This is a genomic window from Burkholderia sp. DN3021 (assembly GCF_049805555.1).
GTDB classification, from domain to species: domain Bacteria; phylum Pseudomonadota; class Gammaproteobacteria; order Burkholderiales; family Burkholderiaceae; genus Burkholderia; species Burkholderia pyrrocinia_C.
Map to the genome: position 1 here is coordinate 1 of NZ_JBNCAB010000016.1, position 56,173 is coordinate 56,173.

Here is a 56,173-nt window from a genome sequence, read left to right on the forward strand (position 1 = left end):
GTGCGGAGCGGCCTGCTTCAGCGCAGCGGTGGCCGGTCGCGCAGCCGTCGGCCGCGGCCGGACGGGTTCGAATCCGACCGGAAGCGGGGCGGGATCGGGGCGCGGCACTTGCGAGTTCGCCGCCGCACGCGCGAGGCTGGCGGTGCTGCCGGTCGTCGGGGGCGGCATCGCGCTGGCCGGCATCGGCGCGGGCGGCGCCGGCATGCTGCGACCGGTCGCGGTCGGCTTCAGCCAGCCCGACGGCGCGACGGGTTCCGTGTGCGGACGCGGAGGCGTCTTGCTGCGCGGCTTCGGCCGCGCCTGCGGGTCGGGTTTCCACAGCGTCGGGCGCGAATACCGGCCGTTCTGGCGCGGCGCCATCGAGTTGACGGTATGCGCGGTGGTCGGCTGCACGATGTCGTCGTCGCGATGCAGTGCGCTGCGCGGCAGGTCGGCGATACCGCGGGCATCGTCGTCGTCGCGCTCGCGCGACAGCTTGACGCCGAACGACGTGTCGACCCATGCGGCGAACTGGCGCCAGCCGATGCCGGTCAGCCAGGGCAGCCCGGCGAAAAACAGCACGACCATCGCGACCGGCGTGCCGATCGGACCGAGCACATGGGCGAAGCCGGCGGAGAACGCGTGGCCGAGCGCGTTCGTGTCGGGGCCCGACAGCGCGCTCGTGAGCGTGCAGCTTGCGACGAACACCGCGGCGAAGCCGAGCCACAGGCGGATCGAGCCGCGGCCGGCGAGGCCGCCGCCGCCGGGCAGCATCGCCTGCACGAGACGCCAGAAGAGAAGGAGGAACCAGACGGCGGAGATGCCGAACCAGCCGAAGACAACCGTGTGCATGCTTTGAAACAGGAGTGTGGAGGGGCGCGCGGGGCGCGACCCGCCGAGTTTAACCGGCCGGCGAACAAGATTCTAAGGCGGCGTGAATTCGTTTCACGCCGTGCTGCGCGTGCGTCCGGCACGCGCGCGCAACGCGAAGGCGGTCGGCCGGCCTTCGCGCGCGCGGTGCATCAGGGGCTCCGGTGCGTGAAGGTCAGCGTTGCGCCGGCATTGGTCACGATCTGCAGTTGCTTGGGTTCGCGCATCTGCACGCCGGTCTTCTCGATATGGGCGAGCGCGTCGAGGTACGCGTGTTCGAGCTGGCCGCCGAGCGTATTCGGGCAGGCCATCCGCGTGCCGGCGAGCGGCCCGAAGCTCAGCAGGCCGTTCTTGATCGCGTAGGTGCCCATGTAGCGGTTGCAGCCCGAGAACCCGCTGGCGCGCCGGATGCCCGAGTCGGTCGACAGCGCGAGCTTGATCGGCTCGCCGTTGTCGCCGTGCGGGATCGTGCGCTGCGTGCCGTCGGCGTTCAGCCAGCTGGTGAGCTCCCAGCTCGTGTCGTCGAGCAACTGGACGGCGGCCGGGTTGTACGGGTCGGGGGCGGGGGCGGCGGAATCGGGGTGGGTCGGCATCGCGCAGGCGGCGAGAAGCGTGGCAAGCGTCAACGCGCAGAGCGGCGCGCGCAGCGGGCGAAGCAGGCCGGTGCGGGCGCGTGCGGCTGCGAACAGGTGGGACATGAGCCTCGTTCCTCATCGGATTCTGATCAAGGCGTAAGAGTAACGCACCCGCCCCGCGGCAGGCGAGCCGACACTTCGCGCGCGAAAACGTTCGCAGCCTGCCCGCGCGCGGCGCACGGCCGGGCAGCGGCGCGGCGAAACCGCCAAACCGGCGTCGTGGCGCGTGTTAACATCGGAGCCGTTTTCGTCCTCCACCAGAAGCGGGAAATCACATGCAGATCGGTCAGCGGCTCGGTACGCCGCTTTCACCCTCGGCCACGCGCGTCATGCTGCTCGGCGCCGGCGAACTCGGCAAGGAAGTCATCATCGCGTTGCAGCGGCTCGGTGTAGAAGTCATCGCGGTCGACCGCTATCCGGACGCACCGGGTCACCAGGTCGCGCATCGCGCGCACGTGATCGACATGACGGACGCCGCCGCGCTGCGGGCGATCGTCGAGGCCGAGCGCCCGCACCTGATCGTGCCGGAGATCGAGGCGATCGCGACCGACGCGCTCGCGTCGATCGAGGCGGCCGGCCTCGCCGAGGTGATCCCGACCGCACGCGCGACGCAACTCACGATGAACCGCGAAGGGATCCGCCGGCTCGCGGCCGAGGAGCTCGGGCTGCCGACGTCGCCGTATGCGTTCGCGGAATCGTTCGAGGCCTTCAGCGCGGCGGTCGCGAAGATCGGCATGCCGTGCGTCGTGAAGCCGGTGATGTCGTCGTCGGGCAAGGGGCAGTCGGTCGTGAAGACCGAAGCCGACGTGAAGCCCGCGTGGGACTACGCGATGGCGGGCGGGCGCGTGAACCACGGCCGCGTGATCGTCGAGGGCTTCATCGATTTCGAATACGAGATCACGCAACTGACCGTGCGCGCGATCGACCCGGCGACGCTCGGCACGCGCACCTACTTCTGCGAACCGGTCGGCCACGTGCAGGTCGCGGGCGACTACGTCGAGTCGTGGCAGCCGCAGCCGATGAGCGCGGTGGCGCTCGAGAAGTCGCGCGAGATCGCGCACAAGGTCACCGAGGCGCTCGGCGGGCGCGGGCTGTTCGGCGTCGAGCTGTTCGTGCGCGGCGACGACGTGTGGTTCTCCGAGGTGAGCCCGCGGCCGCACGATACGGGCCTCGTCACGCTCGCGTCGCAGCGCCAGTCGGAATTCGAGCTGCACGCGCGCGCGATTCTCGGGCTGCCGGTCGATCCGGCGCTCGGTACGCCGGCCGCGTCGGCCGTGATCTACGGCGGGCTCGACGAGCGCGGGATCGCGTTCGAAGGCGTGCGCGACGCGCTTGCGGTGCCGGGTGCCGACCTGCGCCTGTTCGGCAAGCCGGAAAGTTTTGCGAAGCGGCGCATGGGCGTCGCGCTGGCGACCGGCGCGACCGTCGACGAAGCCCGCGAACGCGCGAAGCGCGCCGCCGCGGCCGTCCGGCCCGTGTCGGCCGGCTGACGGAACGAGGAGAGGGCGATGGCGTCGATCTGGCTGCGTATCGGAAAGCTGGGCGCCGCGCTGGCGCTTGCCGCGGGTCTCGCGGGTTGCGGCCTCGCGGCCGCGCCGTGCCGGGTGGCATCGGCCGGGCTCAAGATCGTGCCACTCGTCGGCCATGTCGCGGCCGCGCCGACCGACGCGTGCGCCGACGTCATCGATCCCTGACGACGATAACCGGTGCGATGACCCACAATAACCGCGCCCCGCGAGGGCGCGTTTCCACCCGTCTCGCGAGAGGACCTGCATGATTCGCCAAACCGTCGCCGCACTCGCGCTCGCCGGCACCGCCGTTTCCGTCGCGCATGCCGCGCAGCTGACCGTCGAAGAGATCGACGCCGATTCGCGCCAGCAGACCTTCTACGAGTGCGCGAACCAGAAGCAGCCCGTGCGCGTGTCGTACTGGCTCGCGGGCAACGGCCAGAGCTTCGCGCTCGTGCCGGTCAACGGGCGGCAACTGCTGTTCGTCGATACCGTGTCGGCTTCGGGCGCGCGCTATCAGGCCGGCCGCTATACGTGGTGGACGAAAGGCAAGGAAGCGACGCTGCGCGACGAGATCGCCGACCAGAAGTCGCCGCCGCTGCTTGGCGACTGCGTGCAGGTCGAGAAGAAAAAGAAGAAGGGCTGAGCGCCGGGCGCGATCGTGGATCGTGTCCGCCAGGCGCCAGCGCCAGCCGGCTGCCGGACCTGAAGGTTCGGCGCTCAGGCCCGCCGCGGACGCCTGGGCAACGCCATTCTTGATCGGGCCCCTGATATCGCTCGACGACCGATCGGGATAGCCCGACCGGGCCGTTCGCCGGCCGTGCGGCGCTGTCCGGGCTCGCCGCGCGAACTGCCGCTGCGGCCGTTCGCGGCGTTGTCACGGACAGATGGCCGCGCAGTGCTACAATACGGCCCTTTCCGCCGGCATTCGCGCCGAACGGAGTCCGCACGGCCTGGTGTCCAGCGTTCGCATTGAACCGGTCCCAAGCGCCAGAGCGGCGCCGCGCGGCGCGCCGCGGCTCCGTCTATTTCCGAATTGTGATGAGCGCAGGCCCGGCTGGCCTGACGCACGATGTCCCCGCCGCGCCTTTTGAGCGAAACGCCACCATGTCCGATTCTGTCGCCAAGCCCGTCGACGCAACCTTCGACCAATTCGGCCTTGCCGCCGATATCCTGAAAGCCATTGTGGAGCAGGGCTATACGACGCCGACGCCGATCCAGGCGCAGGCCATTCCGGTCGTGCTCGCCGGCCGCGACGTCATGGGCGCCGCGCAAACAGGCACCGGCAAGACCGCGAGCTTCTCGCTGCCGATCATCCAGCGCCTGCTGCCGCAGGCCAACACGAGCGCATCGCCCGCGCGCCACCCGGTGCGCGCGCTGATTCTGACGCCGACCCGCGAACTGGCCGACCAGGTCGCCGCGAACGTGCATGCGTACGGGAAGCACACGCCGCTGCGCAGCGCGGTCGTGTTCGGCGGCGTCGACATGAACCCGCAGATGGCCGAGTTGCGCCGCGGCGTCGAGATCCTGATCGCGACGCCGGGCCGCCTGCTCGACCATGTGCAGCAGAAGACCGCGAACCTCGGGCAGGTGCAGATGCTCGTGCTCGACGAGGCCGACCGGATGCTCGACATGGGCTTCCTGCCGGACCTGCAGCGGATCCTGAACCTGCTGCCGAAGGAGCGCCAGACGCTGTTGTTCTCGGCCACCTTCTCGCCGGAAATCAAGAAGCTCGCGTCGACCTACCTGCGCAACCCGCAGACGATCGAGGTCGCGCGCAGCAACTCGACGAACGCGAACGTCACGCAGATCGTCTACGACGTCGCCGAAGGCGACAAGCAGGCGGCCGTCGTGCAGTTGCTGCGCAGTCGCGGGCTCAAGCAGGTGCTCGTGTTCTGCAACAGCAAGATCGGCGCGAGCCGGCTCGCGCGCAACCTCGAGCGCGACGGTGTCGTCGCGTCGGCGATCCACGGCGACAAGACGCAGATCGAGCGGATGCAGGCGCTCGACGCGTTCAAGCGCGGCGAAATCGAGGCGCTGGTCGCGACCGACGTGGCCGCACGCGGCCTCGACATCGCCGAACTGCCGGCCGTGATCAACTTCGACCTGCCGTTCAGCGCGGAAGACTACGTGCACCGGATCGGCCGGACCGGCCGCGCGGGCGCGACCGGCGACGCGCTGTCGCTGTGCAGCCCGAACGAGCGCAAGCAGCTCGCCGATATCGAGAAGCTGATCAAGCGTCCGCTCGAAGTGCAGACGCTCGCGCTCGACAAGCCGGCGCGCCATCGTCAGGATGACCGTGGCGGCGAGCGTAGCGGCGACCGCAGCAGCGAGCGCGGTGGCGAACGCGGTGGCCGGCGCGAACGCGACGAGCATCGCGGTGCATCGGCGCGCCGCTCGGCCGGTTCCGAGCGTAGTGGTCATCACCGTCGCCACGAAGCGCCGGTCGACGATTTCTTCCTGAAGCCGTATGAGCCGTCGGCGGCGGCGAAGCAGTCCGACGACGCACAGCCGGCGCAGCAGCCCGAGAAGAAAGGGCCGAAGCGCCAGGTCGCCGCGCTGCTCGGCGGGTTCGGGATGCCGCGCAAGCCGTCGGCGTAAGCTCGACGGACGTGGCGGTGCGGCGCGCGAGCGCTGCCGGAAAAGCGGGTGCATGCGATGAGCATGCGCCCGTTTTTTTATTGGAGCCGTGGTTGGACGGGGGGCGGGACGTGGGTTGGCGGCGAGCGATGCAACCGGCACTCGACCGGCGCGAAACGGCTTGCCGGGCGCTTCAGCCGGCCAGCGGCCCGAAGCGCCGCGCCCATGCGGCCGTTGCGGCCGCATAGAACGCATCCAGCGTCGTGCCAGCGAGCGCGCCATCGGGCGCGAGGCCCAGATGCGCGGCCGCGGCCTGCAGCGTCGGCAGCGGATCGTCGCGCTCGAGCGCGGTCGCGCCCGTCTGCTTGCTGAGCTTCTCGCCGTTCGCATCGACGACGACGGGCACGTGCAGATACCGCGGCGTCGGTACGCCGAGGCAGTGTTGCAGATGGATCTGGCGCGCGGTCGAATCGAGCAGGTCGGCGCCGCGCACGACGTGCGTGATGCGCGCATCGGCATCGTCGACGACGACCGCGAGCTGATAGGCCCATTGCCCGTCCGCGCGCTTCAACACGAAATCGCCGACTTCGGTCGCAAGGTTTTGCGATTGCGCGTGCTGCCAGCGGTCGTCGAACGTGACGATCGCCGTGTCGCCGTCCGGTACGCGCAGCCGCCATGCGCGTGCAGGCTTGCCGTGCAGACCGGTGCGGCAGGTGCCCGGATACGCGAGCGTCGTGTGGCGCTCGTGCGCGGCGCGCAGCGAGTCGGCGATTTCCTTGCGCGTGCAGCCGCACGGATAGACGAGCCCCGCTGCGACGAGCTGCTCGAGCGCGGACGTATACGCGGCATCGCGCGTGCTTTGCCATACGGGCGGCTCGTCGGGCGTCATGCCGAAATGCGCGAGCGTCGCGAGGATGTCGTCGGCCGCGCCGGGTACCGTGCGCGGGCCGTCGAGATCCTCGATGCGCACGAGCCATGCGCCGCCGTGCGCGCGTGCGTCGAGCCAGCTCGCGAGCGCGCCGACCAGCGAGCCGAAGTGCAGCGGCCCGGTGGGCGACGGCGCGAAGCGGCCGCGATAGCCGTTCATTTGAGCGCGGGGCGCGCGCTTACGCGGCGCTGGCTGCCTGCGCGCAGGCCGGGCACGACTTGCCGGGCACGTAGCTCGGCGACTGTTGCGCTTCCGGCGCGACGACCGCGCGGCACGCGAAGCACGTGACGTTCTCGGTGGGCTGGAGTTGCGGGTTCAGCGCGGTGCGGTAGTCGAACACGAAGCAGTCGCCGTGATAATGGGCGCCGCCGACTTCCTCGAAATACTTCAGGATCCCGCCTTCGAGCTGGTACACGTTCTCGATGCCGATTTCCTTCATGTGGATCGCGGCCTTCTCGCAGCGGATGCCGCCCGTGCAGAACGACACGACCGTCTTGCCGTCGAGATCGGCGCGGTTCGCATCGATCACTTCCGGGAATTCGCTGAACTTGTCGATCCGGTAGTCGAGCGCATCGTCGAACGTGCCGACATCGACCTCGAACGCATTGCGCGTGTCGAGCATCACGACCGGGCGGCCCGTGTCGTCATGGCCGCGGTCGAGCCATGCCTTCAGCGTGCGCGCGTCGACCGACGGCGCGCGGCCGAGCTCGGGCTTGATCGCCGGCTTCTTCATCGTGATGATCTCGCGCTTCAGGCGCACGAGCATGCGGCGGAACGGCTGCGAGTCGGACAGGCTTTCCTTGAACTGCAGCGTCGCGAACTTGCCCTCGAACAGCGGATCGTGGCGAAGATAGTCGACGAACACGTCGGCCGCTTCGCGCGTGCCGGCGATGAACAGGTTGATGCCTTCCGGCGCGAGCAGGATCGTGCCGCGCAGGTCGAGTTCGTTGCAGCGGGCGGTGACGAGCGGGCGCCATTGCTCGTTCGCGTCGAGCGACACGAAGTGGTAGGCGGCGAGGTTGACGATGGTCATGATGGTCCGACGGGGAAACGGCCGCACGGCGGCTCGCAAAAAAGGGTGCGAAGCCGTGGCGATGATTCGAAAAACCGTATTATCCCGCAAACCGCGCGCGCTTCGGCATCTGGCCGTTGGGCAGGCAGCGCGACGCGGCGTCGCGCGCATCGGCCGTACGGCCAGTGCGGGGATTTTTTGGGCAGCCTGCGCGGCGACGCGGCTACAATAACGCCCATGTCAGATCCCCGCTTCGTTCATCTTCGCGTTCACTCCGAATTCTCGATTGCCGACGGCATCGTGCGTCTCGACGACATCGTCAAGGCGGCGGCCGCGGACGGTCAGGGCGCGCTCGCGCTTACCGATCTCGGCAACGCATTCGGCCTCGTCCGTTTCTACCAGGAAGCCCGCGGCAAGGGCATCAAGCCGATCGCCGGCTGCGACGTCTGGATCGCCAATCCGGACGATCGCGACAAGCCGTCGCGGCTGCTGCTGCTCGTGAAGGACAAGGTCGGCTACCTGAATCTCTGCGAGCTGCTGTCGAAGGCATGGCTCACGAACCAGTATCGCGGCCGCGCGGAACTCGACGCGAGCTGGCTCGACGGCGAACTCGCGCAGGGGCTGCTCGCGCTGTCGGGCGCGCAGCAGGGCGATATCGGGCTCGCGCTCGCGGCCGGCAACGAAGAAGCAGCGCGCCGTCACGCCGAGCGCTGGGCGAAGGTGTTTCCGGGCGGCTTCTACATCGAGCTGCAGCGGTACGGCCAGCCGGGCGCCGAGGCGTATATCCAGCAGGCCGCGACGCTCGCCGCGTCGCTGAAGCTGCCGGTCGTCGCGACGCACCCGACGCAGTTCATGACCGACGACGATTTCACCGCGCACGAGGCGCGCGTGTGCATCTCGGAAGGCGACATCCTCGCGAACCCGCGGCGCCAGAAGCGCTTCACGACCGACCAGTATTTCCGCACGCAGGACGACATGGTCGCGCTGTTTGCCGACCTGCCGTCGGCGGTCGCGAACACGGTCGAGATCGCGAAACGCTGCAACCTGAAGCTCGAGCTCGGCAAGCCGAAGCTGCCGCTGTTCCCGACGCCGGACGGCATGTCGCTCGACGACTACCTGGTCCAGCTGTCGAAGGAAGGGCTCGAGACCCGGCTCGTGCAGCTCTATCCGGCCGAAGCCGAACGCGACGCGCAGCGCGACACGTACTACAAGCGCCTCGAATTCGAGTGCGGGACCATCACGAAGATGGGCTTCCCCGGCTACTTCCTGATCGTCGCGGACTTCATCAACTGGGCGAAGAACAACGGCGTGCCGGTCGGCCCGGGCCGAGGCTCGGGCGCCGGTTCGCTGGTCGCGTACGCGCTCGGCATTACCGACCTCGACCCGCTGCGCTACAACCTGCTGTTCGAGCGCTTCCTGAACCCGGAGCGCGTGTCGATGCCCGACTTCGACATCGACTTCTGCCAGCACGGCCGCGACCGCGTGATCCAGTACGTGAAGGAGAAGTACGGCGCGGACGCCGTGTCGCAGATCGCCACCTTCGGCACGATGGCTGCGAAGGCGGCCGTGCGCGATATCGGCCGCGTGCTCGACCTCGGCTACATGTTCACCGACGGCGTTGCGAAGCTGATCCCGTTCAAGCCGGGCAAGCACGTGACGATCGCCGACGCAATGAAGGAAGAGCCGCAGCTGCAGGAGCGCTACGACCACGAGGACGAAGTCCACCAGCTGCTCGATCTCGCGCAGCGCGTCGAGGGCCTCACGCGTAACGTCGGGATGCACGCGGGCGGCGTGCTGATCGCGCCCGGCAAGCTGACCGATTTCTGCCCGCTGTACACGCAGGGCGACGACGGCGGCGTCGTCAGCCAGTACGACAAGGACGACGTCGAAGCCGTCGGCCTCGTGAAGTTCGACTTTCTGGGCCTCACGACGCTGACGATCCTCGACTGGGCCGAGCGCTACATTCGCCGCCTCGATCCGTCGAAGGCCGACTGGTCGCTCGCGCAGGTGCCGCTCGACGATCCGGCTTCGTTCCAGATCCTGAAGAAGGCCAACACGGTCGCGGTGTTCCAGCTGGAAAGCCGCGGGATGCAGGGCATGTTGAAGGATGCGCAGCCCGACCGCTTCGAGGACATCATCGCGCTGGTGTCGTTGTACCGTCCGGGCCCGATGGACCTGATCCCGAGCTTCTGCGCACGGAAGCACGGCCGCGAGAAGGTCGACTATCCGGATCCGCGCGTCGAACCTGTCCTGAAAGAGACCTACGGCATCATGGTCTATCAGGAGCAGGTGATGCAGATGGCGCAGATCATCGGCGGCTACTCGCTCGGCGGCGCCGACTTGCTGCGTCGCGCGATGGGCAAGAAGAAGCCCGAGGAGATGGCCCAGCACCGCGAGATCTTCGCCGAGGGCGCCGCGAAGAACGGCCTCACGCGCGAGAAGTCCGACGAGATCTTCGACCTGATGGAGAAGTTCGCGGGCTACGGCTTCAACAAGTCGCACGCGGCCGCGTACGCGCTGCTCGCGTATTACACCGCATGGCTGAAGGCGCACCATCCGGCCGAATTCATGGCGGCCAACATGACGCTCGCGATGGACGACACCGACAAGGTGAAGATCCTGTTCGACGACTGCGTCGTGAACAACCTCACCGTGTTGCCGCCCGACATCAACCAGTCGCATTACCGGTTCGAGCCCGTTGCCGAAGCCGACGGCAAGCGTTCGCGCACGATCCGCTACGGCCTCGGCGCAGTGAAGGGCAGCGGCCAGAACGCGATCGAGGAAATCCTGCGCGCCCGCGAGGAAAAGGCGTTCACCGACCTGTTCGACTTCTGCGAACGGATCGACCGGCGCGTCGTCAACCGCCGCACGGTCGAGGCGCTGATCCGAGCCGGCGCGTTCGATTCGCTGAACGCGAACCGCGCGCAGATGCTCGCGTCGGTGCCGCTCGCGATGGAAGCGGCCGACCAGGCCGAGGCGAACGCGATGCAGGCCGGGCTGTTCGACATGGGCGCCGAGTCGCCGCACGCGCATGCGCTCGTCGATGAACCGGCGTGGGACGACAAGCGTCGCCTGCAGGAAGAAAAGGGCGCGCTCGGCTTCTACCTGTCCGGCCACCTGTTCGACGCGTATCGCGACGAGGTGCGCCGCTTCGTGCGGCAAAAGGTCGGCGACCTGAAGGAAGGGCGCGACAAGCTCGTCGCGGGCATCATCGCATCGCTGCGCACGCAGATGACCCAGCGCGGCAAGATGCTGATCGCGCTGCTCGACGACGGTTCGGGCCAGTGCGAGATCACGATCTTCAACGAGCAGTTCGAGGCGAACAAGGCGCTGTTCAAGGAAGACGAACTGCTGATCGTGCAGGGGCAGGCGCGCAACGACGCATTCACGGGCGGCATCCGTTTCACGACCGATACCGTGATGGATCTCGAACGTGCGCGCAGCCGCTATGCGCAGGCCGTGCGGCTGACGATGAACGGCAACGCCGACGCAGTTGCGCTGCGCCGCGTGCTCGAGCCGCACGTGTCGAAGGACGATCCCGCTGCCGCGCATGCGGTCGAAGCGCCCGCGCCGCGCGGCGGCGGGCGTGACGGCGGCCGTCGCCCGCAGGCGCCGTTGCCGAACGGCCTCGCGGTCCAGATCCACTACAGCAACGCGCGGGCGCAAGGCGAAATGCGTCTCGGCGACGCGTGGCGCGTGAAGCCGAGCGACATGCTGCTCGCGGAACTGCGCGCGGCGTTCGACGGCAGTGTCGTCGAAATCACGTACTGACCGCATCCCGACCACCGGACGGCTGTCGCGATACGCGGCCCGTCGCATCGCCATCGTGCGGTGCGGCGGGCCGTTTTTACATCTTCGGGTACCCGGGTCTTGGGCCGGCCATCCGGACGCTATACAATCCGGCGCAGCCGCGCTCGCACGCGCGCACACAAACGGGGGCGGATCCACGCGGCGAGCGGCAACGCGCGACAAGGCCGTCCCGGAACAGGATGCCGGGGCATCAGCCCGTCGCGACGATAAAAACTGACAGTCACCACATGACCATGGCCAACTGGAACCCGACGGGCCGGATCCTCGTGATCCGGATTGATTTTCTGGGCGACATGCTGTGCACGACCGCGTTCCTCGGTGCGCTGAAGGAGCGCTGGCCGGGCGCGGAACTGCATGTGGTCGCGAACCGCTACAACGCGGCCGCGCTGGCCGGCAACCCGGACGTGCACACGGTTCACACGTACGTGTACAGCCGCCAATGCGAACGCAACGACCGTCCCGGGCGGATGCGCGCGCTCTTCGACCGGCTGCGGCTCGTGCGCCGCCTGCGTCGCCTGCGGTTCGACCTCGTGGTCGTGCCGAACGGCGGCATGCATCGCAGCAGCATACAGTTCGCGCGCCAGCTCGGCGCGAAGGACTGCCGCTGGCACGATGCCGAGACCGAATTCGACGATCGCAAGCCCGAACACATCGCGCAGCGGCCGATGTGCCACGAGGCGCTGTCGGGGTTCCGGCTCGTGCCCGAGCTCGGTCGTGCCGATGTCGACCGCCTCGGGCTGTCGGTTCATCCCGATCGCACGTTGCAGGACGCGTGGTATCGCCTGCTCGGGGAGCGTACGAAGCCGCGCGTCGGTTTGTTCGTGTCGAACAAGGCGGCCGAGCGCCGCTGGCCCGCGGATCGCTGGCGCGACCTCGGCGAGCGGCTCGCGCCGTTCGCCGACGTGATCGTGTTCCGCGATCCGGCCATCCGCAATACCGCCGAGGACGATGCGTGGCGCGATGTGAGCGCGCGCCATGTCGTGCCGTCGTCGGTCGCCGATCTGGTGGCCGCCGCGAGCCTGCTCGATACGATCGTGTCGGCCGACAGTGCACCCGTGCATCTCGCGTCGGCGCTCGGCGTGCCGGTGGCCGCGCTGTTCGAGGACCGTCCCGAGAAATACCTGCGCTGGCATCCGCTCGGCGTGCCGCATGTGATCCTGCGCGCCGGCGCGACCGTCGACGCGATCGGTGTCGACGCGGTCGAGCGCGCCGTGCGTCATCTGCTGCCGCAGGCCGGCCATTGCGACGAGCCGGTGGCGGATGCGGCACGCGCACGGCCGACCGCCGCCGCGACATCCGCGGTCCTGACCATCACTTCGTAGCGCCGGAAGCGCCCACACGGTGCAAGCGCCGGCGCCTGCCGCACCGCGCCCGCAGGCGGGGTCGCATCAGGGGGCACATCAGCGCGTCCTGCACGGCCGGTTCGCGATGCCGCGCCGGCTGCTGCAAAATCCTGTACATTGCCAGCCTTGTTCAGCCAGCTAGACAGACCGATCGCCGTGGCCCTGTTTTCCTCCGCCCGCCCGCCCAGAACCATCCTCGTTGCCGCGCCGCGCCGTATCGGCGACGTGCTGCTGACGACGCCGCTCGTGCGTTCACTGAAGGCTCGCTGGCCCGATGCGCAGATCGACATGCTGGTGTTTCGCGGCACCGAGGGCGTGCTCGAGCACAATCCGGACGTGCGGCGCGTGATCGTCGTCGCGCAGCGCGCGGGATTCCGCGAGCGGCTGCGCGACGCGCTGTCGATGTGGCGCCGCTACGATCTCGCGTGCGCGGCGCTGAGTTCCGACCGGCCGCGCTTCTATAGCTGGTTCGCGGGTCGCAAACGGGTCGGCCTCGTCGATCCCGACCGCGTCACGTGGCTCACGCGGATGATGCTGAACGGCATCGCGATCAATCACCATGAATCCGCGCATACGGTCGTCAGCACGCTTGCGCTCGCACCCGTGATCGGCATCGAGCCGGTGTCCGAGGTCGTCGCGCCCGGCATCGGTGACGATCCCGCGCGGCGCGCGCGCTTCGACGCATGGCTCGCGGAGTCGCCGGCGATCCGCGACGGCAAGCCGCTGGTCGTCCTGCATCCGTATCCGATGTTCCGTTACAAGCAATGGCGGCTCGAAGGCTGGGTCGAGATGATCGGCTGGCTGCGCGAGCGCGGCTTTGCGGTCGCGTTGTCGGGCGGTCCAGCCGATCGCGAGCGCGAGTATGCGGAGCAGGTCGCGGCCGAAGCGGGCGGCGACGTGCTGAATCTGGTCGGCCGCCTCACGTTCGGCGAGAGCGCGGAGCTCGTGCGGCGCGCGCGGCTCTTCATCGGGCCCGACACCGGCGCGACGCACGTGGCGGCTGCGACGGGCACCGACACGATCGCGCTGTTCGGCCCGTCCGACCCCGTGCGCTGGGGGCCGTGGCCGCAGCACTGGCCCGCGACCGAGAATCCGTGGCCGCTGCGCGGCTCGGGGCGGCACGGGAACGTGTGGCTGCTGCAGGGGGAGGGCGATTGCGTGCCGTGCCGGCACGAGGGCTGCGAGCGCAAGGTCGACAGCCGCAGCGATTGCCTCGCCAATCTCGGCGCGCAGCGCGTGAAAGCCGCGGCGGCCGAGATGCTCGGGCTGAATCCGCCGGGCCCGGCCGAGGCCGCCGTCGATACGTCGCGACTGCATCGCGCCGGATCCGACTGACGACTGACGCGCGGAAGACGCGCGTTTTTGCTTCGTTGCAGGCGGCTTGTTTCGCGGCGAGCCGTGCAGCCCGCTCGCTTTGACGGCAGGCCTCCGCTGCCGCCGAAGCCGGCTGGCGGCAGCGCGGATGCCGTTGCGCGTTACGCGCTGCGCCGGATCGCCGACGTCTCGCGCGGCAGCGCCTCGCCGCTCGCGCCGCAACCGAGCAGGATGCCGGCCAGCAGCACGATCAGGTGCCCTTCGGCGAAATCGAGCAGCAGCGAATTCGCGAGGCTGCCGATCGTGAAGATCGCGAGCCATGCGAGCAGCAAGTGCCGCGAGCGCGGATCGAGCGTGCGGCTGCCGCGCGCGATCTGCACGATCAGGTTGATGAACAGCAGCACGCCGAGCGAACCGAGCTGCACGGCCATCAGCAGGTATTCGTTGTGCGGGTTCGACGTGAGCTGGCCTTCGGCGGCCGTCTTGCCGGCCGTGAGCTTCTCGAATTCGGATTCGAGGCCGCCTGCACCGTAACCGATCACCGGGCGGTGACGAAACAGCTCGAGCCCCTTCTTGTACCACTCGAGGCGCAACCCGGTCGACGTGGCTGCATCGCTCTGCCGGTATTGCTGCACTTCCGTCACGACCTTCACGAGCCGGCCGTTGTGAACCGTGCACGCGGCGACGACGAGCGCGACGCCGAACAGGACGAGCACGCCGGCGGCGAGCCCCGCGCGCAGCGCCGATTGCCGGCGCAGCAACAGCACGAAACGCACGGCGACGACGAGGATCAGCAGCAGCGCGATGACCTGCCCCGTGCGTCCCTGCAGCATCACGAACACGTTGACGAGCGACCACGCGGCGACGCCCGCATATGCGGTGCGGGACAGCGCCGTGCGGGCGGCAAGCGCAAGATCGGCCGCCTGATAGAACAGCAGCGCGCCGAACATGCCGGCGGCGATGTGGTTCTTGAACACCCAGGCGCGCGACAGCGGCAGATCGGTCGCGTGCGCGGGCCCGATCGCGGTCAGCCCGAGATAGTTGGTCGTCGACAGCAGCAGGATCACGCACAACGTGCCGAACCAGCAGCGCCGCACGATCGGCGCCCAGTTCGAATGACGGAACGCGAGCACGGCGAAGGGCAGCAGCAGCAGCTTGTCGTACTTGGCGACCCAGTTCCACGCCTTGTTGTGCGGTGCGACCGTATACGCGACGCTGGCAGTCAGCGCAGCGAGGATCAGCAGCGCCGCGAGCGAAGCCGGGTCGGTCACGAACGAGCGCAGGTCGCGCCAGAATTCGGGGGAGATCACGAGCGCGGCGGCGAACAGCCCGCAGAAGACGTTGGTCAGCGCGGTCGAGACGGGCACCATGCAGAGCGCGGCGACGGCGAATGCACGGGCGGCGGTCAGGCGCCGCGTGGCGGGAGCGGAAAACGAAAGCATCGGAACCTGTCGAATGGACGAATGCGGCTTGCGGACATCGTGCTCGCGCCGCGCGTCCCGGCGGGAGCTCCGGGACGAACGGCGCAGTATACGCGAAGCAGGCAGCGTTTCTGTGCCGTTTTAGGGGCCCGATCAGCTGAACGCGCGCTTGATCCGCGAGCGCAGCAGCGCGCGCTTCAGGCGCCCAGCAACTGCCGGCGTGTCGAGCGCGATGCGCGTGCCGGCCGGCTCGCCGCGATGCAGGTAGTAGCGGTCGAACGTCGCCTGGGTCATGCCCCATTTGTTCAGGAACTGGCGGCGGCCGTCGTTCTTGACGATCTTGCCCGTGCTCTTCTGCTGGAAGTGGTAGACGAGGCTGTCGCCGACACCGAGGAAGATCCGGCAGCCGGCGTCCCAGAATTTCATCGAGAAGTCGTTGTCGCTGCTCATGCCGGGCGACAACTCGCTGCTGTAGCCGCCGATGCGGTTCCACCAGTCGCGGTGCACGAGCGTCGGCGGCCAGGTCGAACCGAGCCAGTCCGCGCGCGCGAGCCGCGGGGTCGCTTCGACGAGGCCCGCCGCGTCGAAATGCTCGGCATCGCGGCCGAAATTGCTGACGACGACGCACGGGTTGCGCGTGTCGACCGGCTCGATCATCGTGCCCGACAGCATGAAGAGGTCGGTCGGCATCTGTTCGATGCGGCGCACGAGCGCCGCGTCCCAGCCGGGGCAGCAGAACATGTCGTCGTTCATGTAGACGACGTAGTCGCGCGTCGCGCGCGCGGCGGCCAGGTTCACCGCATGGCAGATGCCGATGTTGGTCGGCGACGCGGTGTGCTCGATCCCTTCGCTGCGCACCCAGTCGAGCGTGCCGTCCGAGCCGTCGTTCACGTGCACGATGATCTGGTGATCGTACGCGGAGTGGCGGCGCAGGCTGTCGACGACGAGCTTGAGGTACGGCAGGTTGTTCCAGGTCGGGATGATGATGGAGAACATGGCGGTCGGATTCGGTGGTCGTCGTGGCGGGCGGCGCGCGGTGCAGCCGTCTGGGCGGGCACGCGCGGCGCGGGCAGCCCGGCATTGTAACGCCGGGCCGGCCGCTTGCCGGCGGCGCGCAGGGGCGGGCGCTCAGCGCGCCGGTTCGTGGCCGAGCTTCAGGAAGCGGTAATAAACGGTTTCCGCGTTGAACACGGCGATCATGAAGCCCGCGCGGCCGTCGAGGAACCCGCGCCGCAGCACGTAGGTGCGCACGAACGCCCAGGCGCCGCGCGCGAGCGCCTTGCCGAAGCCGCCGCGCTGGCCGGCCGCGCGGCGCTGGCGCGCGCCGGCCGTCGAATACGCGTCGAGCTTGCGCACGACGGTTTCGAAATCCTCGTACGAGTAGTGCATCAGCTTGCCGGGCAGGCGCTGCGCGGCGGTATCGAACACGAGGCGCTCGTGCACGAGATCGTCCGAGAAACGCGCGGCGCCGCGCCGGAACAGGCGCGGCACCCAGTCCGGATACCAGCCGCTGTGATGGATCCACTGGCCGCAGAAGCTCGACAGCCGGTCCAGCGCATAGACCTGCGCGGCCGGCGCGCGGATCGCGTCGCGGATCGACTGCGCGAGCTCCGGGCTGACGATTTCGTCGGTATCGAGCGACAGGATCCAGTCGGTGCCGAGCGCGTCGAGCGCGCGGTTCTTCTGCGGGCCGAAGCCCGGCCAGTCGCGCTCGACGATCACGCGCGCGCCGTGCGCCTGCGCGATCGCGACGGTATCGTCGGTGCTGCCGCCGTCGATGACGACGACATCGTCGGCGAACGACAGCGCATCGAGGCACTGGGCGAGCCGCGCGGACGCGTTGAGGGCGATGAGGGCGACGCCGAGGGAGGGTTCAGCCATGAAATCGTCGGAAAGGCGGAGAAAACGGTGAGCGGCAGTATACCCGCGGCCCGGCCGCCGGCCGCATCGGCCATGACCGTGCCGGCGAGGGCGGTGCGGCTATAATGTTGAGCCCTTTTCGGCACCCGCCCGACAGGGGCGAAATCCCGGGCGGCCACGCGCCGGGCGCCGCATCGCGGCTCAAGAAGGATTGCCTTGGAAACCCAGAACACTCTCCGCAAACCGATGGACGGCACCGGCACCTCGCCGGTCACGGTCCTGAAGCGCCTGTGGCCGTACATCCGGCCGCTCATCGGCATCGTGGTGCTCGCCGTGATGACGATGGGCGTCGTCGCGGCCACCGAAGCCGGCATTCCGGCGCTGCTCAAGCCGCTGCTCGACCACGGTTTCGGCGTGCACGGCAGCGACCGCGCGAAATGGTACGTGCCGATCGCGGTGATCGGCCTCGCGCTCGTGCGTGGCGTATCGCAGTACGCATCGAATTACCTGCTCAACTACGTTTCGAACCGCATCCTGCTGCAACTGCGGCTCGAGATGTTCCAGCGGATGATCCATACCGGCGCGTCGTTCTTCCAGCGCGAAACCGCGAGCACGGTGATCAACGCGATCGTGTTCGAGGTCAACCAGATCCTGTCGGTGCTGACGGGCGTGATGGTCACGCTCGTGCGCGATTCGCTGACGGTGATCTTCCTGCTCGGCTACCTGTTCTACCTGAACTGGCGGCTCACGCTGATCGTCGCGGTGATCCTGCCCGGCATCGGCTGGCTCGTCAGCAAGATCAACCGCCGCCTGCGCCGCCTGAACCGCGAGCACCAGACGCTGACCAACGAACTGTCGTACATCGTCGAGGAGACGGTCGGCGGCTACAAGGTCGTCAAGGTGCACAACGGCGAAGCGTACGAGATGGACCGCTTCGCGTCGATGAGCAAGCGCCTGCGCGGCTACGCGATGCGCATGACGATCTCGGGCGGTCTCGCGCAGCCGCTCACGCAGTTCCTCGCGTCGATCGCGCTCGCGGTCGTGATCACGATCGCGGTCGTGCAGTCGACCAACGACCAGACGACGGTCGGCGGCTTCGTCGCGTTCGTCACGTCGATGCTGCTGGTGATTTCTCCGCTCAAGCACCTGATCGACGTCAACCAGCCGCTGCAGCGCGGGATGACGGCGGCCGAGCTGATCTTCGGGCTGATCGACGAGCCGGCCGAGCCGCAGGGCGGCGGGCGGCTGCTGCCGCACGCGCGCGGCGAGATCGAGTTCCGCGGCGTGTCGTTCGACTACGGCGCGGCCGAGCGGCCGACGCTCGACCGCATTTCGTTCAAGGTCGCGCCGGGCGAAATGATCGCGCTCGCCGGCCCGTCCGGCAGCGGCAAGACCACGCTCGTGAACCTGCTGCCGCGCTTCTTCGACCCGACGGACGGTGCGATCCTGGTCGACGGCGTGCCGGTTGCCGACTACGACCTCCACGCGCTGCGCAGCCAGATGGCCATGGTCAGCCAGGACGTCGTGCTGTTCAACGACACGATCGCCGCGAACGTCGCATACGGGCAGACGCCCGACCGCGCGCGCGTGCAGGCCGCGCTCGAGGCCGCGAACCTCGCCGACGCGGTCGCCGCGATGCCCGACGGGCTCGACACGCTCGTCGGCGGCAACGGGATGCGGCTGTCCGGCGGCCAGCGCCAGCGGCTCGCGATCGCGCGCGCGATCTACAAGGACGCGCCGATCCTGATCCTCGACGAAGCGACGTCGGCGCTCGATTCGGAATCGGAGCGCCACGTGCAGGCCGCGCTCGAACGGCTGATGGAAGGCCGCACGACGCTCGTGATCGCGCACCGGCTGTCGACGATCGAGCGTGCGGACCGCATCCTCGTGCTCGAGGCCGGCAAGATCGTCGAAGAGGGCAGCCACGACGAACTGCTGCGCCACGGCGGCCTCTACGCGCACCTGCACCGGATCCAGTACCAGCAGCAGGCGGCGTGACGCGCGTTCCGTTCGCGTCAAACCGGTGTGCTAGTCTTGATTGGGCAGGCCCGGTCGTTTGCTACGACGTGACAACACGGAGGGAAGGCACGATGAAGAAGATGCACTGCATGATGCTGGCCGCGCTGATCGCGGCGGGTTTCGCCGCGCCGGCCGCGATGGCGCAGGATCACGACAACCACGACAACCGCGGCATGCATCGCGGCCATGGCCCGAAACATCTGCCGCCCGGCCAGGCGATGCACCGCGAGGACGACGTGCCGCCGCGCTGGGCCGACCAGCCGCGCCGCGACTGGCACAAGGGCGACCGGCTGCCCAGCGAATTCCGCGACCGCCAGTACGTGATCGACGACTGGCGCGGCTACCACCTGAGCCCGCCGCCGCGCGGCTATCACTGGGTCGGCGTGGGCGGCGATCACCTGCTCGTGCAGATCGGCTCGGGCATCGTGCTGCAGATCGGCGAGTAACGTTTCCCGCCGTTTATCCGGTTGCCGGGCCCGCGCCCGGCAGCCGCGTCACTTTGCCGCCGCGCGGCGGAACCAGCGCCGCTCGATTCTCGACATCCCCCAGCACACGCCGAGCGCACATACGGTGCCGAGCGTCACCTCGCCGAGCCGCATCAGCGGAATGTCCCACAGCGGGCCGTTGCCCGGAAACAGCAGCACGATCGTCGCGGTCACGCCGCCGAGCCGTGCCGCGCTGCCGACGTTCAGGCACCAGCAGCAGACGACCGTGAGCGCGACCGCGAGCGCATAGGCGACGAGGCGATCGCCGCCGAGCGCGGCGCCCGCGAAGCCGAGCACGCCGCCGATCATCGCGCCGACGAACTGGTCGCGCGACAGCGACATCGTGTCGGAGTAGTTGTGCTGCGTGACGGCGATCGCGGTGACCGCCGCCCACACGGCCTGCTCGGTGTGCAGCGCACGTCCGATCGTGTACGCGAGGCATGCGCCGCAGACGGCCTGGATGGCCATCAGCACGCCTTGCACGAAACGCTCGCCGAAGGTCAGCCCCTTGAACAGATCGAAGACCGACTGCTGGATCTGCTGGCGGGCTTCGTTGAGTGTCCTGATCGTATCCATCATGAGTTGGCCAAGAAGCGGGTAACGGCGGCGCGCCGCCCTCAATGCGCCTGTTCGGGCGATGCGGCGGCCGGCTCGTCGGTCGCTGCATCGCCGTTCTCGACGCGCGTTTCGGGCATCACGAGCCAGACCAGCAGCACCGCGAGCGCACCCGCGCCCGCGAGCCCGAAGAAGCTGACCGTGTTGCCGAAGTGATCGGCGACGTAGCCGGCCGCGGCCGTGCTGAGCGTCGCGCCGATCCCGGCCGCGAGCCCGAAGAGCCCGATACACAGGTTATAGCGGCCCTTGCCGCCCGCGACGTCGGCCGCGATCAGCGGCAGCATCACGCCGAACACGGCCGCGCTGATGCCGTCGAGCATCTGTACGGGCACGAGCAGGTACGGGCTGCTCACGCCGGCGAACAGCAGCGCGCGCACCGGCAGCGCGGAGAAGCCGAGCAGCAGGATCGGCCGGCGCCCCCAGCGTTGCGCGGAGCGGCCGACCCACGGCGACAGCATCGCGACGATCGCCTGCGGCACGATGATGCACGCGGCGATCACGAGCTGCACGTTCTCGCCCATCCCGGCCGTGACTTCGCCGGCCGCGAGGTTCAGCATCGCCGCGTTCGACAGGTGGAACAGCACGACGCACGCCGCGAAGATCAGCATCCGGCGGTCGCGCAGCAGTTCGAGCAGCGTTTCGCGGTGCTCGCCTTCGTCGTGATCGTCGGGCTTCGACGACTGCGGAATCACCTCGTGCGTCGGCTGGATCATCGCGAGCGCGAACAGCGCGGGCAGCGCCAGCACCGCGGTCAGCCAGAACACCGCGCGCGCGGAGAAGTATTCGCCGGTGAGCCCCATCAGGCCCGCCGCGACCGCGCTGCCGATCGACGCCCAGCGCGCGTTGCGGCCGAGCCGGTCGCCGAGGTCGGCGCGGCCGACCAGCGAGAACGAGATCGCGGCCATTGCCGGCACGAGCATGCAGCTCGCGAACCCGTGGAACACCTCGGCGGCGATCACCGGCACGATCGTCGGGCTCGACGCGAGCAGCACCGCGGACAGGATGATGGCCGCGATCGCCCACGCGGCCGCGCCTTTCTTGTTCTTCAGCGCATCGACGGCCGCGCCGCCCGGCACCTGGCTGACCATCGCGCTGATCGTGCCGATCGACAGCACCATGCCGATCTCGCCCTGCGTCCACTTGTGCGACGCGAGGTAGGACGCGATGAACGGACCGAACCCGGTTTGAACGTTTGCAACGAAAAAGTTGAGCCAGTCGAGAGACCGCAGACTGCGAACGCTGACGGAATGCTTGATCGTCATCGGGTGGCACTCGCAGACGAAGCCGGCGCGGCGGCGGCAGGGGGCGGCGGCGAGACCGCGACGATCGGCTTGTCGGCCGCGTAGGGCGGCGACGCCTTGATCTGCGCGTCGTTCAGGTCGAGCTGCGGATGCAGCGCCTTGTCGCGCGTGACGAAGCGCAGCGCGGCCCAGTTCGCGGCGATCGAGCGGCGGTCGGTATTGACGAGCCCGCCGAGGTCGAGCACGACGGCCTGCGGCTGCGCGGCGCGGTCGATCAGCACGTCGACGACGCGGCCGATCTTCGTGCCGTTCGGGCGCTCGACATCGCTGTCGAGCATCGGCAGCCGCGTCGCGGGCGATGCCGCGGCGGAGCCCGACAGCGGCACGGCCTTCGGCCGCGCGGCGGGCGGCAGGTCGCCCGACGGCACGTCGAGCACGATCGGCTCCTGTTTGCCGCCCGGCGTAAAGCGGAACACGTTCCACGGGAAGATGACCTTGCGGTCGCCGACGCCCATGAAGCCCTGCAGGTTGACGATCATCTCGCGCGGTTTGCCGTTCGCGTCGGTCACCATGTCGATCGCGCGGCCGATCACCTTGCCGTTGCGGCGCGCGACTTCGCTGTCGAGCAGCGCATGGATCTGGGTGCGGTCGAGCACGCGCGTCGCGACGAGCGGCGCGGGTGGCGGCGGGGGCGGCGTCGGCGATTCGGGGCGCTGTACCGGCTTCGGCCGCGTCACCTCGCGGTGCGGCTTCTTCGGCGCTTCCGGTTCCTCCGGCTGCGTCGGCGCCGGCACGGGCGGCATCGTCAGCGGCTCGCCGGCGGTTTCCTCGACGGGCTCGACGAGCGCCTCGCTGATCGGCGCGGGCGGATTCTGGGTCGGCAGCAGCCCGCAGCCGGACAGCAGCACGGCGGCGGCGAGAATCAGGAAGACCGTCGACGACGGAAACGACTTGCGGGATGCGGGAAACGGAAGTCCGCCGCTCATTGACACTCACTCCATGGGTCGGGGGCGGCCCGAGGGCACGCGGCTGGCGATGGATGGCGGGTGCGGGCGGCGCACCACGCGAGGTGAGAGTTTAACGTGTCTTGCTTTCAGGACCGATTTCGATGGCCGATTGGAGGCGGACTGTCGGGAAAAGGAAGGGATCGGGGGCGGGGCGGGGGACGCCGAACGACGGTCGAGGATGCGGCCGCGGCGCCTGATCGGGGGTAGTCACGGTCGACACGGCGTGAATCGTGCGAGCCGGTGCCGGTTGCGCGGGTGTCGGGAGACGGGTAAGGGAGGCTGAAGAGAAGGCGGGGCATACAGGCGCCGGCCTGGCCCGCCGTCATGGCGGGCCGGCGCGGGCGCTGCCCGATGCAGGGCGAAACCGGAAAGTCAGGCGTCCGGATACCACGCATCGGTGAATTCGCTGACCTTGACGTCGGTCAGTTCCGGCCGTGCGGCCAGCCAGCCGCGCACGATCTCGCGATCGGCGTCGGTCGTCGTGCCGCGCGGTGCGCCGGAGATCACATAGGCGCCGATGCCTTCGTCCGCGGACGCGACGGTCAGCAGCCCGTTCGCTTCGACGAAGTCGATGAACGCGTCGATCAGTTCGCCGCGTTCGAGGTCGGTCATCTCGTTGCGGTAATGCGCGGTCGCGTTGAACGCGAGTTCCTGGAATTCGCCGATGTGGAGTTTCTTGCGTTGGCGGCGGTTGTGGCCTTGGCTCATGGTGCGTGATGAATGCGAAAAGGGTAAGTGAAAGGGCGGCGGCGGGCGCTGGCGCGGGATGCGCGAGCGGCCCGGGCGCCGCATCGAAGCGCCGCGCGGCGATGCCGGCGGCGGATGGGCGGAACCCTACATCAGCACGATATCGTACTGCTCCTGGCTCAGGTTCGACTCGACCTGCAGCGACACCGGCTTGCCGATGAAGTCGATCAGCATCGCGAGATGCTGCGATTCCTCGTCGAGGAACAAATCGATCACCTGCTGCGCGGCGATCACGCGGAATTCACGCGGGTTGAACTGCCGCGATTCGCGCAGGATCTCGCGCAGGATGTCGTAGCACACGGTGCGCGAGGTCTTCACCTGGCCCTTGCCCTGGCAGGTCGGGCACGGCTCGCACAGCACGTGCGCGAGCGATTCGCGCGTGCGCTTGCGCGTCATCTCGACGAGCCCGAGCTGCGAGAAAGTATTGACCGTCACGCGCGTGCGGTCGCGCGACAGCGCCTTCTTCAGCTCGGACAGCACCGCGTCGCGATGCTCGGCGTTCTCCATGTCGATGAAGTCGATGATGATGATCCCGCCGAGGTTGCGCAGCCGCAGTTGCCGCGCGATCGTGTGCGCGGCCTCGAGGTTGGTCTTGAAGATCGTGTCGTCGAAGTTGCGTGCGCCGACATAACCGCCGGTGTTCACGTCGATCGTCGTCATCGCCTCGGTCTGGTCGATCATCAGGTAGCCGCCCGACTTCAGGTCGACGCGGCGCGACAGCGCGCGCTGGATCTCCGTCTCGATGTTGTACAGGTCGAACAGCGGCCGCTCGCCCGTGTAGTGGTGCAGCTTCGGGCTCACGGCCGGCGTGAACTCGGCCGCGAATTCCGCGAGGCGCTGGTACGTCTCGCGCGAATCGACCTGGATGCGCGTCGTGTCGTCGTTCGCGAAATCGCGCAGCACGCGCTGTGCGAGATCGAGATCCTGGTACAGCAGGCTCGTCGCCGGCAGCCGCTGCGCCTGCGCGACGATCGTCGCCCATGTCTTGCGCAGGTAGGCGACGTCGCCGGCCAGCTCGTCGGAGGTCGCATCCTCGGCGATCGTGCGCACGATGTAGCCGCCTTTCTCGTCCGGCGGGATCACGGCCGTCAGGCGCGCGCGCACGGCCTCGCGCTCGGCCTCGCTCTCGATCTTCTGCGAGATGCCGATATGCGGTTCCTGCGGCAGGTAGACGAGCGTGCGGCCCGCGATGCTGACCTGCGTCGACAGCCGTGCGCCCTTCGTGCCGATCGGATCCTTGATTACCTGGACCATCAGCGTCTGGCCTTCGAACACGGTCTTCTCGATCGGCTGGTGCGGCGTGTTCGACTGCGGCTCGCCCGCGAGGCGCGGATGCCAGATGTCGGCCACGTGCAGGAACGCCGCGCGCTCGAGGCCGATGTCGATGAACGCCGACTGCATGCCGGGCAGCACGCGCACGACCTTGCCGAGATAGATGTTGCCGACCCGCCCTCGCGACAGCGTGCGCTCGACGTGAAGCTCCTGCACCGCGCCTTGCTGGACGAGTGCGACCCGCGTTTCCTGCGGCGTGAGGTTGATCAGGATTTCTTCGTTCATGGTGGGATTCAGAAGGCGACACGCGCGGCACGCAACAGCGCCGCGGTCTCAAAAAGGGGCAGACCCATGATACCCGAATGGGAACCGTCGATCCGCTCGATGAATTCGGCCGCGCGCCCCTGGATCGCGTACGCGCCGGCCTTGCCGAACGGCTCGCCCGTTTCGACGTAGCGCGCGTATGCGTCGCGCGATGCCGCCGCGAAGCGCACCGACGAGCGCGACAGTGCGGGCGGCAGCAGTTCGCCGCGCGCGTCGATCACGGCGACGGCGGTCAGGACTTCGTGTTCGCGGCCCGCGAGGCGCGTCAGCATCGCGAGCGCGTCATCGGCGTCGGCCGGCTTGCCGAGGATCGCGTTGTCGATCGTGACGGTCGTATCGGCAACCAGCACCGGCGCGGCCGGCTTGCCGCTCGCGACGAGGCGCGCACGCGCGGCTTCGGCCTTCGCGACGGTCACGCGCCGCACGTACGCATCGGCGGCTTCGCCGGGCAGTTCGGCTTCGAGCGCCTCGGCGTCTTCGTCGGGGCGCGGCAGCAGCAGCTCGAAGCGTACGCCGATCTGCTGCAGCAGCTCCTGGCGGCGCGGGCTTTGCGAAGCGAGGTAAAGGATCGGGAAAAGCGCGGGGGACGTGCTGGACGGCATGGTGTCGTTATCTCGGTGGGCGCGCGCGGCGCGCGTCTCGAGGACGACACGTCATGCGCGGTGGTAGGGGTGATTCTGCGTGATGCTCCACGCCCGGTAAAGCTGTTCGGCGAGCAGCACGCGCACCATCCCGTGCGGCAGCGTCATGCTCGAGATGCGCAGCAGCACGTCGGCGCGTGCTTTCAGTTCCGGATCGAGCCCGTCTGCGCCGCCGATCACGAACGCGACGTCGCGGCCGTCCTGCTGCCAGCCGGGCAGCGCCTGCGCGAGCTGCATCGTGGTCCAGTCGCGGCCGCGCTCGTCGAGCGCGACGAGGCGTGCGCCCTTCGGCAGCGCGGCCTCGATCTTCTGCCGCTCGGCCGCCATCACGCTTTCGGCGCTACGGCCGCCCGAACGCAGTTCGGGCTTGATCTCGCGCAGCTCGATGCGCAGCTCGGGCGGCATCCGCTTCGTGTATTCGTCGAAGCCGGATGCGATCCAGCCCGGCATCTTGTGGCCGACCGCGAGGATGAAAAGCTTCATCGGGACGATTCGTGACGACTTAACGGCGGCGGGCGGCCGTCTTGCGTGCCGGGCGGGCCGGCGCGGCTTCTTCCTCGTCTTCGTCGTCTTCGCTGGCCGTCGCGAAGCCATTCTGGCCCTTGCCGCCGCCGAGCTTCATCCGCACGGGCTTGTCGCCCCAGATTTCCTCGAGGTTGTAGTACTGGCGCAGGGCCGGCTGCAGGATGTGCACGACGGCGTCGCCGCAGTCGACCAGCACCCATTCGCCGGTTTCCTCGCCCTCGGAGCTGACGATGTCGCCGCCGGCTTCCTTGACCTTGTCGCGCACGCTCGATGCGAGGGCCTTGGTCTGGCGGTTGGAGGTGCCCGATGCGACGACCACGCGGTCGAACAGTTCGGTCAGGTGGCTGGTGTTGAACACCTTGATGTCTTGCGCCTTGACGTCTTCGAGGGCGTCGACGATCACGCGCTGCAGTTTGCGAATATCCATGGAATCAGGTGTGGTAAAGGCGATGTTGAAGAATATAGGCCCATACGGCGGCCGGTACATGTTCGGCCGATGCGTCGGGCATTTGCGCATGGCGCGCGATGCATTCGCGCAGGTGCGCGCGGATGTCGGTCGCGGCGATGTCGAACGCGAGGGTCGTGTCGATCAGCAGGCGGCCGGCCGGCGTGGCCTTCAGCACGTCGGCGCCGGCCTGCCGCGCGGTGATTTCCTGCGCAACCTCCGACGGCGCCGCGCCGAGCTCGAAGCCCGGGCGCGTCGACGCGCAGATATGCGCGTAGTCGAACAGCTTGCGCCAGTCGCGCCACGTATCGAGGCGCACGAGCTGGTCGGCGCCGATCAGCAGCGACAGCGACGCGTCGGGGCCGACCCGCTCGCGCCAGCGCGCGAGCGTGTCGACCGTGTAGGTCGGGCCGGCGTGCTCGATCTCGTCGGTCGCGACGGTCACGGTCACGCCCGGCAGCACGAGCGAATCCGCGGCCGCGCGCGTCATCGCGAGCCGATGCTCGGCGGCCGACACGTCGCGTTTCTGGTACGGCTGCCCGGCGGGCAGCAGCACGAGCTCGGTCAGGCCGAGCAGCTCGGCGAACCGGCGCGCGAGCGCGAGATGGCCGTCGTGGATCGGATCGAAAGTGCCGCCCAGCAAGCCGATACGACGCGGCAGCGGGGCGGGGCGGGCGGTGGTGTCCAGAAACGCGTCCTTTTCTTGTGGCAGCGGGGCGCGCGGGCTCAGACCCAGTCGCGCGGCACGATGAAGTCGCTGTACAGGCGTGCTTCAGGCGTTCCCGGTTCGGGCTGCCAGTTGTAGCGCCAGTTCGCGACCGGCGGCATCGACATCAGGATCGACTCGGTCCGGCCGCCGCTTTGCAGGCCGAACAGCGTGCCACGGTCGAACACGAGGTTGAATTCGACGTAACGGCCGCGGCGGTAGGCCTGGAAGTCGCGCTCGCGCTCGCCGTACGGCAGGTCGGCGCGGCGCTCGACGATCGGCAGGTAGGCCTGCAGGAACGCATCGCCGACGCTTTGCATCATGTCAAACGAACGTTCGAAACCGGGCTCGGAGAAATCGTCGAAGAAGATCCCGCCGATGCCGCGCATCTCGTTGCGGTGCTTCAGGAAGAAATACTCGTCACACCATTTCTTGAAGCGCGGGTAGAGCTCGGCGCCGAACGGGGCGAGCGCATCCTTGCAGGCCTGGTGGAAATGGCGCGCGTCGTCCTCGAAACCGTAAACCGGTGTCAGATCCATGCCGCCGCCGAACCAGAACACGGGATCCTCGCCCGGTTTCGTCGCGATCAGCATCCGCACGTTCATGTGCACGGTCGGGCAGTACGGATTGCGCGGGTGCAGCACGAGCGACACGCCGAGCGCCTCGAAGCCGCGGCCCGCGAGCTGCGGGCGCGCCGCGCTCGCCGACGGCGGCAGCGCGTCGCCCGCGACGTCGGAAAAGCCGATTCCCGCGCGTTCGAACACGCGGCCGCCTTCGAGAATCCGCGTGCAGCCGCCGCCGCGCAGGCGCTCGGCCGGCCCGCGCTGCCAGGCGTCGGTCGCGAGCGGCGTGCCGTCGAGCGCGCCGAGCGCGTCGGCGATGCGTGCCTGCAGGCCCTGGAGGTACGTGCGCACGCGCGCCACGTCGTAGGTCGAATCGGTCATGTCTGGACTGGGTGCCCCCGCCCGAAGCGGGGGCCGTAAAAAAGGCATCTGCCGGGCATTCTATCGAACCCCGGCAGAGAGGCCGCCGCGCGAGGGCGGGGCGGCGGTTGCGATCGTCACACGCTCTTGCGGTTGAGCGCGCGGAAACCGATGTCGCGGCGGTACTGCATGCCTTCGAAATTGATCTGGTTGATCGTGTCGTACGCATGCTGCTGCGCTTCGCGCACCGAATCGGCGAGGCCGACCACGCACAGCACGCGGCCGCCGGACGTCACGAGCTTGTCGCCGTCGCCGAGCGTCGTGCCCGCATGGAACGTGACGGCCTGTTCGGTCTCGGCCGGGATCCCGTTGATGCGGTCGCCCTTGCGCGGCGCGTCCGGGTAGCCGTGCGCGGCCAGCACGACGCCGAGCGCGGTGCGGCGGTCCCAGTCGAGCTCGACCGTGTCGAGCGTGCCCGCGATCGCCTGTTCGACGACCTTCGAGAAATCGCTCTTCAGGCGCGCCATGATCGGCTGCGTTTCCGGGTCGCCCATCCGGCAGTTGAACTCGAGCGTGCGCGGATTGCCTTCCTTGTCGATCATCAGGCCCGCATACAGGAAGCCCGTGAAGCGGATGCCGTCCTTCTCCATCCCGCGCACGGTCGGCATGATGATTTCGCGCATCACGCGTGCGTGCATCTGCGGCGTGACGATCGGCGCGGGCGAATACGCGCCCATGCCGCCGGTGTTCGGGCCGCGGTCCTCGTCGAGCAGGCGCTTGTGGTCCTGGCTGGAAGCCAGCGCCAGCGCATGCTTGCCGTCGACCATCACGATGAAGCTCGCTTCCTCGCCGTCGAGGAATTCCTCGATCACGACGCGCGCGCCGGCGTCTCCGAGCTTGTTGCCCGACAGCATCATGTCGACGGCGGCATGCGCCTCTTCGAGCGTCATCGCGACGACGACGCCCTTACCGGCCGCGAGGCCGTCGGCCTTCACGACAATCGGCGCACCCTTCGCGTCGATGTAAGCATGGGCTGCTGCGGCATCGGAGAAGGTTTCGTAGTCGGCCGTCGGGATGCCGTGACGCTTCATGAACGCCTTCGCGAAATCCTTCGAGCTTTCGAGCTGCGCGGCTTCGCGGGTCGGGCCGAACACCTTCAGGCCGCGCGCGCGGAACAGGTTGACGATGCCGGCCGCGAGCGGCGCTTCCGGCCCGACGAGCGTGAACGCGACGCCTTCGCTTTCCGCGAAATCGGCGAGTTCGTCGAGCGACGTGATGTCGACGTTCTTCAGACGCTCGTCCTGCGCCGTACCGCCATTGCCGGGTGCGACGTAGACCATCTGGACGCGCGGCGACTGCGCGAGCTTCCACGCCAGTGCATGTTCGCGGCCGCCGGAACCGACGACGAGTAGTTTCATGGGATTCCCCGCAGACTAGAAAACAGGGCGGCCGGCACGCTCAGGCGCGCCGGCCGCGGATTCGGTCGGGCCGCCGCCGCGACAGGAGCACGGCGGCCGGCATCTCATTCCTCGACGATGACGGCGTTCGTATACACGTCCTGCACGTCGTCGAGGTTCTCGAGCGCGTCCAGGAGCTTCTGCATCTTCGCCGCGTCGTCGCCGGTGAATTCGACTTCGTTTTGCGGCTTCATCGTCACTTCGGCGAGTTCGGCCTTGAAGCCGGCAGCTTCGAGCGCGTCCTTCACCTTCGAGAATTCCTGCCAGTCGCACAGCACTTCGATCGAGCCGTCGTCGTTCGTGTTCACGTCGTTCGCGCCGGCTTCGAGCGCGGCTTCCATCAGCGCGTCTTCCGACGTGCCGGGCGCGAACAGGAACTGGCCGACGTGATCGAACATGAACGCGACCGAGCCGTCGGTGCCCATGTTGCCGCCGAACTTCGAGAACGCGTGGCGGACTTCCGCGACCGTGCGGGTGCGGTTGTCGGTCAGCGTATCGACGATGATCGCCGCGCCGCTGATGCCGTAGCCTTCGTAACGGATTTCCTCGTAGTTCGCGCCGTCCGCGCCGCCGACGCCGCGATCGATCGCGCGCTTGACGTTGTCCTTCGGCATGTTCGCGTCGGCCGCCTTGTCGACCGCGAGACGCAGGCGCGGGTTCGAGCTGACGTCGCCGCCGCCGAGGCGGGCCGCGACCTGGATTTCCTTGATCAGGCGGGTCCAGATCTTGCCGCGCTTCGCGTCGGCCGCTGCCTTCTTATGCTTGATGTTGGCCCATTTCGAATGACCAGCCATACCTTTCTCCGTGCCCGGGCGCGCTGCGCGGGCGATTGTGCCAATGTGTCGTTGAATCGGCGGCCGTTTCGGCGGGCATGAAGCCGCGGGGCCGCGCGTGTCGAGTGGATCGAGATTTTATCACGCGGCGACCGTCGGATCGGGGCCGCCGCGCATGGCCGAACGGCCGGGCAGGCTGCCGCGGGGTACCCGACGGCGTGCCGCGCGGCCGTGCAGGCACGTCAGTTCTTGGTGCCGAACAGGCGGTCGCCCGCGTCGCCGAGGCCCGGCACGATGTACGCGTGCTCGTTCAGGTGCGAGTCGAGCGAAGCCACATACAGTTTCACGTCCGGGTGCGCGTCCTGGAACACCTGCACGCCCTCGGGCGCGGCGACGAGCGCGACGAACATGATGTTCGCGGCCGGCACGTTGCGGCGCTTGAGCACGTCGACCGCATGCACGGCCGAATAGCCGGTCGCGACCATCGGGTCGCACAGGATGAAGATGCGGTCCTCGAGGTCGGGCAGGCGCACGAGGTATTCGACCGGGCGGTGGTCCTCGGCGCGGTACACGCCGATGTGGCCGACGCGCGCGGACGGGACCAGGTCGAGCAGGCCGTCCGACATCCCGATGCCCGCGCGCAGCACGGGCACGATCGCGAGCTTCTTGCCCGCGATCACGGGCGCGTCGACCTCGACGAGCGGGGTTTCGACCCGTCTGGTCGTGATCGGCAGGTTGCGGGTGATCTCATAGCCCATCAGCAGCGTGATTTCGCGCAGCAGCTCGCGGAACGTGCGCGTCGACGTGTCCTTGTCGCGCATGTGGGTGAGCTTGTGCTGGATCAGCGGGTGATCGAGGATGAAGAGATTCGGGAAACGGCTGTCCTGTTTCATGACGGGGGCGCCTTGGCGGCAAAAGGGGATCGGGGCGACGGCGGCGCCAGGCCGGCCGCCGCTCATGGCCGCAATTTTACCAAGGCGCGTCGCATGATCCGGATATTATCGACGTCTCACGACAATCCGCGTGCCGCGCACGCCCGTTCGCCCGCCCACCGGCGCGACACGGGGCCGCACCGGCGCGCGTCGCCACCAGGGAATCGACGATGGATCTCGGCATCGCAGGAAAGACCGCGCTCGTGTGCGCGGCAAGCAAGGGCCTCGGGCGCGGCTGCGCGGAAGCGCTGGCCGCCGAGGGCGTGAACCTCGTGATCGTCGCGCGCACGCGCGACACGCTCGACGCCACCGCCGACGCGATCCGCGCGGCGTCCGGCGTGTCGGTCACGGCGGTCGCGTGCGACATCACGACGCCGGACGGGCGCGCGGCCGCACTCGCCGCGTGCCCGCAGCCGGACATTCTTGTGAACAATGCGGGCGGGCCACCGCCCGGCGACTTCCGCGACTTCTCGCACGACGACTGGATCCGCGCGCTCGAGTCGAACATGCTGACGCCGATCGAGCTGATCCGCGCGACCATCGACGGGATGATCGCGCGCGGCTTCGGCCGGATCGTCAACATCACGAGTTCGGCCGTGAAGGCGCCGATCGACGTGCTCGCGCTGTCGAACGGCGCGCGCTCGGGGCTGACCGGCTTCGTCGCGGGGCTGTCGCGCAAGGTCGCCGGCCAGGGCGTGACGATCAACAGCCTGCTGCCGGGGCTGTTCGACACCGACCGGATCGCGACCACGCTCGCCGCGTCGGCGCAGGCGCAGGGCGTGACGGTCGACGAAATGCGCGCGCGGCGCACGAAGGACATCCCGGCCGGCCGCCTCGGCACGCGCGAGGAATTCGGCGCAGCGTGCGCGTTCCTGTGCAGCGTGCATGCAGGCTATATCACCGGGCAGAACTGGCTGCTCGACGGCGGCGCGTATCCGGGCACGTTCTGACGCGCACTCGCCAAATCACGATCACGACAAAAACCAAACGACGAAGGAACCGGAGATGAGCAAACCCCGCATCGCACTGATTGCGCACGACGCGAAGAAGGACGAGATCGTCGCGCTCGCGGGTCAATTTCGCGAGACGCTCGCGCAATGCCGGCTGGTCGCGACGGGCACGACGGGCGGCCGCATCGCGGCCGCGCACGGGCTGGAGGTCGAGCGCAAGCTGTCGGGACCGCTCGGCGGCGACCTGCAGATCGGCGCGGAACTGGCCGACGGCCGCGTCGACCTCGTCGTGTTCCTGCGCGACCCGATGACCGCGCAGCCGCACGACCCCGACATCACCGCGTTCGTGCGCGCATGCGACGTGCACGACGTGCCGGTCGCGACCAACGTCGCGACCGCGCGGATGCTGCTCGACGATCTGGCGCGGAACATGCAGGACGTTTGCTAGGCGCTTGCTGCGCCCGATTGCCCATGCCGGCGGCAGGGCCATGCATGGACGGCCGCGACGCGCGAGAATCGTGCGTCGCGACGCGCACCTGCCGCCCGGTTCCCGCATGAATCGGCCGACCCGCGCATCGGCGACCCGGATTTTTCCTGACCGATTGACAGACGAGGAGCGAAACGATGCCGAAAGCAATCCGATACGACCAGCCAGGCGGCCCGGACGTGATGAAGTGGGTCGATGTCGAGGTCGGCGTGCCGAAGGCGGGCGAAGTCCGCATCCGGCAGCACGCGGTCGGGCTCAACTACATCGACGTGTATTTCCGCACGGGCCTCTATCCGCAGCCGCTGCCCGGCGGCCTCGGGATGGAGGCGGCGGGCGAGGTGACGGCCGTCGGCGACGGCGTGAGCGCGCTCGAGGTCGGCGACCGCGTCGCCTATGTCGGCCAGCCGCCGGGCGCGTATGCGCAGGAGCGCGTGATGCCGGCCGAGCGGCTCGTGAAGCTGCCGGACGGCATCAGCTACGACGACGCGGCGTCGGTGATGCTGCAAGGCCTGACCGCGCACTACCTGCTGCGCCGCACGTATCCGGTGAAGGCCGGCGACACGATCCTGATCCACGCGGCGGCCGGCGGCGTCGGCCTGCTCGTGTGCCAGTGGGCGAAGGCGCTCGGCGCGACCGTGATCGGGACGGTCGGCTCCGACGAGAAAGCCGAGCTGGCGAAGGCGCACGGCTGCGACCACCCGGTCGTCTACACGTGCGAGAACTTCACGCAGCGCGTGAAGGAGATCACGAACGGCGCGGGCGTGCCGGTCGTCTACGATTCGATCGGCAAGGACACCTACATCGGCTCGCTCGACAGCCTCGCGCCGCTCGGGATGTTCGTCAGCTTCGGCAACGCGTCGGGCCCGCTGCCGCCGATCGACTCGAAGGAGTTCTCGTCGCGCGGCTCGCTGTTCTTCACGCGGCCGACGCTGTTCTCGTACATCGCGAAGCGCGCCGATCTCGAAGCCGCGGCCGCCGAGCTGTTCGACGTGATCCTGTCGGGCAAGGTGAAGGCGAGCATCAACCAGCGCTATCCGCTCGCGGAAGTCGGCCGCGCGCATGAAGATCTCGAAGCGCGCAAGACCACCGGCTCGACGATCCTCGTTCCCTGACCGTTCCTTTCGTGCCGGCGCCACGCCGGCACGTGCCTTCGCGGGCGGCGCTGCGGCGCCGCCCGTCCTGCGTCCGTTTTTCTCCCGCCTCGCGTTTACACGTTTTTTATATCCGCCCCGATACCTTTGACCCGTCCTTTACGTGCGTTCCCATAAGGTTCTAGTCGTCTGATTTCGACGACGGAGAACACAAAAATGGATGGGGTATTCATCGGCGCCCTGGTGCTTTTCACCGTGCTGATCCTCGGTTTGGTTGCCGGTTGCGAGAAGCTCGTGCAATACGGTCGCGGGGGGCGAGCATGACCTGGATGCTTTGGCTGGCGGGCGCATCGACAGCCCTGCTGTTCGCGTATCTCGTCTTTGCGCTGCTGCGCGCGGAGGACATCGAATGAACGCGAACAACCTGTTGCAGATGCTGCTGTTCATCGTCGTGCTGCTGGCGGCGGCCGTACCGGTCGCGCGCTACCTGACGGCCGTGATGGACGGCAGTTCGCGCGTCGTGCGCGTGTTCGGGCCGCTCGAACGCGCGCTGTACCGCATCGCCGGCGTCGACGCCGGCAGCGAGATGAGCTGGAAGCAGTACGCGATCGCGACGATCGCATTCAACGCGCTCGGCGCATTGTTCCTCTACGGCCTGCTGCGCCTGCAGGGTTTCCTGCCCGGCAACCCGCAGCAGTTCGGTGCGATGACGGTCGACGGCGCGTTCAACACGGCCGTCAGCTTCGTCACCAACACGAACTGGCAGGACTACACGCCGGAGCAGACCGTCAGCTACCTGACGCAGATGCTCGGCCTGACCGTGCAGAACTTCCTGTCGGCGGCGACCGGCATCGTCGTCGTGATCGCGCTGGTCCGCGGCTTCGCGCGCCACACCGCGCAGACCATCGGCAACTTCTGGGTCGACCTCACGCGCGTGACGATGTACGTGCTCGTGCCGATGTCGATGATCGTCGCCGCGCTGCTGATGAGCCAGGGCGTGATCCAGAACATGAAGGCGTACCAGGACGTGCCGGTGCTGCAGGCGAGCACCTATGCGGCGCCGAAGCTCGACGCGCAGGGCAACCCGGTGAAGGACGACAAGGGCGCTCCGGTGACGGTGCCGACCCCGCTCACGAAGCAGACGCTCGCGATGGGTCCGGTCGCGTCGCAGGAAGCGATCAAGATGCTCGGCACCAACGGCGGCGGTTTCTTCAACGCGAACTCTGCGCATCCGTACGAGAATCCGACGCCGTTCGCGAACTTCATCCAGATCTTCGCGATCCTGATCATCCCGGCCGCGCTGTGTCTCGTGTTCGGCCGCGTGATCGGCGACCGCCGGCAGGGCATCGCCGTGCTCGCGGCGATGACGGTCGCGTTCGCGGTCGCGGTCGGCGTCGAGGTGAGCGCCGAGCAGGGCGGCAACCCGACGCTCGCCGCGCTGCACGTCGACCAGTCGGCGAGCGCGCTGCAGTCGGGCGGCAACATGGAAGGCAAGGAAACCCGCTTCGGGATCGCGCAGACCGGCATCTTCACGGTCGCGACGACGGCCGCGTCGTGCGGCGCGGTCGACACGATGCACGATTCGCTGACGCCGCTCGGCGGCCTCGTGCCGATGCTGCTGATGCAGCTCGGCGAGGTGGTCTACGGCGGGGTCGGCTCGGGCCTCTACGGGATGCTCGTGTTCGCGCTGCTCGCGGTGTTCGTCGCCGGCCTGATGATCGGCCGCACGCCGGAATACGTCGGCAAGAAGATCGAGTCGTACGAGATGAAGATGGTGTCGATCGTCGTGCTGCTCACGCCGCTGCTGGTGCTGGTCGGCACGTCGATCGCCGTGCTCGCAGATGCAGGCAAGGCCGGCATCGCGAATCCGGGCCCGCACGGCTTCTCGGAAATCCTGTACGCGTTCAGTTCGGCCGCGAACAACAACGGCAGCGCGTTCGCGGGCCTGACGGTCGGCACGCCGTTCTATAACTGGATGACCGCGATCGCGATGTGGTTCGGCCGCTTCGGCACGATCGTGCCGGTGCTGGCGATCGCCGGCTCGCTCGCCGCGAAGAAGCGCATCGCGGTGACGAGCGGCACGCTGCCGACACACGGTCCGCTGTTCGTCGTGCTGCTGCTCGGCACCGTGCTGCTGGTGGGCGCGCTGACCTACGTGCCGGCGCTTGCGCTCGGCCCTGGCGTCGAGCACCTGATGATGTGGCTGGGCGCGTGACGCGCGCCCGCATGGCCACACGTTGAAAAGACTGAAGAGATTGAAGAGATCGCAATGACTCAACATTCCGCAACACGGTCCATGTTCGATCCGGCGCTGCTGCGCCCGGCGATCGTGGATTCGTTCAAGAAACTCACGCCGCGCACGCAGTTCCGCAACCCGGTGATGTTCTGCGTATACGTCGGCAGCATCCTGACCACGATCCTGTGGATCGCAGCGCTTGCCGGCCAGGCCGAGGCGCCCGCGGGCTTCATCCTCGCGATCGCGCTGTGGCTGTGGTTCACGGTGCTGTTCGCGAACTTCGCCGAAGCGCTCGCCGAAGGGCGCTCGAAGGCGCAGGCCGCATCGCTGCGCAGCGCGAAGAAGGACGTGATGGCGAAGAAGCTCAACGAGCCGCATCCGAAGTCGCCGATCCGCATCACGACCGCATCCGACCTGCGCCGCGGCGACATCGTGCTCGTCGAGACCGGCGACGTGATCCCGGCCGACGGCGAGGTCGTCGACGGCGTTGCGTCGGTCGACGAATCGGCGATCACCGGCGAATCCGCGCCGGTGATCCGCGAATCGGGCGGCGACTTCTCGTCGGTAACGGGCGGCACGCGCGTGCTGTCCGACTGGATCGTCGTGAAGGTCACGGCGAACCCCGGCGAGGCGTTCCTCGACCGGATGATCGCGATGGTCGAAGGCGCGAAGCGCAAGAAGACGCCGAACGAGATCGCGCTGACGATTCTGCTCGTCGCGCTGACGATCGTGATGCTGCTCGCGACCGCGACGCTGCTGCCGTTCTCGACGTTCGCGGTCGACGCGATGAAGGCCGGCCACGTGGTGACGATCACCGCGCTCGTCGCGCTGCTCGTGTGCCTGATCCCGACGACGATCGGCGGGCTGTTGTCCGCGATCGGCGTGGCAGGGATGAGCCGGATGATGCAGGCGAACGTGATCGCGACGTCGGGCCGCGCGGTGGAAGCGGCCGGCGACGTCGACGTGCTGCTGCTCGACAAGACCGGCACGATCACGCTCGGCAACCGCCAGGCGTCGATGTTCGTGCCCGCGCCGGGCGTGACCGAGGAAGCGCTGGCCGACGCCGCGCAACTATCGTCGCTCGCCGACGAAACGCCGGAAGGCCGCAGCATCGTCGTGCTCGCGAAGGAGCGCTTCAACATTCGCCAGCGCGACATGGGGCAACTGCACGCGACGTTCCTCGGCTTCTCCGCGCAGACGCGGATGAGCGGCGTCGACCTGCCCGGCCGCGAGATCCGCAAGGGCGCGGCCGACGCGATCCGCCGCTATGTCGAGACGCACGGCAGCCGCTTCCCGGAAGAAGTGCGCCGCGCGGTCGACGACGTCGCGCGCCGCGGCAGCACGCCGCTCGTCGTGGCCGACCTGCATGAAGGGGCGGCGCGCGTGCTCGGCGTGATCGAGCTGAAGGACATCGTGAAGGGCGGCATCAAGGAGCGCTTCGCGGAACTGCGCAAGATGGGCATCAAGACCGTGATGGTGACGGGCGACAACCGGCTGACGGCCGCGGCGATCGCGGCGGAAGCGGGCGTCGACGATTTCCTCGCGGAAGCGACGCCGGAAACCAAGCTCGCGACGATCCGCGAGCACCAGGCGGCGGGGCGCCTCGTCGCGATGACGGGCGACGGCACCAACGACGCGCCGGCGCTCGCGCAGGCCGACGTGGCGGTCGCGATGAACACGGGCACGCAGGCCGCGAAGGAAGCGGGCAACATGGTCGACCTCGATTCGAACCCGACGAAGCTGATCGAGATCGTCGAGATCGGCAAGCAGATGCTGATGACGCGCGGCTCGCTGACGACGTTCTCGATCGCGAACGACATCGCGAAGTACTTCGCGATCATCCCGGCCGCGTTCGTGACCACGTACCCGCAGTTGCGCGTGCTCGACATCATGCACTTGACGTCGCCGGCATCCGCGATCCTGTCGGCGGTGATCTTCAACGCGCTGATCATCGTCGCGCTGATCCCGCTCGCGCTGAAGGGCGTCACGTACCGGCCGCTCGGCGCCGCATCGCTGCTGCGCCGCAACCTGCTGGTCTACGGCCTCGGCGGCGTGCTGCTGCCGTTCCCGTTCATCAAGCTGATCGACATGACGCTCGCCGCACTCGGCTGGGCCTGAGGTCTTGAAGGAAACATCATGAAAACGTTGATTCGTCCGCTCGTCGTGCTCTTTGTCGTGCTTGCCGCGGTGACGGGGCTCGCGTATCCGGCCGTGATGACCGTGTTCGGCCAGGCCGTGTTCCCGTCGCAGGCGAACGGCAGCCTGATCGAGAAGGACGGCAAGGCGGTCGGCTCCGCGCTGATCGGCCAGCCGTTCGATGCGCCGAAGTACTTCTGGGGCCGGCTGTCGGCCACCGCGCCGATGCCGTACAACGCGACCGGTTCCGGCGGCTCGAACCTCGGCCCGCTGAATCCGTCGCTCGCCGACCAGGTGAAGGGGCGCATCGCCGCGCTGCGCGAGGCCGGCACCGACATGTCGAAGCCCGTGCCGGTCGACCTCGTGACGGCGTCGGCGAGCGGCCTCGATCCGGAGATCACGCCGGCCGCCGCCGCATACCAGATCGAGCGGGTCGCAAAGGCGCGCAACCTGGCGCCCGACGCGGTCGCGCAGCTCGTTGCCGCGAACACGACGGGCCGCCAGTTCGGCGTGCTCGGCGAGCCGCGCGTGAACGTGCTGAAGCTGAACCTCGCGCTCGACGCGGCGCAGGCCGCGCACTGATCGCGCATCCGGGCTTCAGGCCCGGCAACCGGTGCCCGGCACGGCTTGAGCCGCGCCGGACGCGCATTTTCCCGACGGCGCATGCGCCGTCTTTGCCTTTTGCGGCGATTTGGAACAACAATGCTCGTACTCGCGCGCATCCGGGCGCTCCGCTTTCCTGACGCATGAACCGTCCCGATCCAGACCAACTCCTCGACAAGCTGCAGCGAGACGAAGAAAAGCAGCGGCGCGGCCAGCTCAAGATCTTCTTCGGCGCATCGGCCGGCGTCGGCAAGACCTACGCGATGCTGCAGGCCGCGCGCCAGCGCCTGCAGGACGGCGTCGACGTCGTCGTCGGCATCGTCGAAACCCACGGCCGAGGCGAAACCGCCGCGCTGCTCGACGGCCTCGACGTGCTGCCGGTCGCGCGCATCGACTATCGCGGCCGCACGCTCGCCGAATTCGATCTCGATGGCGCGCTCGCGCGCCAGCCGCAACTGATCCTCGTCGACGAACTCGCGCATTCGAACGTGCAGGGCGCACGGCACCTGAAGCGCTGGCAGGACGTCTATGAACTGCTCGACGCGGGCATCGACGTGTATACGACCGTCAATGTCCAGCACCTCGAAAGCCTGAACGACGTGGTCGGCGCAATCACCGGCATCCGCGTGTGGGAGACCGTGCCCGACCGTGTGTTCGACGCGGCCGACGAAGTCACGCTCGTCGACCTGCCGGCCGAGGAACTGCTCGAGCGGATGCGCGACGGCAAGGTCTATCTCGCGCAGCAGGCCGAGCGCGCGGTGCGCAACTTCTTCCGCAAGGGCAACCTGATCGCGCTGCGCGAACTGGCGCTGCGGCGCACGGCCGATCGCGTCGATGCGCAGATGCGCGAATACCGCGCCGACCGTTCGATCCAGCGCATCTGGCAGGCGCGCGAGCGGCTGCTCGTGTGCGTCGGTCCGGGCGCCGAAGCGCCGACGCTCGTGCGCGCGGCCGCGCGGCTCGCCGCGAGCCTGAAGGCCGACTGGATCGCCGTGTATGTCGAGACGCCGCGCCTGCAGCGGCTGCCCGACGCGCAGCGGCAGCGCACGCTCGACGCGCTGAAGCTCGCGGCCGAACTCGGCGCGGAAACGGCCACGCTCGCCGGCGGCGACGCGGTCGCCGCGCTGATCGGCTATGCGAAGGTGCGCAACGTGTCGAAGATCGTCGCGGGCGGCTCGCCGAAGGTCGGGCTCATGCGCCGCTTCGCGCGGCCGTTCGGCGAGCAGCTCGCCGAACGCGCGGGCGACGTCGACCTGATGCTGATCCGCGCGTCCGCGAGCGACGAGGCGCGCGCGGCGCCGCTCGACCCGCGTGCGCGCGACTGGCGCGATGCGTTCGCGAAGTTCGGCACGCACCGTTCGCCGCCGCGGCACTACGTGTACGCGGCCGCGATCTGCGCGGCGATCACCGTCGTCGCAAACGTCGTGTCCGAGCGGCTCGACCTCACGAACCTCGTGATGCTGTACCTGCTCGGCGTCGTGTTCTCGGCCGTGCGGCTCGGGCGCGGCCCGGGCGTGCTGCAGTCGTTCCTGTCGGTGGCCGCATTCGATTTCTTCTTCGTGCCGCCGCGCATGTCGTTCTCGGTCAGCGACACGCAATACCTGCTGACCTTCTTCGGGATGCTGCTGACGTCGCTCGTGATCAGTCACCTGACGTCGACGCTGACGCGCCAGGCGAGCATCGCGCAGCGCCGCGAGCGCCGCACCGGCGCGATCTACGCGATGGCGCGCGAGCTGGGTGCGGCGCTGACGACCGAGCAGATCGTCGAGATCGGCAGCCGCCACGTGGGCGAGGTGTTCCGCGCGCGTGTCGCGTTCCTGCTGCCCGACAGCGCGGACAAGGTGCGCCAGAAGATCGAGGAACCCGACGCGGCCGTCACGCTGACGGGCGCCGATCTCGACAGCGATGTCGGCCAGTGGGTGTACGACCAGCAGAAGCCGGCCGGCCGCGGCACCGACACGCTGCCCGCGACGGCCGCGCTGTACCTGCCGCTGAAGGCGCCGATGCGTACGCGCGGCGTGCTCGCGGTCGTGTCGCGCGAGCCGCGCGAGCTCGAGGTGCCCGAACAGTTGCGGATGCTCGACGCATTCGCCGCGCAGATCGCGCTCGCGCTCGAACGCGTGCACTACGTCGAGATCGCGCGCGACGCGCTCGTGAACATGGAATCCGAGCGGCTGCGCAACTCGCTGCTGTCGGCGATCTCGCACGACCTGCGCACGCCGCTCACGACGATCGTCGGCTTCTCGTCGATGCTCGCGAACGGGCGCGCGGCCGCGCAGGGCGACGCCGCGGCGGCCGAACGCTTCGCGCAGCGCGAGGGAGAGCTCGTCGACGCGATCCACGACGAGGCGCTGCGGATGACGGGCATTGTCACGAACCTGCTCGACATGGCGCGGCTGCAGGCCGGCAGCCTGCAGCTCAAGCGCCAGTGGTCGCTGCTCGAGGAAACCGTCGGCGCCGCGCTCGCCGCGTGCAAGCGCGTGCTCGCGCGCCATCCCGCGCGCGTGTCGCTGCCGGCCGACCTGCCGCTGCTGCAGATGGACGCGGTGCTGATGGAACGCCTGTTCACCAACCTGTTCGAGAACGCGGCGAAGTACACGCCGCCCGACACCCCGCTCGACATCGGCGCGGAGCGCGTGACCGACGACGGGCTGCCCTACGGGAACCCGTTCGTGCGCGTGCACGTCGACGATTACGGCCCGGGCCTGCCGGCCGGCATGGAATCGCGGATCTTCGACAAGTTCACGCGCGGCGAGAAGGAATCGGCGACGCCGGGCATCGGGCTCGGCCTCGCGATCTGCCGTGCGATCGTCGAGGCGCACGGCGGTAGAATCGGCGCGCTCAACCGCACCGCGCCCGACGGCCGCGTGACGGGCGCGCGCTTCTGGTTCACGCTGCCGGTCGAGACGCCGCCGGCCGCGCCCGCCGTGCCCGACGACGAATCCGACGTGCCGGGCGCATCGTCCCCATCCGAGCCATTGCCAGACCATGAGTGAACCCAGCCTGACCGTTGTCCTGATCGAGGACGAAAAGCAGATCCGCCGCTTCGTGCGTGCCGCGCTCGAGGAGGAGGACATCGCCGTGTTCGAGGCCGAGACGGGCAAGCAGGGGCTGATCGACGCGGCGACGCGCAAGCCCGATCTCGTGATCGTCGACCTCGGCCTGCCCGATACCGATGGCCTCGACGTGATCCGCGAGCTGCGCGGCTGGTCCGAGGTGCCGGTGATCGTGCTGTCCGCGCGCACGCAGGAAGAGGAGAAGGTCGCGGCGCTCGACGCGGGCGCCGACGACTACCTGACCAAGCCGTTCGGCGTGTCCGAACTGCGCGCGCGGATTCGCGCGCAACTGCGTCGGCGCAACCAGGGCGGCGCGAACGAGACGCCGAAGGTGAGCTTCGGCACCGTGACCGTCGATCTCGCGCTGCGCCAGGTGTGGCGCGACGGCGAGATCGTGCATCTGACGCCGCTCGAATACCGGCTGCTTGCGACGCTCGTGCGGCACGCGGGGCGCGTGCTCACGCACCGCCAGTTGCTGCGCGACGTATGGGGGCCGTCGCACGTCGAGAGCCATCACTACCTGCGCATCTACATGGCGCACCTGCGCCAGAAGCTCGAGCGCGACCCGGCACAGCCCGAGTACATCGTCACCGAGACGGGCGTCGGCTACCGGCTGGTCGGCGCCGCGTGACAGGCATCGCGCGGCGGCGGCAGCCCGGGCTGGCGTGACGCCGCGCGCCGGCAGGGTTGCGTCGGCGCGACAGTCGCGCAGCCGGCGCCGGCCTTGCACACCGGCCGCGGATTCCCCGTTATGCTGACCGTTCCGCGAACAAAAACGAGGAGCGTGCAATGTCCGTCCGTCTGGCCGTCATCTGTGCGCTGGCGCTGACTGCGCCCGGCGCGTTCGCCCAACCGCTGCCGCCGGGGCAACAGCCGCCCGCGCAGGCAGCGCTCGCCAATCCCGCGTCGGTCAACTGCGAGAAGCTCGGCGGTCGCCACGTGATCCGCAGCCTGCCGAGCGGACAGGTCGGGATGTGCATGTTCAAGGATGGCCGCGTGTGCGAGGAGTGGGCGCTGTACCGCGACGACCGCTGCGTCGGCGGCGTCGCGCCGAAGCGTGTGTCGAATTGATGCCGAGCTGACCGGGCCCGGCCGATCCTGCCCCGGATCGGCCGCCGGCCGTGCGCCGCGTCCGGCGTGTCCGTAAGCCTCTTGTTATACTCGGCGCCGCCCGGGGACGACCCCGGGTCATTCGCTTCAACGGGGACGGCCCCATCCGATACGGAGTACGTCGCGATGGCGTGGGTATGGTTGTTGATTGCCGGTTTGCTGGAAGTGGCCTGGGCGGCCGGCATGAAATCGTCGGACGGCTTCACGAAGCTCGGCCCGTCGGTGTTTACGATCGTGACGGCGCTGGCCAGCTTCGGGCTGCTCGCGGCCGCGATGCGCCAGTTGCCGCTCGGCACCGCGTACGCGGTGTGGACGGGCATCGGCGCGGTCGGCGCGTTCGTGTTCGGCATCGTGATGATGGGCGAGGCGCTGACCGTCGCGCGCGTCGCGAGCGCTGCGCTGATCGTCGCCGGGCTGATCGGCCTCAAGCTGTCGTCGGCCGCCTGACGACGGAGTCCCGGACGCGCTGCGCCCGGGCACTGCACCGCGGAATTGCGCCGGCTGCCCGGTTAGCCTGTCTATAATGGAACGCATTCGGGCCTGAATGTCGTTGTGCCGTTCGCGGCCTGCGGCGCCGGTCGCCACGCGCCGCGCGGCCGGTCTGACCGACCCGATCCGATCGATCGGCAAAGCGCACGGAAAGTGCAAGGAGAGGGCCATGATCGAAGCCATTTCGCTCGGCGCGGGGCTCGCGTGGGCGAGCGGGCTGCGCCTGTACCTGACGGTGCTGATTGCCGGCGTGCTGGCGCGGGTCGGCTGGCTCCATCTGCCCGACACGCTGGCCGTCCTGATGTCGCCGTGGGTCATCGGCGCCGCCGCCGTGCTCACCGTCACCGAATTCCTTGCCGACAAGATCCCCGCGTTCGACTCGCTGTGGGATGCCGTGCATACCTTCATCCGCATCCCGGCCGGCGCCGTGCTCGCAGCCGGCGCGCTCGGCCATGCCGATCCGACCGTGCTCGCGGTCGCGGGCCTTGTAGGCGGTTCGCTCGCCGGCGCCGCGCACGTGGCGAAGGCCGGTACGCGCGCGCTGATCAACCTGTCTCCCGAACCGATTTCGAACTGGGTTGCGTCGTCGACCGAGGACGGCCTCGTGGTCGGCGGGCTCGCGCTCGCCTTCTTCGTCCCGCTCGCGTTCCTCGTGCTGCTCGCGGCCTTCGTCGCCGCTTCGGCCTGGGCGCTGCCGCGCCTGTGGCGCGGCGTGTCGGGCGGTTTTCGCGGGATGGCGAACCACATGGTGTCGCGGCTCAACTCGATCGGGGGTAAGCGCGATTGAAGGGGCCGCAACACGCGGCGCAGCCGCCGGCCGGGCAACCCGGCCATGACATGCCCGCGCATGCCGGCCGCTTCGGCCTGCGCGACCTGATCCGCCAGGCCGCACGGATGACCGCGCGCGACTGGCGCGCGGGCGAGTTGACGCTGCTCGTACTCGCACTGGTGCTCGCGGTCGCGGCACCGACGAGCGTCGGCTTTCTCGCCGACCGGCTGCGCCAGGGGCTCGAGCGCGACGCGCGCCAGATGCTCGGCGCCGATTTCGTCGTGCGCGCCGACCGTCCCGTCGATCTGTCGTTCGACCGTCAGGCCCGCGCGCTCGGCCTGCGTACCGCGACGACCGCGATTTTCCCGAGCATGATCGCGTCCGCCGCGGGCGGGCAGACGGCCGACGCAGCGCCCGCGCGCCTCGCGGCCGTGAAGGCCGTGTCGCCCGGATATCCGCTGCGCGGCGCCGTCGAGATCCTGCCGGCCGGCGCCGCCGCCGCGCACAAGGCGACCGCGATTCCCGCGCCCGGCACCGTGTGGGCCGACCCCGCGCTGCTCGACGCGCTGCACCTGAAGGCGGGCGATACGGTGCGTGTCGGGCTGCGCACGTTCACGGTCGCCGCATCGATCTCCCGCGAACTCGATCGCGGCTTTTCGTTCGTCAATTTTTCGCCGCGGCTGATGATGCGCGCGGACGAACTCGCCGCGACGGGGCTCACGGGCTACGGCAGCCGCGTCACGTACCGGCTGCTGGTTGCCGGCGATGCGCAGGCCGTCGCGCGCTTCGAAACCTATGCGCACGAGCGCGTCGACGGCGGGAAGCTGCGCGGCGTCGGGCTCGAGTCGCTGCAGGAAGGCCAGCCGCAGGTGCGGCAGACGCTGGATCGCGCGCGCCATTTCCTGACGCTCGTCGCGCTGCTGACCGCGCTGCTCGCGGCGGTCGCGATCGCGATGGCCGCGCAGCGCTACATGCGGCGCCATCTCGACGGCTGCGCGACGATGCGCTGCCTCGGCGTGAGCCGCCGCACGCTCGGCGCACTGTTCGCGCTCGAATTCGTCGGCATCGGGATCGTGTCGGGCGCCGCGGGCGCGGTGCTCGGCTACGGCGGCCACTGGGCGTTGCTGGCCGCGCTCGGCGGCCTGATCGAAGTCGTGCTGCCGCCGCCCACGCTGTGGCCGGCGCTCATCGGCGTGGGTGCCGCGCTCGTGCTGCTGCTCGGCTTCGCGCTGCCGCCGCTCGTGCCGCTCACGCGCGTGCCGCCGGTGCGCGTGCTGCGCCGCGAATGGGGCGATGCGTCGCGCACCGCGTGGGTCGCGTATGCGGTCGGCGTCGTGCTGTTCGCAGGGCTGCTGATCGCGGCCGCCGGCGACCTGAAGCTCGGCCTGATCGTCGCGGGCGGCTTCGCCGGCGCGCTGGTCGGTTTCGCGCTGTTCGCGCGGCTCGTGCTGTTCGCCGCCGCGCGCGCGGTGCGCAACGCGCGCGTGGCCGCGGGCGTCGGCTGGCGCTATGCGCTCGCGTCGCTGCACCGGCGCGGCACGGCCAGCGCGCTGCAGATCACCGCGCTCGCGCTCGGCCTGATGTGCCTGCTGCTGATCGCGATCACGCGCAACGACCTCGTCGCGGGCTGGCGGCAATCGACGCCGCCCGATGCGCCGAACCAGTTCCTGATCGACATCCAGCCCGACCAGCGCGACGATGTCGCGGCCTATCTGGCCGCGCACGGCGTGCGCGACGCGGTGCCCGCGCCGATGGTGCGCGGCCGCCTTGTCGCGATCAACGGCAAGCCGGTGAATCCGGACGCCTATCCGTCCGACGAGGCGCGCCGGCTCGTCGATCGCGAGTTCAACCTGTCGTATACGACCGAGCTGCCGTCCGACAACCGGATCGTCGCAGGCGACTGGTTCGGCACCGCGGCCGCGCCGCAGATCTCGATCGAGGCCGGCCTCGCGAAGATGCTGAACGTGAAGCCGGGCGACACGCTGCGCTTCGACGTGACGGGGCTGACGGTCGACGCGCCGATCACGAGCGTGCGCAAGCTCGACTGGGGCACGTTTCGCGTCAACTTCTTCGTGCTGATGCCGCCGCAGGTGTTGAAGGATTTCCCGGCCGTCTACATCACGAGCTTCCATCTGCCTGCATCCGACGCCGCGTTGCTCGATCCGCTGATCGCGCGCTACCCGAACCTGACCGCGATCGACGTCGCGCCGATCCTCGCGCAACTGCAGCGGATGATGCTGCAGGTGGTCGGCGCGGTGCAGTTCCTGTTCGCGTTCACGCTGGCGGCCGGCGTGCTCGTGCTGTACACGGCGCTCGCCGGCTCGCGCGACGAGCGGGTGCGCGAAGCCGCGCTGCTGCGCGCGCTCGGCGCGTCGCGCGCGCAGGTCAATGCGGTGCAGCGCGCGGAATTCGTCGTGGTCGGCGCGCTGGCCGGCGCGCTGGCGTCGGCGGGCGCGATCGCGGTCGGCTGGGTGCTCGCGTCGCGCGTGTTCGATTTCCGGCTCGCCGTCGATCCGTGGCTCGTGCCGGCCGGCATCGCGGCCGGCGTCGCGTGCGCCGGTGCGGCCGGCTGGCTGAGCCTGCATAATGTGTTGCGGCGCCCCGCGCTGCAGTCGCTGCGCGACGCATGAGTGTCGCCGGCGGCCCCGAAGATCCCGTTTTCCGACTATCCGTATGACCGATGTGAATGACGATGCGCCGTCGCAGCCGACGGCGTTCGAGCTCGTGGGCGGCGAAGCCCGCGTGCGCGAAATGGTGGACCGCTTCTACGACCTGATGGACCTCGAGCCCGAGTTCGCGCAGATTCGCGCGCTGCACCCGGCATCGCTCGACGGTTCGCGCGACAAGCTGTTCTGGTTCCTGTGCGGCTGGCTCGGCGGGCCCGGCCACTACATCGACCGGTTCGGCCATCCGCGGCTGCGCGCGCGGCACCTGCCGTTCCCGATCGCGTCGGTCGAGCGCGACCAGTGGCTGCGCTGCATGGCGTGGGCGATGGAGGATGTCGGGCTGCCCGAGCCGCTGCGCGAGCGGCTCATGCATTCGTTCTACGACACGGCCGACTGGATGCGCAACCGGCCCGGTTGATCGACCGGTACGCCGCTGCCCGCGCGCGGGACGATCTGCGTCTGGGCGCGTGCGCCGCACGGCGCGACACTGGCCGTTTCCCGCAATCGATACGAGGCTCGCCCGATGACGACACAAGCGCTGTTTCGCGAAGACGCGTACCTCACGCGGTGCGACGCGATCGTTCAGGCCGTCGGCGACGACGGCATCCGGCTCGACCGCACCGTGTTTTATCCGCTCGGCGGCGGCCAGGCCGGCGACACCGGCACGCTGACCCTGCCCGACGGCAGCACGATCGGGATCGCCGATACGCGCAAGGCAAAGTTCGACGGCGCGACGCCCGACGACGCCTTGCACGTGCCGGCACCGGGGCAGGAGGCGCGCGTCGCGACGCTCGTGCCCGGCACGCGCGTGGTCGCGGAGATCGACTGGCTGCGCCGCTACCGGCACATGCGCCTGCATACGGCCGCGCACCTGATGTGCGCGGTGCTGCCGTACGCGGTCGACGGCTGCAGCGTGACGGCCGACTATGTGCGGCTCGATTTCGCGACGTCCGAAGCGATCGACCGCGACGACGTCGAGCGGCGCCTCGCCGGCCTGGTCGCCGGCGCGTATCCGGTCACGACCGAATGGATCACCGACGACGAGATGGCCGAGCGGCCCGAACTCGTGCGCACGATGAGCGTGAAGCCGCCGATGGGCCTCGGCCGCGTGCGGCTGCTGCGCATCGAGCAGGTCGACCTGCAGCCGTGCGGCGGCACGCACGTGCGCAACACGTCGGAAATCGGCGACCTGCGCGTCGCGAAACTTGAAAAGAAGAGCGCGCGAACGCGGCGCCTCGTACTGGAGTTTGCATGACGATCGACACCGGGGCGGCGGGCGCGGCGGCGCTGGATCCGCAAGCGCGCGAGATTCTGGATTTCTGGTTCGGCGAACCGGGCTCGGCCGAATTCGGGCAGGAACGCAAGATCTGGTTCAACGGCGGCGCGGCGTTCGACGACGTGCTGCGCACGCGCTACGGCGCGCTGCTCGACGCCGCGTGCGACGGCGCATGCGATCACTGGGCCGGTTCGCCGGAGGGTGCGCTTGCGTTGATCGTCGTGCTCGACCAGTTCTCGCGCAACATCCATCGCGGCACGCCGCGCGCGTTTGCCGCCGATCCGAAGGCACTCGCGCTCGCACGCCGCGTTGTCGCGGCCGGCTGGGATGCGCAACTGCCGAGCGGCCATCACCGCGTGTTCGCGTATCTGCCGTTCGAGCACGACGAGTCGATCGAGAGCCAGCGCGAGGCCGTGCGCCTGTGCGCGGGCATTCGCGGCGAGGCAGGGTGCGAGAGTTATCACCGCTTCGCGTTGCGGCATGCAGCCGTGGTCGAGCGCTTCGGCCGCTTTCCGCACCGGAACGCGATTCTCGGCCGCGAGTCGACCGATGAGGAGACGGCGTTTCTTCGCGAACCCGGTTCGTCGTTCTGATGATCCGGGCGGTCGCATGAGTGACGAGGAGGGGGCAAGCCCGGAGATTCGCGCGGTTGCGTTGGCGATCGGCGAAACTGGCCGGCGGCGCTGCTCGGGCGGCCGGTCTCAACCTTTTTGCCGGAGATGAAGTCGGGCAAGACGGCGCGCCGCGCCGTCCTGCGTCACTGCAGGTGCTGTTCGGGCGTGCGCACGTAGACGCGCAGCAGTTCTTCGTTGTCGCCCGGGCGCGCGCCCGTCCAGAACAGTTTCCATTCGCTGCCTGGCGCCGGATCGACGGCCCGCACGCCCTGGACGATCATCCACGTGCAGCGCGTCGTCTTCGCGTCGTCGATCGGCGTGTGCTGGATGCCGGAGAAGTAGTACAGCATCGGCGCTTCCGATTCGCCGAGCCCGTGCAGGCTCGCCATGCAGTCGCCGTCGTTCCATTCGAGCGCGAGATGAGCGTTCAGGTCGTCGAACACCGAGCGGTAGCTCTTCGCGACGTCGAGCCACGGCAGCAGCAGCGTATAGATGAGCCCCCACGCGACGACTGCGCCGGCGCCCCACGACAGCGCGCCGCGCCAGAGGCCCGTCGTGCGCAGCTTCGGCAGCAGCGTCAGCCAGCCGACCGTCAGCGCGAGCGCACCGACCACGAGCGCGGGCTCGATCGGCATCGTCCAGTCGAGCGGCAGCCAGCGGCCGAGCAGCGCGAGATCCGCGCGCGACGCAGCCGGATCGGCCATCACTGCCCAGATGCCCCAGGCGAGTGCGGCGGCCGTACCGAACAGCACGCGGCTGAAGTAATCCCACGCGAGATGCAGCGTGCGCGGAATGCGTTCGATCGCCTGCGCGGCGACCAGCGCGAGCGGCGCGAAGAACGGCAGGATGTAGAGCTGGCGCGACGTTGCGGACACCTGCAGCACCACGAGCCCGACGCCGGCGAACAGCATGGGCAGCGCGATGCGCGGCGTGCGCCAGTCGCGCCACGCACCGCGCGCGAGCGCGACGATCGCGAGCGGCGCGACCGGGAAGCCGACGAGCAGGAACGCACGCAGGATGAAGAAGGGCTTGTCGTTTTCCGCGCCGAGTTCGGGGACGGAGAAGCCGAAGAAGCGGCCGACGTTGTTGTCCCAGAACCACGTCATGAACAGCGTCTCGGAACGCAGGAACAGCGCGGTCGGCCAGATCAGCGCGAACGGCGCGAACACGAGCGCGGCGACGCCGAGTGCGCGCGCGAACGAGCGGGTGCGGCAGGCCGGGTACAGCACCAGCGCGCCGACGAGCGTGGCCGCGAACACGAGCGGCACGAACAGCCCCTTCGCCATCAGCGCGATGCCGACGCCCGCGCCGAAGACCGGCGCGGCCCAGCGGCCCGACGGCCGGACCGGCAGCCCGTGCCGCATCTGCTGCGCGTGCGCGACGTGCCGCATCACGAGTTCGAGCAGCCCGCAGAAGCCCATTGCCGTGCCGGCGAACAGCGCGACGTCCGTCATCATGTCGTGCATGTGCTTGATGACGACGAGCGTGCCCGCGCTCAGCACGACGGGACCGATCACACGCAGGTCGAACCAGCTGTCGGCGCGGTTGGCGATGCGCGCCGCGCGCGCGATGAAGCCGAACGCGAGTACGGCGAACAGCGCGCTCGCGAGCCGTGCCGCGTCGTGCAGCGGCATCACGCGCTGCAGCAGCCACGCGAGGCTGGTCGCGACCCACGCGTAAAGCGGCGGTTTTTCCATGAACGGCAGGCCGGCATTGGTCGGCACGACGAAATCGCCGGTCTCGAGCATGTGCTGGATGATGCCGAACGTGTAGGTTTCGTCCTGTTTCCACGGATCGTGGCCGAGCACGCCGGGCAGCACATACGCGCAGACCAGCGCGGCGGCGAGCAGCCACGCGCGCCAGCCGAGCAGGAGCGAGCGGTCGCGCGTGGTGCTGGTCGCGGCGGTCACGGCCATGACGGGCGTGCCGGCGGCTTCAAGCGTCGCGGTGAGGTCGGCGTCGGCGGTTGAACGGGTGTGCGGGGCCGGAGCGGGCACAGACGTGCGTCGCCGGCCGGGCGCTGCGGTTCCAGGCATGGAAAAGATCTCGGGTCGAGTCGAGCCGGTTCGGCGACATGGGCCGGACCGATAAGGGCCGCATCATGGCGGCAAGAAACAGGCGTTTACGGCGCCTGTCTGGCTGGCCGCTAGTAAATCACGGAACTGTTACGAATGTTTACTGAAACCGTCACGAAATTGTGGAGATTTGTGGCGCCGTGACGACGGGTCGCTTCGGGTGACGGTTTTGATGTGCCGCGCGTGCGGTTACCGGCCGCCGCCGACGTCGAGCAGGGCGCCCGTCGTGTAGGACGCCGCGTCGCCGAGCAGCCAGACGATCGCTTCGGCGATTTCGTGCGCTTCGCCCGCGCGGCCGAGCGGCGTCTGCGCGCCGAGGCGGGCAGCACGGCCCGGCTGACCGCCGCTCGCGTGGATTTCGGTCTCGATCAGGCCGGGGCGCACCGCGTTGACGCGCACGCCGTGCGGGCCGAGTTCCTTTGCAAGACCGATCGTCAGCGAATCGACCGCGCCTTTCGAGCCCGCGTAGTCGACGTATTCGTTCGGCGAGCCGAGCCGCGAGGCGATCGACGAGACGTTGACGATCGCGCCGCCCTGGCCGCCGCGGTCGGTGGACAGCCGGCGCGCGGCTTCGCGCGCGCACAGGTACGCGCCGAGCACGTTGGTGTCGAACATCCGCCGCAACCGGTCGGCCGGCATGTCGGCGAGCGGCATCGACGGCGCAACGATGCCCGCGTTGTTGACGAGCGCGTCGAGGCGTCCGAACGCGGCCGCGACGGTGTCGAACATCGCGACGACGTCGGCTTCGTTCGCGACGTCGCCCGCGACGACGCACGCACGGCCGCCCGCATCGCGGACGGCCTGCGCGGTGCGTTCGGCTGCCGCCGCGTCGCGCGCGTAGTTGATGCCGACGTCCCAGCCGTGTTCGGCCGCGAGCACGGCGGTCGCGCGGCCGATGCCGCGGCTCGCGCCGGTGACGAGGACGGCCTTGCGGCCGGACGGTGCGGTCATCGTGTGCGGCTCCCTGGGACGGTTACTTCGCTGCGTCGGGCGCCCACTTGTCGCGGGCGGGCGGTTGATAGCGGCGCAGCCGCTCGATCAGTTCGACCGGTTCCGAATCGACGCACAGCGCGTCGAAATAGGCCGGGCGCATGAAACCCTCGTCGACCGTATGACGCAGCAGCGCGATCAGCGGATCGTAGAACGAATCGATGTTGTAGAGCGCGACGGGCTTGCGGTGATAGCCGAGCTGCGCCCACGTATAGACCTCGAAGAGCTCCTCGAGCGTGCCGGCGCCGCCGGGCATCGCGACGAACGCGTCCGAGAGGTCGGCCATCATTTTCTTGCGGTGGTGCATGTCGGGCACGACGTGCAGTTCCGACAGCCCCGTATGGCCGACTTCCTTGTCGACGAGCAGTTCGGGAATCACGCCGACCGCACGGCCGCCGACCGCCATCACTTCGTCGGCGATCACGCCCATCAGGCCGACACGGCCGCCGCCGTACACGAGCGTCAGGCCGGCACCGACGAGCGCGCGGCCGAATGCGCGCGCGGCGTCGGCATAGACGGGCCGCACGCCGGACGACGAGCCGCAGTAAACGCAGACTGCCTTCATTGCTTGGAATCCTTGGCGGGGGCCTGCCCAACGGCGACCGGCCCGCCGGCGGGGCGCGGCGACCCGTCGCGCGGCGGCAGGTAGTCGGTGAACTGGCGCTTCGGCAGCTTGCCGGAGACCAGGTCGTCGAACAGCTGGCGCGAACGGCCGCGCAGGTACGGCGCCATCACGGAGATCACGTGCATGCTGACCTGGTGCAGTTCCTCGCGAATCGCGTCCTGGTCGTTGTACTTGCGCGGATGCATCACGTACTGATACGACAGCCAGTACGTCGAAATGACGGCCATGTTGGTGGCGATGACTTCGATCTCGGCGGGCGTCGCGACCATCTCGGCGTCGGACACGAGCAGCTCGCACATCTCGCGCGCGAAGCGCACCTTGTGGCTGATGATCTGCTTGAAGTGCGTCTCGAGCGTGCGGTTGCGGGCGAGCAGGTCGTTGAGGTCGCGATACAGGAACCGGTAGGTCCACATGAAATCGGCCATGTACTGCAGGTACGACCAGGTTTCGTCGATCGTCGGACGATGATCTTCGGGAAAGCGCAGCCGCCGTTCGATCTGCTGCTCGAACTGCGCGAAGATGCTGTTGATGATGTCGTCCTTGTTGCGGAAATGGTAGTACAGGTTGCCTGGACTGATTTCCATTTCCTCGGCGATCGTCGTGGTCGTGACGTTCGGCTCGCCGATCTCGTTGAAGAGTTTCAACGACAACTCGAGAATCCGTTCGCGGGTGCGGCGGGGAGGTTTCGCTTCCATGTCGTCCGGCCCTGTGTGTGCCGGACTGGCGGGCGCTGCAATCGATGCTGCGGGATTCGTCCGGCGCGGGTTGCTGTTCTATGTCTGGCGGACGATTATAAACCGGGGTTTCGCCACATCGGGCGCATTTCGTGATCGCGGCCCCGTGCGACGGATGGTGCAGCGCCGCACGCGGGCGATGCGCAACGCGCGCGGCGGGCCGCCGGCTAGAAGCCGAGCCAGTGCGCGACGACCGGGCCGAGCACGAAGCCCCAGGTCGTCACGCACGCGAACAGCGCGACCGTCACGGCCGCGCTGCCGAGGTCCTTCGCGCGTTTGGAAAGTTCATGGCGTTCGAGCGAGATGCGGTCGATCGCGGCCTCGACGCTCGAGTTCAGCAGTTCGACGATCAGCACCAGCAGCACCGAGGCGATCAGCAGCGCGCGCGATGCGGCCGGCACCGGCGCGAACGCGCCGATCGGGAGCATCAGCGCGGCGAGCGTGAGCTCCTGGCGAAACGCGCTCTCCTCACGGATCGCGACACGAAAGCCGTTCAGCGAATGCTTGAGCGCGTACCATGCGCGCGTGATGCCGCGGTGGCGCTTGTACGGATTCGGCGGCAGCGGCGTCAGTTGATCGTCGGGGCCGAGCGGCTCGGACGCGTGCGCATCCGTGTCGCCATGCGGCTCTTCCTCGTCGAACGGGCGATGCCGTTGCTGTGTCGCGGCGGGGGGCGGGGTCTTGTCGTTCAGGTCTCGTTTCAAACGGCGGCACCTTCGGCTGGCGAGTACGCGGTTTTCGGCAGCGGCTTCAGATGCGATGCGAACTGCTCGGACGCCGCGCGCCACGAGAAGCGTTCCGCCCACGCGCGCGCGGTCGTGCGTTCGATCTTCAGCGCTTCGAGGCAGGCTTCCTGCAGGTCCTCGTGCATCGCACCGGCGTCGCCGCCGCTGAGCACGTCGATCGGGCCCGTGACGGGATACGCGGCAACCGGCGTGCCGCACGCGAGCGCCTCGAGCAGCACGAGGCCGAACGTGTCGGTGCGACTCGGGAACACGAACACGTCGGCCGCAGCATACACCTTCGCGAGTTCGGCCTGCGACAGCACGCCGAGATAGTTCGCCTCCGGATAGCGCGACTTCAGCTCGGCGAGCGCGGGGCCTTCGCCCGCGACCCATTTCGAGCCGGGCAGGTCGAGACGCAGGAACGCCTCGACGTTCTTTTCGATTGCGACACGGCCCACGTACAGGAAGATCGGCCGCGCGGTGTTGAGCACCTTCGACTCCATCGGGCGGAAGATGTCGAGATCGACGCCGCGGGTCCACAGCACGACGTTCGTGAAGCCGAACTTCTCGAGATCTTCCTTGACGACCGGCGTCGGCGCCATCACCGCAAGCGACGGGCCGTGGAACCAGTGCAGGAAGCGGTAGGTCGCGGCCAGCGGAATGCCGAAGCGCGCCTGCACGTATTCCGGAAAGCGCGTGTGATACGCGGTCGTGTACGGCAGCTTGCGCGAGCGCGCATAGCGTCGCGCGGCGAGGCCGAGCGGGCCTTCGGTCGCGATGTGCAGCGCGTCCGGTGCGAACGCGTCGATCCGTGCGCGCAGCTTGCGGTACGGCAGGATCGACAGGCGGATCTCGGGGTAGGTCGGGCAGGGTACCGTGCGGAACTCCAGCGGCGTCAGCAGTTCGACGCGGTGGCCGAGCGCCGCGAGTTCGCGCGACGTGCTCTTCAGCGTGCGCACGACGCCGTTGACCTGCGGTTCCCACGCGTCGGTGACGATCATGATCTTCATCGCGGCATTGTCCTGTAAGTAGGGTTGTGTCAGGCAGTGGCCTTGGCCTTGCGCGACGTGGTCTCCGACGGTGCGGTGCGCATCACCGTCCAGTAGACGATCTTCAGTTCGCCTTCCATCGTTTCGACGAGCGCGGACAGGCTTTCGACCCAGTCGCCGTCGTTGCAGTACAGCACGCCGTCGATATCGCGGATCTCCGCCTTGTGAATGTGACCGCACACGACGCCGTCGCAGCCGCGGCGGCGCGCCTCGTCGGTCATCACGGTCTCGAATTGCGAGATGAAGTTGACCGCGTTCTTGACCTGGTGCTTCAGGTACTGCGACAGCGACCAGTACTGGAAGCCGAGCCGGCTGCGGATCCGGTTGAACCAGCGGTTCAGCACGAGGATCAGCGTGTAGAGCGTGTCGCCGAGATACGCGAGCCATTTCGCGTGCTGGATCACGCCGTCGAACAGGTCGCCGTGCACGATCCACAAACGTTTGCCCGCGAGCGTCGTGTGGAACGCCTCGCCGCGCACCTGGATATCGCCGAACGCGAGGTCGCAGAACTGCCGCGCGCCTTCGTCGTGGTTGCCGGGGATGTAGACGACCTGCGTGCCCTTGCGCGCCTTGCGCAGGATCTTCTGCACGACGTCGTTGTGCGCCTGCGGCCAGTACCAGCCTTTCTTCAACTGCCAGCCGTCGATGATGTCGCCGACGAGGTACAGGTATTCCGAATCGTTGTGACGCAGGAAGTCGAGCAGGTACGGCGCCTGGCATCCGCTCGAGCCGAGGTGGATGTCGGACAGCCAGATGGTGCGGTAGCGATGCGCGGACGGGTCGGGGTCGTCGTGCCGCGTGGCGTGTACGGCAGGTGGTTCTTGCGACGCCAGGCCATCGGATGCGCCCGAGCCTGACAGGAAAGCGGTGGCGGCGCGAGCGCCGAGCGGGTGACGGAACAGGGAGGTCGCGGACGGTTTCTGGCCCATGCATGACTCGCGCCGGTTGACATTACCGGCATTCCGCCATGCGGGCGTGACTGTGCCGTGACAGTCACGAGACGTTCTTATTACGACCTATGCAGGGTGTTTAGCAGTGAATGAAAGGCGTTGTGTAATCTGCCGCACCGAACGGTCGGCGGTTGTCCGGCAGGCGCGTCGGGCGACGCGGGAAAGGCTTG

Annotated in this window: 51 protein-coding genes and 1 pseudogene; 25 read left to right on the forward strand and 27 right to left on the reverse strand. The window is 68.9% G+C overall.

The window, feature by feature from the left end; all coding sequences use genetic code 11:
- Together ACPUER_RS10760 and ACPUER_RS10765 are read right to left on the reverse strand one after the other, a co-directional pair.
- Positions 1-831: pseudogene (locus tag ACPUER_RS10760) on the reverse strand (DNA translocase FtsK); the annotation flags it as partial.
- 170 nt (positions 832-1,001) lie between these two features.
- Positions 1,002-1,547: an META domain-containing protein gene (locus ACPUER_RS10765; protein ID WP_072440796.1), complete on the reverse strand. Its 546-nt coding sequence runs from the start codon at positions 1,545-1,547 to the stop codon at positions 1,002-1,004.
- Between the two features lie 212 nt (positions 1,548-1,759).
- On the opposite strand from ACPUER_RS10765, the gene purT reads away from it, so the two are divergent.
- The 4 genes from purT to ACPUER_RS10785 all read left to right on the forward strand — a co-directional run bounded on the left by purT (position 1,760) and on the right by ACPUER_RS10785 (position 5,593).
- Positions 1,760-2,974: a formate-dependent phosphoribosylglycinamide formyltransferase gene (purT, locus tag ACPUER_RS10770; RefSeq protein ID WP_175962850.1), complete on the forward strand. Its 1,215-nt coding sequence runs from the start codon at positions 1,760-1,762 to the stop codon at positions 2,972-2,974.
- 18 nt (positions 2,975-2,992) lie between these two features.
- Entirely contained in the window at positions 2,993-3,178 is a 186-nt protein-coding gene (locus ACPUER_RS10775; protein WP_175962851.1) for a DUF6726 family protein, read from the forward strand.
- Positions 3,179-3,257: 79 nt separating this feature from the next.
- Complete coding sequence (locus ACPUER_RS10780) at positions 3,258-3,638, forward strand: MliC family protein (protein ID WP_175962852.1); 381 nt, start codon at positions 3,258-3,260, stop codon at positions 3,636-3,638.
- Positions 3,639-4,033: 395 nt separating this feature from the next.
- A complete protein-coding gene (locus tag ACPUER_RS10785) occupies positions 4,034-5,593 on the forward strand; it encodes a DEAD/DEAH box helicase (RefSeq protein ID WP_310138723.1) in 1,560 nt (519 codons plus the stop codon).
- A 172-nt stretch (positions 5,594-5,765) separates the two neighbouring features.
- On the opposite strand, the gene gluQRS is transcribed toward ACPUER_RS10785, so the two are convergent.
- Both gluQRS and ACPUER_RS10795 read right to left on the reverse strand, forming a co-directional pair.
- Positions 5,766-6,659: a tRNA glutamyl-Q(34) synthetase GluQRS gene (gene gluQRS, locus ACPUER_RS10790; protein WP_425131069.1), complete on the reverse strand. Its 894-nt coding sequence runs from the start codon at positions 6,657-6,659 to the stop codon at positions 5,766-5,768.
- Between the two features lie 19 nt (positions 6,660-6,678).
- On the reverse strand, positions 6,679-7,533 hold the full coding sequence (locus ACPUER_RS10795; protein WP_425131070.1) for a sulfurtransferase: 855 nt from the start codon (positions 7,531-7,533) through the stop codon (positions 6,679-6,681).
- Between the two features lie 216 nt (positions 7,534-7,749).
- Between ACPUER_RS10795 and dnaE the strand changes: the two genes are divergently transcribed.
- The 3 genes from dnaE (at position 7,750) to ACPUER_RS10810 (ending at position 14,000) form a co-directional block, all read left to right on the forward strand.
- Positions 7,750-11,283, forward strand: a complete 3,534-nt coding sequence (gene dnaE / locus ACPUER_RS10800; protein ID WP_425131071.1) for a DNA polymerase III subunit alpha — start codon at positions 7,750-7,752, stop codon at positions 11,281-11,283.
- A 272-nt stretch (positions 11,284-11,555) separates the two neighbouring features.
- On the forward strand, positions 11,556-12,644 hold the full coding sequence (locus ACPUER_RS10805) for a glycosyltransferase family 9 protein (RefSeq protein WP_310139066.1): 1,089 nt from the start codon (positions 11,556-11,558) through the stop codon (positions 12,642-12,644).
- A 177-nt stretch (positions 12,645-12,821) separates the two neighbouring features.
- On the forward strand, positions 12,822-14,000 hold the full coding sequence (locus tag ACPUER_RS10810; RefSeq protein WP_175962857.1) for a glycosyltransferase family 9 protein: 1,179 nt from the start codon (positions 12,822-12,824) through the stop codon (positions 13,998-14,000).
- A 140-nt stretch (positions 14,001-14,140) separates the two neighbouring features.
- Here ACPUER_RS10810 and ACPUER_RS10815 read toward each other — a convergent pair whose 3' ends face one another.
- The 3 genes from ACPUER_RS10815 to ACPUER_RS10825 form a co-directional block, all read right to left on the reverse strand.
- The gene (locus ACPUER_RS10815) at positions 14,141-15,421 is read right to left on the reverse strand and encodes an O-antigen ligase family protein (RefSeq protein WP_175962858.1); all 1,281 of its coding nucleotides are present in this window, start codon (positions 15,419-15,421) and stop codon (positions 14,141-14,143) included.
- Positions 15,422-15,553: 132 nt separating this feature from the next.
- Positions 15,554-16,396 (reverse strand): glycosyltransferase family 2 protein, encoded by an 843-nt coding sequence (locus ACPUER_RS10820; protein ID WP_105390997.1) that lies wholly within the window; start codon positions 16,394-16,396, stop codon positions 15,554-15,556.
- A gap of 132 nt (positions 16,397-16,528) precedes the next feature.
- Complete coding sequence (locus ACPUER_RS10825) at positions 16,529-17,281, reverse strand: glycosyltransferase family 2 protein (protein WP_175962859.1); 753 nt, start codon at positions 17,279-17,281, stop codon at positions 16,529-16,531.
- Positions 17,282-17,506: 225 nt separating this feature from the next.
- Here ACPUER_RS10825 and msbA point away from each other — a divergent pair, with 225 nt between their 5' ends.
- Entirely contained in the window at positions 17,507-19,258 is a 1,752-nt protein-coding gene (gene msbA, locus ACPUER_RS10830; protein ID WP_244137381.1) for a lipid A export permease/ATP-binding protein MsbA, read from the forward strand.
- Positions 19,259-19,350: 92 nt separating this feature from the next.
- Positions 19,351-19,725 (forward strand): RcnB family protein, encoded by a 375-nt coding sequence (locus ACPUER_RS10835; protein WP_425131072.1) that lies wholly within the window; start codon positions 19,351-19,353, stop codon positions 19,723-19,725.
- Positions 19,726-19,773: 48 nt separating this feature from the next.
- On the opposite strand, the gene ACPUER_RS10840 is transcribed toward ACPUER_RS10835, so the two are convergent.
- The 13 genes from ACPUER_RS10840 to upp form a co-directional block, all read right to left on the reverse strand.
- The gene (locus tag ACPUER_RS10840) at positions 19,774-20,340 is read right to left on the reverse strand and encodes an FUSC family protein (protein ID WP_175962918.1); all 567 of its coding nucleotides are present in this window, start codon (positions 20,338-20,340) and stop codon (positions 19,774-19,776) included.
- A 41-nt stretch (positions 20,341-20,381) separates the two neighbouring features.
- Positions 20,382-21,641 (reverse strand): MFS transporter, encoded by a 1,260-nt coding sequence (locus tag ACPUER_RS10845; RefSeq protein ID WP_175962862.1) that lies wholly within the window; start codon positions 21,639-21,641, stop codon positions 20,382-20,384.
- Positions 21,638-22,606, reverse strand: a complete 969-nt coding sequence (locus tag ACPUER_RS10850; RefSeq protein ID WP_425131073.1) for a PRC-barrel domain-containing protein — start codon at positions 22,604-22,606, stop codon at positions 21,638-21,640. The genes ACPUER_RS10845 and ACPUER_RS10850 overlap by 4 nt, the downstream gene beginning before the upstream one ends.
- Before the next feature lie 393 nt (positions 22,607-22,999).
- Positions 23,000-23,335, reverse strand: coding sequence for a YggL family protein (locus tag ACPUER_RS10855; RefSeq protein WP_034184839.1), 336 nt, complete (start codon positions 23,333-23,335; stop codon positions 23,000-23,002).
- 126 nt (positions 23,336-23,461) lie between these two features.
- Positions 23,462-24,931: a ribonuclease G gene (gene rng, locus ACPUER_RS10860; RefSeq protein ID WP_072440765.1), complete on the reverse strand. Its 1,470-nt coding sequence runs from the start codon at positions 24,929-24,931 to the stop codon at positions 23,462-23,464.
- An 8-nt stretch (positions 24,932-24,939) separates the two neighbouring features.
- Positions 24,940-25,572: a Maf family protein gene (locus tag ACPUER_RS10865; protein WP_425131074.1), complete on the reverse strand. Its 633-nt coding sequence runs from the start codon at positions 25,570-25,572 to the stop codon at positions 24,940-24,942.
- A 51-nt stretch (positions 25,573-25,623) separates the two neighbouring features.
- Positions 25,624-26,094, reverse strand: coding sequence for a 23S rRNA (pseudouridine(1915)-N(3))-methyltransferase RlmH (gene rlmH, locus ACPUER_RS10870; RefSeq protein WP_006484265.1), 471 nt, complete (start codon positions 26,092-26,094; stop codon positions 25,624-25,626).
- Between the two features lie 19 nt (positions 26,095-26,113).
- Entirely contained in the window at positions 26,114-26,563 is a 450-nt protein-coding gene (gene rsfS / locus ACPUER_RS10875; RefSeq protein WP_034184843.1) for a ribosome silencing factor, read from the reverse strand.
- A 4-nt stretch (positions 26,564-26,567) separates the two neighbouring features.
- Positions 26,568-27,293, reverse strand: coding sequence for a nicotinate-nucleotide adenylyltransferase (locus tag ACPUER_RS10880; RefSeq protein ID WP_310139059.1), 726 nt, complete (start codon positions 27,291-27,293; stop codon positions 26,568-26,570).
- 14 nt (positions 27,294-27,307) lie between these two features.
- On the reverse strand, positions 27,308-28,231 hold the full coding sequence (gene hemF, locus ACPUER_RS10885) for an oxygen-dependent coproporphyrinogen oxidase (protein ID WP_425131075.1): 924 nt from the start codon (positions 28,229-28,231) through the stop codon (positions 27,308-27,310).
- Between the two features lie 116 nt (positions 28,232-28,347).
- Complete coding sequence (gene purD / locus ACPUER_RS10890) at positions 28,348-29,628, reverse strand: phosphoribosylamine--glycine ligase (RefSeq protein WP_034184846.1); 1,281 nt, start codon at positions 29,626-29,628, stop codon at positions 28,348-28,350.
- Positions 29,629-29,732: 104 nt separating this feature from the next.
- Complete coding sequence (locus ACPUER_RS10895; RefSeq protein WP_175962865.1) at positions 29,733-30,461, reverse strand: YebC/PmpR family DNA-binding transcriptional regulator; 729 nt, start codon at positions 30,459-30,461, stop codon at positions 29,733-29,735.
- Between the two features lie 221 nt (positions 30,462-30,682).
- Positions 30,683-31,333 carry a uracil phosphoribosyltransferase gene (upp, locus tag ACPUER_RS10900; protein ID WP_034184848.1) on the reverse strand — a complete coding sequence of 217 codons (651 nt, stop codon included), beginning with the start codon at positions 31,331-31,333 and terminating at the stop codon, positions 30,683-30,685.
- Positions 31,334-31,542: 209 nt separating this feature from the next.
- On the opposite strand from upp, the gene ACPUER_RS10905 reads away from it, so the two are divergent.
- The 16 genes from ACPUER_RS10905 (at position 31,543) to ACPUER_RS10980 (ending at position 48,834) form a co-directional block, all read left to right on the forward strand.
- Entirely contained in the window at positions 31,543-32,322 is a 780-nt protein-coding gene (locus ACPUER_RS10905) for an SDR family oxidoreductase (RefSeq protein WP_072440755.1), read from the forward strand.
- A 55-nt stretch (positions 32,323-32,377) separates the two neighbouring features.
- Complete coding sequence (locus ACPUER_RS10910) at positions 32,378-32,770, forward strand: methylglyoxal synthase (protein ID WP_425131076.1); 393 nt, start codon at positions 32,378-32,380, stop codon at positions 32,768-32,770.
- Positions 32,771-32,946: 176 nt separating this feature from the next.
- Positions 32,947-33,921, forward strand: a complete 975-nt coding sequence (locus ACPUER_RS10915) for a quinone oxidoreductase family protein (protein ID WP_425131077.1) — start codon at positions 32,947-32,949, stop codon at positions 33,919-33,921.
- Between the two features lie 299 nt (positions 33,922-34,220).
- Complete coding sequence (gene kdpF, locus ACPUER_RS10920; protein ID WP_006752209.1) at positions 34,221-34,313, forward strand: K(+)-transporting ATPase subunit F; 93 nt, start codon at positions 34,221-34,223, stop codon at positions 34,311-34,313.
- Positions 34,310-36,115, forward strand: a complete 1,806-nt coding sequence (kdpA, locus tag ACPUER_RS10925) for a potassium-transporting ATPase subunit KdpA (RefSeq protein ID WP_347065457.1) — start codon at positions 34,310-34,312, stop codon at positions 36,113-36,115. The genes kdpF and kdpA overlap by 4 nt, the downstream gene beginning before the upstream one ends.
- A 54-nt stretch (positions 36,116-36,169) precedes the next feature.
- Entirely contained in the window at positions 36,170-38,254 is a 2,085-nt protein-coding gene (gene kdpB, locus ACPUER_RS10930; protein ID WP_175962868.1) for a potassium-transporting ATPase subunit KdpB, read from the forward strand.
- Between the two features lie 18 nt (positions 38,255-38,272).
- A complete protein-coding gene (kdpC, locus tag ACPUER_RS10935; RefSeq protein WP_310138665.1) occupies positions 38,273-38,854 on the forward strand; it encodes a potassium-transporting ATPase subunit KdpC in 582 nt (193 codons plus the stop codon).
- A gap of 164 nt (positions 38,855-39,018) precedes the next feature.
- The gene (locus ACPUER_RS10940; RefSeq protein ID WP_425131078.1) at positions 39,019-41,871 is read left to right on the forward strand and encodes a DUF4118 domain-containing protein; all 2,853 of its coding nucleotides are present in this window, start codon (positions 39,019-39,021) and stop codon (positions 41,869-41,871) included.
- Positions 41,864-42,562 (forward strand): two-component system response regulator KdpE, encoded by a 699-nt coding sequence (gene kdpE, locus ACPUER_RS10945; RefSeq protein WP_072440742.1) that lies wholly within the window; start codon positions 41,864-41,866, stop codon positions 42,560-42,562. Before ACPUER_RS10940 ends, kdpE begins: the two co-directional genes overlap by 8 nt.
- Before the next feature lie 158 nt (positions 42,563-42,720).
- Positions 42,721-43,002: a DUF333 domain-containing protein gene (locus ACPUER_RS10950; RefSeq protein WP_072440740.1), complete on the forward strand. Its 282-nt coding sequence runs from the start codon at positions 42,721-42,723 to the stop codon at positions 43,000-43,002.
- A gap of 165 nt (positions 43,003-43,167) precedes the next feature.
- Entirely contained in the window at positions 43,168-43,488 is a 321-nt protein-coding gene (gene sugE, locus ACPUER_RS10955) for a quaternary ammonium compound efflux SMR transporter SugE (protein WP_175962871.1), read from the forward strand.
- A gap of 211 nt (positions 43,489-43,699) precedes the next feature.
- Entirely contained in the window at positions 43,700-44,317 is a 618-nt protein-coding gene (locus tag ACPUER_RS10960) for a DUF4126 domain-containing protein (RefSeq protein WP_425131079.1), read from the forward strand.
- 50 nt (positions 44,318-44,367) lie between these two features.
- Positions 44,368-46,929 (forward strand): ABC transporter permease, encoded by a 2,562-nt coding sequence (locus tag ACPUER_RS10965; RefSeq protein ID WP_425131080.1) that lies wholly within the window; start codon positions 44,368-44,370, stop codon positions 46,927-46,929.
- 43 nt (positions 46,930-46,972) lie between these two features.
- Positions 46,973-47,383, forward strand: coding sequence for a group II truncated hemoglobin (locus ACPUER_RS10970; RefSeq protein WP_425131081.1), 411 nt, complete (start codon positions 46,973-46,975; stop codon positions 47,381-47,383).
- 105 nt (positions 47,384-47,488) lie between these two features.
- A complete protein-coding gene (locus tag ACPUER_RS10975) occupies positions 47,489-48,220 on the forward strand; it encodes an alanyl-tRNA editing protein (RefSeq protein ID WP_175962873.1) in 732 nt (243 codons plus the stop codon).
- Positions 48,217-48,834 (forward strand): DUF924 family protein, encoded by a 618-nt coding sequence (locus tag ACPUER_RS10980; protein ID WP_425131082.1) that lies wholly within the window; start codon positions 48,217-48,219, stop codon positions 48,832-48,834. The genes ACPUER_RS10975 and ACPUER_RS10980 overlap by 4 nt, the downstream gene beginning before the upstream one ends.
- 164 nt (positions 48,835-48,998) lie before the next feature.
- Here ACPUER_RS10980 and ACPUER_RS10985 read toward each other — a convergent pair whose 3' ends face one another.
- From ACPUER_RS10985 to ACPUER_RS11015, 7 genes are all read right to left on the reverse strand, one after another.
- On the reverse strand, positions 48,999-50,891 hold the full coding sequence (locus ACPUER_RS10985; protein ID WP_425131083.1) for an ArnT family glycosyltransferase: 1,893 nt from the start codon (positions 50,889-50,891) through the stop codon (positions 48,999-49,001).
- Between the two features lie 228 nt (positions 50,892-51,119).
- Entirely contained in the window at positions 51,120-51,881 is a 762-nt protein-coding gene (locus tag ACPUER_RS10990; RefSeq protein ID WP_175962876.1) for an SDR family oxidoreductase, read from the reverse strand.
- Between the two features lie 22 nt (positions 51,882-51,903).
- Positions 51,904-52,485 (reverse strand): TIGR00730 family Rossman fold protein, encoded by a 582-nt coding sequence (locus tag ACPUER_RS10995; protein ID WP_175962877.1) that lies wholly within the window; start codon positions 52,483-52,485, stop codon positions 51,904-51,906.
- Complete coding sequence (locus tag ACPUER_RS11000) at positions 52,482-53,240, reverse strand: TetR/AcrR family transcriptional regulator (protein WP_072440730.1); 759 nt, start codon at positions 53,238-53,240, stop codon at positions 52,482-52,484. The genes ACPUER_RS10995 and ACPUER_RS11000 overlap by 4 nt, the downstream gene beginning before the upstream one ends.
- 206 nt (positions 53,241-53,446) lie before the next feature.
- The gene (locus tag ACPUER_RS11005) at positions 53,447-53,983 is read right to left on the reverse strand and encodes a diacylglycerol kinase (protein ID WP_034184867.1); all 537 of its coding nucleotides are present in this window, start codon (positions 53,981-53,983) and stop codon (positions 53,447-53,449) included.
- Positions 53,980-55,014 carry a glycosyltransferase family 1 protein gene (locus tag ACPUER_RS11010; protein WP_310138616.1) on the reverse strand — a complete coding sequence of 345 codons (1,035 nt, stop codon included), beginning with the start codon at positions 55,012-55,014 and terminating at the stop codon, positions 53,980-53,982. The genes ACPUER_RS11005 and ACPUER_RS11010 overlap by 4 nt, the downstream gene beginning before the upstream one ends.
- A gap of 29 nt (positions 55,015-55,043) precedes the next feature.
- The gene (locus tag ACPUER_RS11015; RefSeq protein WP_175962879.1) at positions 55,044-55,982 is read right to left on the reverse strand and encodes a UDP-2,3-diacylglucosamine diphosphatase; all 939 of its coding nucleotides are present in this window, start codon (positions 55,980-55,982) and stop codon (positions 55,044-55,046) included.
- Positions 55,983-56,173: the final 191 nt, after the last annotated feature.

Bases quoted from the DNA above. Each gene is read 5' to 3' on its own strand.
- ACPUER_RS10765 (WP_072440796.1), bottom strand. From the start codon at position 1,547: ATGTCCCACCTGTTCGCAGCCGCACGCGCCCGCACCGGCCTGCTTCGC.
- purT (WP_175962850.1), top strand. From the start codon at position 1,760: ATGCAGATCGGTCAGCGGCTCGGTACGCCGCTTTCACCCTCGGCCACG.
- ACPUER_RS10775 (WP_175962851.1), top strand. From the start codon at position 2,993: ATGGCGTCGATCTGGCTGCGTATCGGAAAGCTGGGCGCCGCGCTGGCG.
- ACPUER_RS10780 (WP_175962852.1), top strand. From the start codon at position 3,258: ATGATTCGCCAAACCGTCGCCGCACTCGCGCTCGCCGGCACCGCCGTT.
- ACPUER_RS10785 (WP_310138723.1), top strand. From the start codon at position 4,034: ATGAGCGCAGGCCCGGCTGGCCTGACGCACGATGTCCCCGCCGCGCCT.
- gluQRS (WP_425131069.1), bottom strand. From the start codon at position 6,659: ATGAACGGCTATCGCGGCCGCTTCGCGCCGTCGCCCACCGGGCCGCTG.
- ACPUER_RS10795 (WP_425131070.1), bottom strand. From the start codon at position 7,533: ATGACCATCGTCAACCTCGCCGCCTACCACTTCGTGTCGCTCGACGCG.
- dnaE (WP_425131071.1), top strand. From the start codon at position 7,750: ATGTCAGATCCCCGCTTCGTTCATCTTCGCGTTCACTCCGAATTCTCG.
- ACPUER_RS10805 (WP_310139066.1), top strand. From the start codon at position 11,556: ATGGCCAACTGGAACCCGACGGGCCGGATCCTCGTGATCCGGATTGAT.
- ACPUER_RS10815 (WP_175962858.1), bottom strand. From the start codon at position 15,421: ATGCTTTCGTTTTCCGCTCCCGCCACGCGGCGCCTGACCGCCGCCCGT.
- ACPUER_RS10820 (WP_105390997.1), bottom strand. From the start codon at position 16,396: ATGTTCTCCATCATCATCCCGACCTGGAACAACCTGCCGTACCTCAAG.
- ACPUER_RS10825 (WP_175962859.1), bottom strand. From the start codon at position 17,281: ATGGCTGAACCCTCCCTCGGCGTCGCCCTCATCGCCCTCAACGCGTCC.
- msbA (WP_244137381.1), top strand. From the start codon at position 17,507: ATGGACGGCACCGGCACCTCGCCGGTCACGGTCCTGAAGCGCCTGTGG.
- ACPUER_RS10835 (WP_425131072.1), top strand. From the start codon at position 19,351: ATGAAGAAGATGCACTGCATGATGCTGGCCGCGCTGATCGCGGCGGGT.
- ACPUER_RS10840 (WP_175962918.1), bottom strand. From the start codon at position 20,340: ATGGATACGATCAGGACACTCAACGAAGCCCGCCAGCAGATCCAGCAG.
- ACPUER_RS10845 (WP_175962862.1), bottom strand. From the start codon at position 21,641: ATGACGATCAAGCATTCCGTCAGCGTTCGCAGTCTGCGGTCTCTCGAC.
- ACPUER_RS10850 (WP_425131073.1), bottom strand. From the start codon at position 22,606: ATGAGCGGCGGACTTCCGTTTCCCGCATCCCGCAAGTCGTTTCCGTCG.
- ACPUER_RS10855 (WP_034184839.1), bottom strand. From the start codon at position 23,335: ATGAGCCAAGGCCACAACCGCCGCCAACGCAAGAAACTCCACATCGGC.
- rng (WP_072440765.1), bottom strand. From the start codon at position 24,931: ATGAACGAAGAAATCCTGATCAACCTCACGCCGCAGGAAACGCGGGTC.
- ACPUER_RS10865 (WP_425131074.1), bottom strand. From the start codon at position 25,572: ATGCCGTCCAGCACGTCCCCCGCGCTTTTCCCGATCCTTTACCTCGCT.
- rlmH (WP_006484265.1), bottom strand. From the start codon at position 26,094: ATGAAGCTTTTCATCCTCGCGGTCGGCCACAAGATGCCGGGCTGGATC.
- rsfS (WP_034184843.1), bottom strand. From the start codon at position 26,563: ATGGATATTCGCAAACTGCAGCGCGTGATCGTCGACGCCCTCGAAGAC.
- hemF (WP_425131075.1), bottom strand. From the start codon at position 28,231: ATGACCGATTCGACCTACGACGTGGCGCGCGTGCGCACGTACCTCCAG.
- purD (WP_034184846.1), bottom strand. From the start codon at position 29,628: ATGAAACTACTCGTCGTCGGTTCCGGCGGCCGCGAACATGCACTGGCG.
- ACPUER_RS10895 (WP_175962865.1), bottom strand. From the start codon at position 30,461: ATGGCTGGTCATTCGAAATGGGCCAACATCAAGCATAAGAAGGCAGCG.
- upp (WP_034184848.1), bottom strand. From the start codon at position 31,333: ATGAAACAGGACAGCCGTTTCCCGAATCTCTTCATCCTCGATCACCCG.
- ACPUER_RS10905 (WP_072440755.1), top strand. From the start codon at position 31,543: ATGGATCTCGGCATCGCAGGAAAGACCGCGCTCGTGTGCGCGGCAAGC.
- ACPUER_RS10910 (WP_425131076.1), top strand. From the start codon at position 32,378: ATGAGCAAACCCCGCATCGCACTGATTGCGCACGACGCGAAGAAGGAC.
- ACPUER_RS10915 (WP_425131077.1), top strand. From the start codon at position 32,947: ATGCCGAAAGCAATCCGATACGACCAGCCAGGCGGCCCGGACGTGATG.
- kdpF (WP_006752209.1), top strand. From the start codon at position 34,221: ATGACCTGGATGCTTTGGCTGGCGGGCGCATCGACAGCCCTGCTGTTC.
- kdpA (WP_347065457.1), top strand. From the start codon at position 34,310: ATGAACGCGAACAACCTGTTGCAGATGCTGCTGTTCATCGTCGTGCTG.
- kdpB (WP_175962868.1), top strand. From the start codon at position 36,170: ATGACTCAACATTCCGCAACACGGTCCATGTTCGATCCGGCGCTGCTG.
- kdpC (WP_310138665.1), top strand. From the start codon at position 38,273: ATGAAAACGTTGATTCGTCCGCTCGTCGTGCTCTTTGTCGTGCTTGCC.
- ACPUER_RS10940 (WP_425131078.1), top strand. From the start codon at position 39,019: ATGAACCGTCCCGATCCAGACCAACTCCTCGACAAGCTGCAGCGAGAC.
- kdpE (WP_072440742.1), top strand. From the start codon at position 41,864: ATGAGTGAACCCAGCCTGACCGTTGTCCTGATCGAGGACGAAAAGCAG.
- ACPUER_RS10950 (WP_072440740.1), top strand. From the start codon at position 42,721: ATGTCCGTCCGTCTGGCCGTCATCTGTGCGCTGGCGCTGACTGCGCCC.
- sugE (WP_175962871.1), top strand. From the start codon at position 43,168: ATGGCGTGGGTATGGTTGTTGATTGCCGGTTTGCTGGAAGTGGCCTGG.
- ACPUER_RS10960 (WP_425131079.1), top strand. From the start codon at position 43,700: ATGATCGAAGCCATTTCGCTCGGCGCGGGGCTCGCGTGGGCGAGCGGG.
- ACPUER_RS10965 (WP_425131080.1), top strand. From the start codon at position 44,368: ATGCCCGCGCATGCCGGCCGCTTCGGCCTGCGCGACCTGATCCGCCAG.
- ACPUER_RS10970 (WP_425131081.1), top strand. From the start codon at position 46,973: ATGACCGATGTGAATGACGATGCGCCGTCGCAGCCGACGGCGTTCGAG.
- ACPUER_RS10975 (WP_175962873.1), top strand. From the start codon at position 47,489: ATGACGACACAAGCGCTGTTTCGCGAAGACGCGTACCTCACGCGGTGC.
- ACPUER_RS10980 (WP_425131082.1), top strand. From the start codon at position 48,217: ATGACGATCGACACCGGGGCGGCGGGCGCGGCGGCGCTGGATCCGCAA.
- ACPUER_RS10985 (WP_425131083.1), bottom strand. From the start codon at position 50,891: ATGCCTGGAACCGCAGCGCCCGGCCGGCGACGCACGTCTGTGCCCGCT.
- ACPUER_RS10990 (WP_175962876.1), bottom strand. From the start codon at position 51,881: ATGACCGCACCGTCCGGCCGCAAGGCCGTCCTCGTCACCGGCGCGAGC.
- ACPUER_RS10995 (WP_175962877.1), bottom strand. From the start codon at position 52,485: ATGAAGGCAGTCTGCGTTTACTGCGGCTCGTCGTCCGGCGTGCGGCCC.
- ACPUER_RS11000 (WP_072440730.1), bottom strand. From the start codon at position 53,240: ATGGAAGCGAAACCTCCCCGCCGCACCCGCGAACGGATTCTCGAGTTG.
- ACPUER_RS11010 (WP_310138616.1), bottom strand. From the start codon at position 55,014: ATGAAGATCATGATCGTCACCGACGCGTGGGAACCGCAGGTCAACGGC.
- ACPUER_RS11015 (WP_175962879.1), bottom strand. From the start codon at position 55,982: ATGGGCCAGAAACCGTCCGCGACCTCCCTGTTCCGTCACCCGCTCGGC.